The sequence below is a fragment of the Acetobacter sp. genome, from assembly GCF_022483985.1.
Lineage (GTDB): Bacteria > Pseudomonadota > Alphaproteobacteria > Acetobacterales > Acetobacteraceae > Acetobacter.
The window spans coordinates 1,036,648-1,093,456 of record NZ_JAKVME010000001.1 but is presented as its reverse complement, the minus strand read 5'-3'; the positions used below and the strand labels follow the sequence as shown (position 1 = coordinate 1,093,456).

52 protein-coding genes, 1 tRNA gene and 1 pseudogene (1 of these 54 cut by a window edge) are annotated in these 56,809 nt (G+C 58.6%); 29 read left to right on the top strand and 25 right to left on the bottom strand.

Annotated features, from left to right (window positions below):
• Positions 1-19: 19 nt before the first annotated feature.
• The 3 genes from LKE90_RS04870 to LKE90_RS04860 form a co-directional block, all read right to left on the bottom strand.
• Positions 20-676, bottom strand: a complete 657-nt coding sequence (locus tag LKE90_RS04870; protein WP_291491764.1) for a hypothetical protein — start codon at positions 674-676, stop codon at positions 20-22.
• Positions 677-875: 199 nt separating this feature from the next.
• On the bottom strand, positions 876-1,277 hold the full coding sequence (locus LKE90_RS04865; protein ID WP_291491762.1) for a VOC family protein: 402 nt from the start codon (positions 1,275-1,277) through the stop codon (positions 876-878).
• 46 nt (positions 1,278-1,323) lie between these two features.
• Entirely contained in the window at positions 1,324-3,123 is a 1,800-nt protein-coding gene (locus LKE90_RS04860; protein ID WP_291491761.1) for an ABC transporter ATP-binding protein, read from the bottom strand.
• Between the two features lie 195 nt (positions 3,124-3,318).
• Between LKE90_RS04860 and LKE90_RS04855 the strand changes: the two genes are divergently transcribed.
• The gene (locus LKE90_RS04855) at positions 3,319-4,347 is read left to right on the top strand and encodes a glycosyltransferase family 4 protein (protein WP_291491760.1); all 1,029 of its coding nucleotides are present in this window, start codon (positions 3,319-3,321) and stop codon (positions 4,345-4,347) included.
• 95 nt (positions 4,348-4,442) lie between these two features.
• Positions 4,443-4,952, top strand: a complete 510-nt coding sequence (locus tag LKE90_RS04850; protein ID WP_407066054.1) for a hypothetical protein — start codon at positions 4,443-4,445, stop codon at positions 4,950-4,952.
• Between the two features lie 8 nt (positions 4,953-4,960).
• Here the strand turns inward: LKE90_RS04850 and LKE90_RS04845 are convergent, their stop codons facing one another.
• Complete coding sequence (locus LKE90_RS04845) at positions 4,961-5,380, bottom strand: secondary thiamine-phosphate synthase enzyme YjbQ (RefSeq protein WP_291491759.1); 420 nt, start codon at positions 5,378-5,380, stop codon at positions 4,961-4,963.
• Between the two features lie 27 nt (positions 5,381-5,407).
• Between LKE90_RS04845 and LKE90_RS04840 the strand changes: the two genes are divergently transcribed.
• Positions 5,408-6,730, top strand: coding sequence for a carbohydrate porin (locus LKE90_RS04840; RefSeq protein WP_291491758.1), 1,323 nt, complete (start codon positions 5,408-5,410; stop codon positions 6,728-6,730).
• Positions 6,731-6,936: 206 nt separating this feature from the next.
• Positions 6,937-7,857, top strand: a complete 921-nt coding sequence (gene panS / locus LKE90_RS04835) for a ketopantoate/pantoate/pantothenate transporter PanS (protein WP_291491757.1) — start codon at positions 6,937-6,939, stop codon at positions 7,855-7,857.
• 126 nt (positions 7,858-7,983) lie between these two features.
• On the opposite strand, the gene LKE90_RS04830 is transcribed toward panS, so the two are convergent.
• From LKE90_RS04830 to cmk, 5 genes and pseudogenes are all read right to left on the bottom strand, one after another.
• Complete coding sequence (locus LKE90_RS04830; protein WP_291491756.1) at positions 7,984-9,354, bottom strand: chloride channel protein; 1,371 nt, start codon at positions 9,352-9,354, stop codon at positions 7,984-7,986.
• A 154-nt stretch (positions 9,355-9,508) separates the two neighbouring features.
• Positions 9,509-10,441: a cation diffusion facilitator family transporter gene (locus tag LKE90_RS04825; protein ID WP_291491754.1), complete on the bottom strand. Its 933-nt coding sequence runs from the start codon at positions 10,439-10,441 to the stop codon at positions 9,509-9,511.
• A complete protein-coding gene (locus LKE90_RS04820; protein WP_366509513.1) occupies positions 10,434-11,288 on the bottom strand; it encodes a cation diffusion facilitator family transporter in 855 nt (284 codons plus the stop codon). The genes LKE90_RS04825 and LKE90_RS04820 overlap by 8 nt, the downstream gene beginning before the upstream one ends.
• 83 nt (positions 11,289-11,371) lie before the next feature.
• Positions 11,372-11,449 (bottom strand): annotated as a pseudogene (locus LKE90_RS16450) (hypothetical protein); the annotation flags it as partial.
• Between the two features lie 99 nt (positions 11,450-11,548).
• The gene (gene cmk, locus LKE90_RS04815) at positions 11,549-12,253 is read right to left on the bottom strand and encodes a (d)CMP kinase (protein ID WP_291491752.1); all 705 of its coding nucleotides are present in this window, start codon (positions 12,251-12,253) and stop codon (positions 11,549-11,551) included.
• A 367-nt stretch (positions 12,254-12,620) separates the two neighbouring features.
• Between cmk and LKE90_RS04810 the strand changes: the two genes are divergently transcribed.
• Both LKE90_RS04810 and LKE90_RS04805 read left to right on the top strand, forming a co-directional pair.
• Positions 12,621-12,788, top strand: coding sequence for a DUF2905 domain-containing protein (locus LKE90_RS04810; protein ID WP_291491751.1), 168 nt, complete (start codon positions 12,621-12,623; stop codon positions 12,786-12,788).
• A gap of 63 nt (positions 12,789-12,851) precedes the next feature.
• Positions 12,852-13,304, top strand: coding sequence for a hypothetical protein (locus LKE90_RS04805; RefSeq protein WP_291491750.1), 453 nt, complete (start codon positions 12,852-12,854; stop codon positions 13,302-13,304).
• A gap of 49 nt (positions 13,305-13,353) precedes the next feature.
• On the opposite strand, the gene secF is transcribed toward LKE90_RS04805, so the two are convergent.
• The 4 genes from secF to LKE90_RS04785 form a co-directional block, all read right to left on the bottom strand.
• Positions 13,354-14,295 carry a protein translocase subunit SecF gene (secF, locus tag LKE90_RS04800; protein WP_291491749.1) on the bottom strand — a complete coding sequence of 314 codons (942 nt, stop codon included), beginning with the start codon at positions 14,293-14,295 and terminating at the stop codon, positions 13,354-13,356.
• Between the two features lie 11 nt (positions 14,296-14,306).
• The gene (secD, locus tag LKE90_RS04795) at positions 14,307-15,863 is read right to left on the bottom strand and encodes a protein translocase subunit SecD (protein WP_434735029.1); all 1,557 of its coding nucleotides are present in this window, start codon (positions 15,861-15,863) and stop codon (positions 14,307-14,309) included.
• A 441-nt stretch (positions 15,864-16,304) separates the two neighbouring features.
• Positions 16,305-18,257, bottom strand: a complete 1,953-nt coding sequence (locus LKE90_RS04790; RefSeq protein WP_291491746.1) for a glycosyltransferase — start codon at positions 18,255-18,257, stop codon at positions 16,305-16,307.
• A 72-nt stretch (positions 18,258-18,329) separates the two neighbouring features.
• Entirely contained in the window at positions 18,330-21,608 is a 3,279-nt protein-coding gene (locus tag LKE90_RS04785) for a Hint domain-containing protein (protein WP_291491745.1), read from the bottom strand.
• Between the two features lie 331 nt (positions 21,609-21,939).
• Between LKE90_RS04785 and LKE90_RS04780 the strand changes: the two genes are divergently transcribed.
• The 7 genes from LKE90_RS04780 to LKE90_RS04750 all read left to right on the top strand — a co-directional run bounded on the left by LKE90_RS04780 (position 21,940) and on the right by LKE90_RS04750 (position 26,908).
• A complete protein-coding gene (locus tag LKE90_RS04780; protein ID WP_291491744.1) occupies positions 21,940-22,236 on the top strand; it encodes an AtpZ/AtpI family protein in 297 nt (98 codons plus the stop codon).
• 36 nt (positions 22,237-22,272) lie between these two features.
• Positions 22,273-23,022, top strand: a complete 750-nt coding sequence (locus tag LKE90_RS04775; RefSeq protein WP_291491743.1) for a F0F1 ATP synthase subunit A — start codon at positions 22,273-22,275, stop codon at positions 23,020-23,022.
• 51 nt (positions 23,023-23,073) lie between these two features.
• A complete protein-coding gene (locus LKE90_RS04770) occupies positions 23,074-23,298 on the top strand; it encodes an ATP synthase subunit C family protein (RefSeq protein ID WP_010667433.1) in 225 nt (74 codons plus the stop codon).
• 15 nt (positions 23,299-23,313) lie between these two features.
• Positions 23,314-23,928, top strand: coding sequence for a F0F1 ATP synthase subunit B family protein (locus LKE90_RS04765; RefSeq protein WP_291491742.1), 615 nt, complete (start codon positions 23,314-23,316; stop codon positions 23,926-23,928).
• A gap of 22 nt (positions 23,929-23,950) precedes the next feature.
• Entirely contained in the window at positions 23,951-24,445 is a 495-nt protein-coding gene (locus LKE90_RS04760) for an ATP synthase F0 subunit B (RefSeq protein ID WP_291491819.1), read from the top strand.
• An 85-nt stretch (positions 24,446-24,530) separates the two neighbouring features.
• The gene (locus LKE90_RS04755) at positions 24,531-25,244 is read left to right on the top strand and encodes a glycosyltransferase family 2 protein (protein WP_291491741.1); all 714 of its coding nucleotides are present in this window, start codon (positions 24,531-24,533) and stop codon (positions 25,242-25,244) included.
• On the top strand, positions 25,238-26,908 hold the full coding sequence (locus LKE90_RS04750) for an ArnT family glycosyltransferase (RefSeq protein WP_291491740.1): 1,671 nt from the start codon (positions 25,238-25,240) through the stop codon (positions 26,906-26,908). The genes LKE90_RS04755 and LKE90_RS04750 overlap by 7 nt, the downstream gene beginning before the upstream one ends.
• Positions 26,909-27,444: 536 nt before the next feature.
• Here the strand turns inward: LKE90_RS04750 and recJ are convergent.
• The 4 genes from recJ to LKE90_RS04730 all read right to left on the bottom strand — a co-directional run bounded on the left by recJ (position 27,445) and on the right by LKE90_RS04730 (position 32,943).
• Positions 27,445-29,262, bottom strand: coding sequence for a single-stranded-DNA-specific exonuclease RecJ (recJ, locus tag LKE90_RS04745; RefSeq protein WP_291491739.1), 1,818 nt, complete (start codon positions 29,260-29,262; stop codon positions 27,445-27,447).
• Between the two features lie 22 nt (positions 29,263-29,284).
• Positions 29,285-30,283 carry a class II fructose-bisphosphatase gene (gene glpX, locus LKE90_RS04740; RefSeq protein WP_291491738.1) on the bottom strand — a complete coding sequence of 333 codons (999 nt, stop codon included), beginning with the start codon at positions 30,281-30,283 and terminating at the stop codon, positions 29,285-29,287.
• A 96-nt stretch (positions 30,284-30,379) separates the two neighbouring features.
• On the bottom strand, positions 30,380-31,702 hold the full coding sequence (locus LKE90_RS04735) for a homoserine dehydrogenase (RefSeq protein WP_291491737.1): 1,323 nt from the start codon (positions 31,700-31,702) through the stop codon (positions 30,380-30,382).
• Positions 31,699-32,943 (bottom strand): LL-diaminopimelate aminotransferase, encoded by a 1,245-nt coding sequence (locus tag LKE90_RS04730; RefSeq protein WP_291491736.1) that lies wholly within the window; start codon positions 32,941-32,943, stop codon positions 31,699-31,701. Before LKE90_RS04730 ends, LKE90_RS04735 begins: the two co-directional genes overlap by 4 nt.
• 237 nt (positions 32,944-33,180) lie before the next feature.
• Between LKE90_RS04730 and LKE90_RS04725 the strand changes: the two genes are divergently transcribed.
• Positions 33,181-34,137 (top strand): SGNH/GDSL hydrolase family protein, encoded by a 957-nt coding sequence (locus tag LKE90_RS04725; RefSeq protein WP_291491734.1) that lies wholly within the window; start codon positions 33,181-33,183, stop codon positions 34,135-34,137.
• A 120-nt stretch (positions 34,138-34,257) separates the two neighbouring features.
• Positions 34,258-35,577 (top strand): MFS transporter, encoded by a 1,320-nt coding sequence (locus LKE90_RS04720; protein ID WP_291491733.1) that lies wholly within the window; start codon positions 34,258-34,260, stop codon positions 35,575-35,577.
• 23 nt (positions 35,578-35,600) lie between these two features.
• On the opposite strand, the gene LKE90_RS04715 is transcribed toward LKE90_RS04720, so the two are convergent.
• Positions 35,601-37,604: an FUSC family protein gene (locus LKE90_RS04715; protein WP_291491732.1), complete on the bottom strand. Its 2,004-nt coding sequence runs from the start codon at positions 37,602-37,604 to the stop codon at positions 35,601-35,603.
• Between the two features lie 114 nt (positions 37,605-37,718).
• Entirely contained in the window at positions 37,719-39,932 is a 2,214-nt protein-coding gene (locus LKE90_RS04710) for a TonB-dependent receptor (RefSeq protein WP_291491731.1), read from the bottom strand.
• Positions 39,933-40,196: 264 nt separating this feature from the next.
• Here LKE90_RS04710 and LKE90_RS04705 point away from each other — a divergent pair, with 264 nt between their 5' ends.
• Positions 40,197-41,291 (top strand): catalase family peroxidase, encoded by a 1,095-nt coding sequence (locus LKE90_RS04705; RefSeq protein ID WP_291491730.1) that lies wholly within the window; start codon positions 40,197-40,199, stop codon positions 41,289-41,291.
• Positions 41,288-41,836, top strand: coding sequence for a cytochrome b (locus tag LKE90_RS04700; RefSeq protein ID WP_291491729.1), 549 nt, complete (start codon positions 41,288-41,290; stop codon positions 41,834-41,836). The genes LKE90_RS04705 and LKE90_RS04700 overlap by 4 nt, the downstream gene beginning before the upstream one ends.
• 64 nt (positions 41,837-41,900) lie before the next feature.
• Here LKE90_RS04700 and LKE90_RS04695 read toward each other — a convergent pair whose 3' ends face one another.
• Both LKE90_RS04695 and LKE90_RS04690 read right to left on the bottom strand, forming a co-directional pair.
• Positions 41,901-42,695, bottom strand: a complete 795-nt coding sequence (locus tag LKE90_RS04695; protein WP_291491728.1) for an ABC transporter permease — start codon at positions 42,693-42,695, stop codon at positions 41,901-41,903.
• A gap of 3 nt (positions 42,696-42,698) precedes the next feature.
• Positions 42,699-43,307, bottom strand: coding sequence for an ABC transporter ATP-binding protein (locus LKE90_RS04690; RefSeq protein ID WP_291491727.1), 609 nt, complete (start codon positions 43,305-43,307; stop codon positions 42,699-42,701).
• 195 nt (positions 43,308-43,502) lie between these two features.
• Here LKE90_RS04690 and LKE90_RS04685 point away from each other — a divergent pair, with 195 nt between their 5' ends.
• Positions 43,503-44,267 (top strand): glucose 1-dehydrogenase, encoded by a 765-nt coding sequence (locus LKE90_RS04685; protein WP_291491726.1) that lies wholly within the window; start codon positions 43,503-43,505, stop codon positions 44,265-44,267.
• Between the two features lie 60 nt (positions 44,268-44,327).
• On the opposite strand, the gene LKE90_RS04680 is transcribed toward LKE90_RS04685, so the two are convergent.
• On the bottom strand, positions 44,328-45,134 hold the full coding sequence (locus tag LKE90_RS04680; RefSeq protein ID WP_291491724.1) for a transglutaminase-like domain-containing protein: 807 nt from the start codon (positions 45,132-45,134) through the stop codon (positions 44,328-44,330).
• 191 nt (positions 45,135-45,325) lie between these two features.
• Here LKE90_RS04680 and LKE90_RS04675 point away from each other — a divergent pair, with 191 nt between their 5' ends.
• Genes LKE90_RS04675 through dnaQ form a run of 4 tightly spaced genes read left to right on the top strand, consistent with a single transcriptional unit; the run spans position 45,326 to position 48,359 of the window.
• Positions 45,326-46,153, top strand: coding sequence for an N-formylglutamate amidohydrolase (locus LKE90_RS04675; protein ID WP_291491723.1), 828 nt, complete (start codon positions 45,326-45,328; stop codon positions 46,151-46,153).
• Positions 46,153-47,058 carry a shikimate dehydrogenase gene (locus LKE90_RS04670; protein WP_291491722.1) on the top strand — a complete coding sequence of 302 codons (906 nt, stop codon included), beginning with the start codon at positions 46,153-46,155 and terminating at the stop codon, positions 47,056-47,058. The genes LKE90_RS04675 and LKE90_RS04670 overlap by 1 nt, the downstream gene beginning before the upstream one ends.
• 6 nt (positions 47,059-47,064) lie before the next feature.
• A complete protein-coding gene (gene coaE, locus LKE90_RS04665; protein WP_291491721.1) occupies positions 47,065-47,667 on the top strand; it encodes a dephospho-CoA kinase in 603 nt (200 codons plus the stop codon).
• Positions 47,664-48,359, top strand: a complete 696-nt coding sequence (dnaQ, locus tag LKE90_RS04660; RefSeq protein WP_291491720.1) for a DNA polymerase III subunit epsilon — start codon at positions 47,664-47,666, stop codon at positions 48,357-48,359. Before coaE ends, dnaQ begins: the two co-directional genes overlap by 4 nt.
• 4 nt (positions 48,360-48,363) lie before the next feature.
• On the opposite strand, the gene LKE90_RS04655 is transcribed toward dnaQ, so the two are convergent.
• Positions 48,364-49,959 (bottom strand): sensor histidine kinase, encoded by a 1,596-nt coding sequence (locus LKE90_RS04655; protein WP_291491719.1) that lies wholly within the window; start codon positions 49,957-49,959, stop codon positions 48,364-48,366.
• 30 nt (positions 49,960-49,989) lie between these two features.
• Positions 49,990-50,706, bottom strand: a complete 717-nt coding sequence (locus LKE90_RS04650) for a response regulator (protein WP_291491718.1) — start codon at positions 50,704-50,706, stop codon at positions 49,990-49,992.
• Positions 50,707-50,867: 161 nt separating this feature from the next.
• On the opposite strand from LKE90_RS04650, the gene LKE90_RS04645 reads away from it, so the two are divergent.
• Positions 50,868-51,623 (top strand): PRC-barrel domain-containing protein, encoded by a 756-nt coding sequence (locus LKE90_RS04645; RefSeq protein WP_291491717.1) that lies wholly within the window; start codon positions 50,868-50,870, stop codon positions 51,621-51,623.
• A gap of 78 nt (positions 51,624-51,701) precedes the next feature.
• Positions 51,702-52,952 (top strand): MFS transporter, encoded by a 1,251-nt coding sequence (locus LKE90_RS04640; protein ID WP_291491715.1) that lies wholly within the window; start codon positions 51,702-51,704, stop codon positions 52,950-52,952.
• A 10-nt stretch (positions 52,953-52,962) separates the two neighbouring features.
• Here the strand turns inward: LKE90_RS04640 and lipB are convergent, their stop codons facing one another.
• Positions 52,963-53,649 carry a lipoyl(octanoyl) transferase LipB gene (gene lipB / locus LKE90_RS04635; protein ID WP_291491818.1) on the bottom strand — a complete coding sequence of 229 codons (687 nt, stop codon included), beginning with the start codon at positions 53,647-53,649 and terminating at the stop codon, positions 52,963-52,965.
• A gap of 130 nt (positions 53,650-53,779) precedes the next feature.
• On the opposite strand from lipB, the gene LKE90_RS04630 reads away from it, so the two are divergent.
• From LKE90_RS04630 to moaA, 5 genes are all read left to right on the top strand, one after another.
• Positions 53,780-53,865 (top strand) — tRNA-Leu (locus LKE90_RS04630).
• A gap of 243 nt (positions 53,866-54,108) precedes the next feature.
• Positions 54,109-54,987: a UTP--glucose-1-phosphate uridylyltransferase GalU gene (gene galU / locus LKE90_RS04625; RefSeq protein ID WP_291491714.1), complete on the top strand. Its 879-nt coding sequence runs from the start codon at positions 54,109-54,111 to the stop codon at positions 54,985-54,987.
• Position 54,988: 1 nt separating this feature from the next.
• Entirely contained in the window at positions 54,989-56,398 is a 1,410-nt protein-coding gene (gene pgmG / locus LKE90_RS04620; RefSeq protein ID WP_291491713.1) for a phosphoglucomutase/phosphomannomutase PgmG, read from the top strand.
• Positions 56,399-56,423: 25 nt separating this feature from the next.
• Positions 56,424-56,603: a DUF3553 domain-containing protein gene (locus tag LKE90_RS04615; protein ID WP_291491712.1), complete on the top strand. Its 180-nt coding sequence runs from the start codon at positions 56,424-56,426 to the stop codon at positions 56,601-56,603.
• Positions 56,604-56,691: 88 nt separating this feature from the next.
• Positions 56,692-56,809 carry the start of a GTP 3',8-cyclase MoaA gene (gene moaA, locus LKE90_RS04610; protein WP_291491711.1) on the top strand. It continues 920 nt past the right edge of the window, so only the first 118 of its 1,038 coding nucleotides appear in the window; it begins with the start codon at positions 56,692-56,694; the stop codon falls past the right edge of the window.

Genomic DNA, 56,809 nt, shown 5'->3' with positions numbered 1-56,809 from the left:
GCTCTTCCACCGGGGTTCGTTAACTCCGGGTTTGGAACGATGACAAAAGGCGTGAAGGCGTTGCAATGACAGGTTTGAAGACTTCCTTGCTTCCTGATGCGGATGCAAGACCAAAGAAAGAAGTGTTTGGAGCGCGTTTGTATAAAAATGTGCTGGTATAAACGGACCAGCGATCTTTTTCCCGAACTGTAATCAAATATGTAACGTTTGCAGGAAATTCAGCGCTGGATTGATTGTTTAATAATTCACCTGGACCAGCGTAGGTGCTGTAGTTCACGCGTGCGACAACGGTCCCGGGCGTCAGTTTCCCGATCATGGAACGACCATTTGTATCGTGATAGAAATGGAGAGCAGAATCTGTCTCATTAACCTGAAGGCTGCATCCGTTCATTGCCCCAGTAAGGACAAGTGTGCCGACAGGAGCATTTTTGGGAACAATACATGTTCCAACACCTCCAAACGGTGTCTGGATATAGGGATAATAATAATCTCCCTGACCTTCTGTTACTGTCAGCTCATATATAGGCCAACCATTCTCATTTTTTCCGTAATATCGACATTGAACAGAGCATTCTCCGCCAAGAGAATCAGTGCCGTTATTGTAGATTTTGGGCTGTACGAAATAAAATCCAGATCTGAAAGCCACACCTGGATTAGTCCGAAGATCATGGAGCATATTCGCATTTCCTGAGTAAGGTTAATATATTATAAATAAAAAGATATTTTTGTCAAAATGGAAGACGTCACCACATATCTGTGCGTGCGATTGTATCGTTCTCAGGAAATAAATCTTCGCTTTTCGGAAAAAGGGAAATCATAAAGAGTATAAAAAATACTTCTTAAAGGCTCTATGTTACTCTCACGACCAATAATGATTACAGAAACCGTCCCGGCACGCCGCGTTGCAGCACTTCGATCCGATATCCATCCGGGTCAGCGACAAAGAAGAACTGTCCGACCACCTTACCCTTGTGCGACAGTTCCTTGACGGGTTCCGGTTTCAGACCTTCCTGTTCAAAGCGCTCATGTTCCGCCTTGATATCATCAACCGACACGGCAAGGTGCCCATACCCATCGCCACGATCATAGGGGCGGTCGCGGTCATGATTGACCGTCAGTTCCAGCTCAAAGCTCTGCTCGTCATTTGACAGATAGATCAGCGTGAAACTGTCGAAGGCAATGCGATCCGCCACGTGCAGACCGAAAGCCTTCTCATAGAAGGTCAGTGACGCTCTTTCGTCCCTGACCCGGATCATGGAGTGGATCATCTTTGCCATGAAGCGCTTCCTGTCTGTTGTCTGTGAAAGAGAGGCCTTCTGTAAATCAGAGATCCGGAATGTCGAAAGCCTGTAGTTCCAGAAACTCACGGTAGGGACCGTCCCGGCGTTCAAGCTCGGAAGGGGAGCCATCTTCCACGATCTTGCCTTTCTGCATCACGACAATACGGTCAAAGTCCCTCAGCGTGGACAGGCGATGAGCGACCGCGATCACAGTCCGCCCCTGCATCAGCCGGTGAAGGGCTTCCTGAATATGATGTTCACTTTCACTGTCGAGCGCACTGGTGGCTTCATCAAGGATCAGGATGGGCGCGTTCCGCAGGAAAGCGCGGGCAATGGCGAGACGCTGACGCTGGCCACCGGACAGCTTGACGCCGCGATCGCCGACCTCGGTTTCGAACCCCTGAGGCAGCGCCATGATGAAATCCGTACACTCAGCCGCATCGGCCGCCGCCCGGACATCCTCGTCAGTGGCGTCGGGCTTGCCATAGCGGATATTGTCGGTGACGGAGCGACGCAGCAGGGACACATCCTGCGGCACGACGGACATGCAGCCCCGGAGCGCTTCCTCGGACAGATCGCGGATGTTCACGCCGTCGATCAGGACGGCGCCGTCCTGCACATAACGCTGTCGCTGGAGCAGGGCGAGCACTGTGCTCTTGCCTGAACCGGAACGTCCGACAAGACCGACGCGTGTGCCGGGCGTGACATGCAGATTGAAGTGTTCCAGCACATTCGGGCCGGTGGGGTAGTGAAAAATGACGTCCCGAAAGGACACTTCACCCTTGGGTGGGGCCGGGAAGCCGCAGGCGTCCTCCCGGTCGCGCATTTCATGCTGGATGAGAATTGTCGAAAGAGTCTCGCCCAGACGCGCCGTGTGCTGCACCGTTTCGACAAGGGCGACGGCCAGATCGCGGGTGCCGTGCAGGATCATGAAGCCAAGGCTGACCACCATGACCACATCGCCCACGGTCGCCGCACCGACCTGCCAGAGCCAGACGATCCACACGAGCAGGCCAGCCGTCAGAACGGCGGTCAGAACGGCGTGGACAAGCCGCAGGATTTCCATATTGCGCAGGGAAACACCACGCACCGCCATTTCCCGGTCAAGCAGTCCGGCCAGTCGTGTCCGTTCGAATCCGAGCATGCCGAAAGTGCGGACCAGTGGCAGGTTACCGACCACATCCTGCATTTCACCGTCCATGTCGGCGGCTGAACCGGCATACGATGCGTGCAGCTTCTTGCCACCCCGCGCCATGCGGAACATCAGGGCTGCGAGCGTGAAAGCGAGGGCGGTGATGACGCTGCCCATCAGGGGGCTGACGCTGATCATCAGGCCGATCGAAAGCAGCACATTCAGGCAGGGCGGCAGGATATTCCACGCCAACAGGCTCTCAAGCGTGAAGGAGGCGCTGCCAGCCGTGGAAATGCGGGCCGCCAGAGCCGCAGGCATGCGGTCGGAGAAATAGCCTGTTGAATGGCCTGTAAGATAACGGAACAGATCCCGTCTGACGTCGCCCGTCACGGCCACAAACGTCCGGGCGGCGTACCAGCCCGCCACGCGCCACGAGAGGTTATCCATGGCGATGATGGCCGCCAGCCATATAACGGCGGTCCAGACAGGCCGGACGGACGTGCCGGCGACATGCTGGTTCATCGTGTCCACCAGATGTCTTATGGACGAGGATGAGAACACGGCGCATGAGACGGCCAGCGCTACAAAACCGAAAACCATGACATGCGGAAAGGCCCGGTTTCGCGCATAACGTATGAGAAACCGCACCGGATGACCGGCATATTGAGGCAGATCCGTATCGGGGACAGTGATTTCGCGGTCGTTCTTCACGTGGTCCTGCTCATGCGTCGTCTGTCCGGTCAACTTTTTGGGGACCTTAAGCGTTTGTGGCATGTGTGGAAAGCTCACACAGGAATACGGAAAACGTATGTCCTGAGCCGTTAAAGTCAGGGCGGGCCGAAAGGTTCACTCTGACTGCGTGGCGAGGGGCTGTAAAACAACAATAAACGTGCGGAGTTACCGGTCATGCGTATCGCCCAGATTGCCCCGCTTCATGAAGCTGTGCCGCCCAAACTCTACGGTGGGACGGAGCGTGTGGTGGCCTTCCTTACCGAGGAACTGGTCAAAATGGGCCATGATGTCACCCTGTTCGCCAGTGGTGACAGTGTGACATCCGCCAGACTGGATGCGGTGTGGCCGAGGGCGCTACGGCTTGACCCGGCCATCCGTGACCCGATTGCGCCTCACATGCTGTTGATGGAGCGGGTCGCGCGGCATGCCGCTGATTTCGATATCCTGCATTTTCACATGGATTACTGGCCTTTCAGCTATTTCAGCCGTCAGAAGACGCCATTCGTCACGACCATGCACGGGCGTCTCGATCTGATGGAGCTTCAGCCGGTTTTCGATGCCTTTCCGCAGGTGCCGATCGTCTCCATTTCCGACAGCCAGCGCCGCCCTCTGCCACAGGCGCGTTACGCCGGAACCGTCCTGCACGGTCTGCCAGAAAATCTGCTCACGCCACAGGCTGGCCCCAGAAACTATCTCGCCTTTCTGGGGCGTATCTGCCCCGAAAAAGGGGTCGACAAGGCGATCCGTATCGCCCGGGCGGTGGGAATGCCGCTGAAAATCGCCGCGAAAGTGGACAAGGTCGATGTGGAGTATTTCGAACGTGAAATCCAGCCGATGCTGGGTGATGGCGTCGAACTGGTCGGCGAGATCAATGATGCCCAGAAGCCGGCTTTCCTTTCAGGCGCCCGCGCCCTGCTGATGCCGATCGACTGGCCGGAGCCATTTGGACTGGTCATGATCGAAGCCATGGCCTGTGGTGCGCCGGTCATAGCCTTTTGCCACGGGTCCGTGCCGGAAGTGATCGAGGATGGTGTCACGGGTGCGATTGTCACAACCGAGCAGGAAGCGATTGCAGCTTATCCCCGTGTCGAAAACCTCGACCCGGTGGCGATCCGGCACGAATTCGAAAGACGCTTCACGGCGCGACGCATGGCCGAGGATTACCTCGCCATCTACCAGGCACTGATTGAAGAGCGGGCCTGAGGAACTGATGTTCGGAAACGTCGGTTCTGAACACCATCGCCCTGTGCCATAACAGAGGTCAGATTGGCATCTACAGGGCAGGACGATACAGGATTATGAAAAATCGCCATAGCTGGCGTCCTCTGAGCTGGTTCTACAAGGACCGGCACCGTGAGGATTCCACGCCCGTCACACCCGGCTGGCTGGACAGGTTCAATGATCGTCTGGCGATCCGGATGACCATCATTTTCGGCAGCATCTGGTGCGTCTATGCGTTCATACTGTTTTCCCTTCTTCCGGTTGTCAGGCCGGAATGGCAGGGAGCGCTGCTTTATGTCAGCAACTCCATCCAGCTTGTGGCGCTCCCGGCGCTGATGGTGGGAAGCGCCATTCTTGCGCGTGGGAATGATCAGCGGGCGGCGGAAGATCACGCGGCGCTCATCGAAATTCTCAGCGATGTGCGTGAGGAAATGGCACGTCTGCGCGCCATGACGGTGAATATCGCCGAGCAGGAGACGCAGAACAGCGAAAAGCCGACGGATCTGGTGTCGATTTCCAATGACGCCATCATCTCAGTGAATGAAGCAGCTCCCCAGACCGTCGGAGAGGCCGGGGCTGGTGCCTGACAGTCTGATCAGGTTCCGAAAAGATGCAGCACGAGGTCTCTCTCGTGTGGTGTGCGCCGATGCTCGAAAAGATAGAGCCCCTGCCAGATTCCCAGAGCCGGTTCCGAATCAATGACCGGAATGCTGAGACCGGATTGTGTCAGCATTGTCCGCAGATGGGCTGGCATGTCGTCTGAACCCTCCGTGGAATGCCGGTACCGTCCGTTTTCCTCGGGGACGAGAGCTTCGAAAAAAGCGGCGATATCGGAACGCACTGTTGGGTCCGCATTTTCCTGTACGGTCAGGGAGCAGGAGGTATGCGGACACCAGAGCGTGAGCAGACCTGTGAACACGCCCGTCCTGCTGACCCAGTCGAGAACAGGGCGGGTAATGGGAACAAGCCCCTTGCCTGACGTTCTGAATGTCAGACGATGGGTGTGTTGTTTCATGCTCTTTGTTCCTGTCAGGCTGGTCGGATGGTGAAGGTCAGCAAGACCTGCCCATCCCGCTGGTGTGTCTGTGGGTTGATTGTCGGAACGGCTTTTCTTCTGTCCACCGAAACAGTTCATGCGGCGGAGAATCCGGACTGGCTGACGGACCCCGGGGGCTGGGGCGATCTGAAGAAACAATGGCAGAAGACCGGTGTTGATGTCAGTATCGAGGATGTAGAGGAACTCTGGTCCATCCCGGCTGGTGGAGCCCTGCCGTCCCAGCATTATGTCGGTCTGACGAATGTGGATGTCGTGTTTGATCTTGCCAGACTGGCAGGCAGCAGAGTCCGTGACGGAGGCTGGGGGAATTTCGAGATCAGCGCGCTTGATCTCCGGGGGAAACCTTTCAGCAACTATCCCCTCTATGCGTTCAACCAGACATCATCCAGCGAGGCTGATCCGAACCTGCGGCTGTATGAACTGGCCTATAACTGGACCAGCGCCAGCGGACATATCGATACGCGGATCGGCAAGCTCGACCTGAGTCAGGACTTCATGGTCAGCAAGACGGCGCAGATGTTCCTGAACGCGTCATTCGGCTGGCCGATGCTGCCGAGCAATAACCTCTACGGGCAGGGACCGGCTTCCCCCGTCGCGACACCGGCGCTCCGTCTGCGTTACGCTTTCTCGCAACAGTGGGAAACGCAGGTTGCCGTAGCGGATGATAACGCGACAGGCGCACGGTCTTTCATCAATAATACCGATCCTTGGAACCAGAATCAGGACCCAAGCGGTACCCGTTTCAATTTCAGGACCGGTACATTCGTGATTGGCGAGGTCACGCATAACGTCAATCACGGCGGGAAGACCGGGACATACAAGGCCGGGTTTTATGCCGACACAGGACGCTTTCCGTTACAGGCCAATCAGGATGTCAGCCGACGGGGTAACTGGGAAGTCTATATGGTCATGGACCACACGCTTCTGAAGAATACAGGGGCGGGTGAACTGCGAGGCTTTGTGCGGTGGGAATATACCGGGCTGGCTGACCGCAACCAGATTTCCTCTTCTCTGGACGCGGGCCTCGTTCTGAACAGCCCTTTTCAGCGCTCGGGCGATTCTGTCGGGATTGGCTTCGGTTACGCGGCTCCGAGTCATTATCTGAAGCTTCAGCGTCCGGATGGCACGGAACGGCATCATGGTAATGAATATCATCTGGAACTGACCTACGCTGCCCAGATTCTGCCATGGCTGGTAGTCCAGCCTGATGTGCAGGGGCTCATCAACCCCAGTGGCGGGGCTTATGATAACGGCAGAAAAGTGAAATCCGCGCTGATTTTCGGTCTGCACATGGGAGCATCTTTCTGAGCACCCGGCGCGGTACCCGTTCAGGCTGGATTGCAGATTTATTCTACAACTCATTGTTTATAAAAAATTTCCATAAGAGTAGACGATTTCATCAGACCGGATGTTGCTTCACAAGGCCAAAAACAGGCCCTGCTTTCCCGTGCTGTGCAGACGGGCTCGATGTGGCACACACCTGTCCCTGATCTCGATAACGCGCAAGGAACGGCATGATGACGCGCCTCTTTCCTGTATGGGCCGTGCTGTTTTCCGGCGCGGCGATTATCTGGCCGACAGCTTTCACGGCGTATGGCTGGGCTGTGACGCCTCTGCTGGCGTTCATCATGGTCACGATGGGCGTGACGCTCACCCCCGGCGATTTTCTCCGTATCGCCCGCAAACCCAGAGCGGTCATCGCAGGGATCGGACTGCATTATCTCGTGATGCCGCTGGCTGCGTGGCTGATCGCAACGATGCTCTCCATGCCGGACGATCTGAAAACCGGCATGGTTCTGGTCGGTTGCGTCGCCAGCGGTACGGCGTCCAACGTCATCATCTATCTGGCGGGTGGCGATGTGGCGCTGTCCGTCAGTATCAGCATGGTCTCGACGCTGGTGGGGATTGTTGCAACGCCGCTTCTGACACGCCTGTATCTGTCGGCGGATGTGGCCGTTGACAGTTGGGGACTGTTTCGCAGCCTGCTGATGATCGTGGCGCTACCACTTGTCGGTGGGCTGGCGATCAACAGGTTCTTTCACAAGGCGGTCCGGCGGATCGAACCGGCCCTGCCACTCGTGGCCATGCTGTCGATCCTGCTGATCATCGCGAGCATTGTCGCCAGCGTGAAGCCCTCGCTGGCAACGGTCGGACCGCTCGTGCTGGTTGGGGTGATTCTCCACAACACGACCGGACTGCTGGGTGGATACTGGGGTGGGCGTCTGCTGGGGTTTGATGAAGCGGTCTGTCGGACGTTGGCCATTGAGGTGGGGATGCAGAATTCCGGTCTCGCGGCAACGCTGGGCCGCCTCTATTTTGCGCCGCTCGCGGCGTTGCCGGGCGTGATCTTCTCAATCTGGCACAATATTTCCGGTTCTGTGCTGGCGGGATACTGGAATGCCCATCCAGCCCGACAAAGAGAGGATGAGGACTGAAAGAGACGAAACGGCGTTGTTTCAGCGCAGCCCGGTCCTGTTTTCAGTCTCAGACCTGTCCCCCGTGAGTTCATGACCCAATAAGCCGAACAGCATCATCTTGCAGGCCACCGGCTGGTTGATGGGTCAGTCTAGCTTGGCGCCGTCCGTATTTTCGCGCGGGCGGGGAGGCGTCGGGACGCTTTTCGGGTCGATGTTGCGGAGGAAGCGTTCCGCAAGGGCGCCGTAGAGCGGCTGCTTGCAGATCATTCTTGAAACACCAAAAGCCAGAAACGAGCTGGCGAGCAGCGCAAGCGTCACCTGCTGGTTGTCACACATTTCCATGACGATCACTGTCGCCGTCAGCGGGGCCTGCACCACGGCGGAGAAATACGCCACCGTTCCGAGCAGAACCACGGCGCCCGGTGTCGTATGCGGCAGGAACTGGGCGATCCAGCCGCCCATACCGGCTCCGACGGACAGGGAGGGCGCGAACAGGCCGCCCGGGATGCCGGAGCAGTAGGAGACGATGGTGGCGATGAATTTCAGCACGAAGTAGGAGGCTGGATAATGCTCTTCGCCCTGAATGATCGACCGGGCCTGAGCATAGCCGGTGCCGTAGGTCATGCCGCCCGAGGCGAGACCTATCAGCGCAAGGACGACACCGCACAGGCCCGCGAAAGTAATCGGGCGTTCTGCGATGAAGCGCCCGATCCGACCGGGCAGCCCTCTGGAAGCCCGGATGAGGATCGCGGAGAATGAGCCGCCGGTTATGCCTCCGAGCAGACCGCAGGCGATGACGGCGAGCCAACTGACACCGACAGGCACGACCGAATCGGTATGACCGAAATAGCTGTAGTTACCGACCAGCGCGATGGCGGTGACACCGGCCAGCACCACCCCGGCGAGCATGACGCCGCTGGTTCTCTGCTCGAAGGAGTGAGCGAGTTCTTCAATGCCGAAAACAATACCGGCCAACGGTGTGTTGAAGGCTGCGGCGACACCGGCGGCGCCTCCGGTCAGCACGAGCGCGCGGCGGGAAACGATCTCTCCCATGTTCAGATAGCGCCCCACAGCGTTCATGATGGCCGCTCCGATCTGCACGGTCGGTCCTTCACGGCCAATGGAAGCGCCCGCCACAAGCCCCAGACAGGTCAGGAAGACCTTGGCCGCGGCGATCCTGAGAGACAGGATACGATCCACGAGTTTCTGGTCGGAGAGATGCATGCAGGCAATGGCCTGAGGGATGCCGGACCCCTGTGCGCCCCGGAAAAAGGTTCGGGTCAGCCAGATTGACAGGGCGAGACCACCCGGCGTGACGATCAGCATCAGCCACGGGCTGTAAGCGATGATGGTGTTGCGCAGATGCGCGGCCTGATCGGCGAGGGCTGCGAAGCTGATGGCGGCCAGACCGACGATGATCGAGCCACCCCAGAAAATCAGCTTCCGTCGCCACTCAGCCGTGGTGATGCGGGCTGTATCGCGGAAATGCCGGATGCGGCCGGAGGGAGAAGCCATAGTTGTGTTACGTCAATTCATCATGTCTTGCGGTAGAGAGCCGGGGTTCGACTCTACACGCCAAAAGATTTCTCTCAGGGCTTACGCCCGACGCCTGTGTATTCCAAGCGTAAACAAGGCTGATGGTTCCATTCCGACAGGCCGGTGTGAGATTTTAATAACACCTTGTGGCATGGGCGAGGACGATGCCGCTGTTCTTGGCCTTGTGTTCCGGCTCAACATGAATGTTGATCACGCAGCGCCCGAGCGCATTGCGGAGGCCCGCTTCGATACGGTCACAGATATCGTGCACCACAGCGACCGTCATGGTGCCGGGAACCACAAGATGGAACTCGATGAAGATGATCGCCCCGACTTCGCGGATGCGGATATCGTGCGCCTCAAGGGCTCCGACCGCTTTTTCGGCGATGACCTCATTCAGCTTGGCAAGCGTCTCTGAGTCGGGAGCCTCGTCCATCAGACCCGAGACGGACTGGCGCAGCATCTCCCAGCCTACCCTGAGCACATTGAGGGCGATGAGCGCCGCGATCGCCGGATCAAGCCAGTGCCAGCCGGTGAGCGGGATCAGCGCAAGCCCGGCCACCAGACCAAACCCGGTCCAGACATCGGAGAGGACGTGCTGGCCACCGGCGACAAGCGCGGGGGAGCGGATGCGCCGACCGATGCGGAGCATGGTCAGCCCCCATGCGAGGTTGATGGCGGTCGCTGCGGCATTCAGCAGAAGACCGAGCCACGGCGCACTGACACTCTGCGGATGGACAAAGCCATCGTACGATTCATGGGCGATCAGGAGCGCTGTGACCAGAACCATCGCGCTCTCGATGATCGCCGAAAGATACTCCGCCTTGTAGTGCCCGTAGGTATGATTGTGATCAGCGGGCCTTTCCGCGAGGTGAATGGCCCACAAGCCGCCAATCGCGGCGGCGACATTGATGACTGTTTCAAGGGCATCGGATTTCAGGGCGATGCTGCCCGAAACCGACCACGCGGCATATTTCAGTCCGAGCGCGACAAGGCTGACGCCGAGGCTGGTCCACGCAATCAGATTCTTCCGTCGATCGACCTTCTGACCCGTCGACTCAGACATGTCCGTTACCGATGCAGTTGACGTGACACGCCACGGTTTCGATCTGGATCGTCGTGTGGACGATGCCGAAACGCGTGCGCAGCATCTGGTTGGCGGAATCCAGAATCCGGTCGTTGCTGCCGTCATCCGTATCATCGGTCGTCCGGACCAGATGTGCCGTCAGGGCCGTTTCCGTGGTGCTCATCGCCCAGACATGGAGGTCGTGGAGATCGGTGACACCGGGCAGGCCACGAAAAAAGCCGTCGATTTCGTCCATGTCGATCCCCTGAGGAACCGCGTCGAGCATCATGTCGAGGGAACCCCGGAGCAGGGACCAGGTCGTCAGCACAATCAACGCCGATATGAGCAGACTGATTGCCGGGTCAAGCCATTGCAGTCCTGTCAGCAGGACCAGCCCGCCGATTATGACGACCGCCAGCGATGCGATTGCATCGGTCGCCATATGCAGAAAGGCTCCGCGGATATTGAGATCATCCTTCTGCCCTTTCATGAGCAGAAGGGCTGTTCCGCCATTCACGACAATGCCAATGGCCGCCACAATCATGACGGTTCGTCCGGAAATGGTTTCCGTCGGATGAAGCAGCCGCAGAACGGCTTCCCACGCAATGCCGCCGGTCACCAGAAGCAGGATGACCGCGTTGGAGAGCGCCGCGAGGATGGAGGAGCGGCGAAGACCATAGGTATAACGTGCGCTCGGGCTTCTTCTGGTCAGGCTGTGGGCCAGCCATGCGGCTCCCAGCGCGAGGATGTCGGACAGGTTGTGCCCGGCATCCGCAAGCAGCGCGAGAGAGTGCGAGAGAACGCCCCAGATGGCTTCGATGACCAGATAGACGCTGTTGAGCACCATGCTGATGGCGAAGATTCCGCCGAACGTATCGGGCGCGTGGTGATGGTGGCCGAAAAGCCCGTGATCATGGTCGTGGTGGCCGTCATGCCCATGTCCGTCGCCATGATCGTGACCGCTGCAACTGCTCCCGTGCTGGGCGTGAGCATGCGCTGAATGGTCATGATCCGTGTGGTCGTCATGATCGTGATCGTGATCATGGCTGTCGTGCGAACGCGCTGAGTCGTGCATGGAAGCATCGTCCCCGTTGTTTTCTGGCGGGGTCAGGAGCAGAGATCCTGCATGCTCGCGGATGGGAGGTTCACGTTCTTTGCCTCAAGTCTGTCGCGGACGATCCGGAGAGACTTCGACAGAACCTCCTCGGCCGTCAGAGCGTCCGTTTCGATCCTGATGGCGTCCTCCGCCATACGCAGGGGGGCGGTTGCGCGGGTGCTGTCAGCGTGGTCACGCTCGATCAGCGCCACCTCGACGGTCCGGATACGCTGGTCGCGGTCAGGTGCGTCGTCTGTGCCGCCATTCTGGATGTAGCGTCGGACAGCCCGGGCATAAGGGCTTGCCGTGATGAACAGCTTTACATCGGCGTCCGGAAAAATGACCGTGCCGATATCGCGGCCATCCAGCACGGCGCCATTCTTGCGGGCGAACAGACGCTGCATGTCCACAAGAGCCTGACGCACGGCGTTGTCTCGGGCGACGAGGGAGGCGGCTGCGTCGACATCCGGTGTGCGCAGGTCCGTGCGCTTCAGGTCCGCAAGCGAGAGCGCTCGGGCTATGCTTTCTCCTGACGTGGAAGCCGGATCGGACCCGGCGTTGATCATCAGCCGCGCCACCGCCCGATACAGCAGTCCGGTATCAAGATGCGGCAGCCCGAGAGCTTCAGCCAGACGCTTGGAGAGGGTGCCTTTTCCAGCCGCTGCCGGACCGTCCACAGCAATGATGGGGGCCGATCCTGTCACCGTTCCTGTCATGGAGAAACATCCTCTGGTCTGGTACTGCTGCGCTGAGGGCGATACGCGGGCAGGAGTCCGGCGTCAATCTGCCTGTGAAACGGCGAGCCGTCTGTGTGGTGCGTTTATATCGAGGCTTTTTCGCCGCTGCCACGTTGAAAACGGAATTTTTGGACGATCTGATCAGGAATATGCCGTTCAGTTGAGATCACGGCGTGAGAAACTACATCAACGGCAGACAGGGAGAGGTTTGTGAGGCGTGCACTGATAGTCGCTGGCGTGGCGGTCGTTCTGGTGGGGGTGTTGTGGCCCTGGAGCAATTCCACTGAACTCCGGCTCGGTGGAATTGCTCCAGCTCAGTGCTTATCGAGCGTCTTCACCAGGTCGAATGTGTCCATTCAAACTGGATCCGCTCTATCTTCAGAAACTGCCGGTTGGACGCCTTCCCGGTGATATTCTGATCCGTCGTCAGGGCTTTACCCTGTATCTGCCGCTGGCGACGGGTCTTGTTCTGAGCATCCTGCTTTCTTTCATTCTCTGGCTGACCCGGCGCTGATCTCTGGTCGCCGCAGGGAAGGGCTGGTAGGGATAAAAGACAAACAAGAAACCGGATTTCAGGTTGGAAAGACAAGATGATGGTCGCCAGCGATCAGGGCCTGTGACGATGGGTAGTGAAGACGGAAAGTGTGTTCCCGCACGCATAACCGGCAGATTCCGACACTTCCGGTGGCGGTCGCTTGCCCTGTGCGGCGCTCTGGCGGCCTGTCAGGCGTCGCCGGTCGTCAGCACCAGACCGACCCCTCATACGCTGATATACAGTTACATGATCGCGCATGGGATGGCGCGTGGGGCCGTGATGTCAGGAGGGATAACGGCGCACAGACTCACGGAAATCATCGTGCTGGATCATGAGGCGCTTCTGGCCGTTGCACGGGAGGAATCATTGCCGAGTGACAGCAACATGAGAGCGGCGAACAGGGCGATCGAACAGCTTATTGCGGCGACAGCGCCCGTGGATGGTGCACCTGCGGAACCCTCACCCCAGACAAAATCGGCCGCTGGAGTGCCGTGAGGTGGATCAGTGAGAAAGTGATCTTTCCCACTGATCCTGAGATGGACTGTCAGATTTCCTGCTTCACGGCAGGGCGTGTGTCCTTGCGGAGACGCTTTTCCCCCAGCAGCAGAAGCAGGGGGGCGGCGATAAAGATCGACGATGACGTGCCGACCACAATCCCGAACAGCATCACCCAGGCAAAACCGGACAGGCTTGCGCCACCGAAGAAAGCCAGAGGCAGGGCTGCAAGAAAGACCGTGGTGGAGGTTCCGAGCGTGCGGCTCAGGGTCTCATTGATCGAAAGATCGAGTAGTTCCCGCAGCGGCATGGTACGATAACGCCGCAGATTTTCACGGATACGGTCATAGACCACCACCTTGTCGTTGGTGGAATAGCCGAGGATCGTCAGGATCGCCGCGACCATCACAAGATCGAACTCGAAATGGGTCAGCACCAGAAAGCCCACCGTCTTTGTCAGATCGAGCACAAGAGTAACGACCGCCGACAGGGCGAACTCCCATTCAAACCGGAACCAGATATAGCCGAGGATCATGAGCAGACTGATGCCGAGCGCCAGCAGGCCGTTGCGGAACAGTTCGGCTGAGACAGACGCGCCGACCGCATCGGCCCGCACAATGGTCGCGCCCGGCTGGGCTTCGGTAATGGCGTGGCGTACTTCATCGACGACCGCATTGGTGTTCGTCTGCTCGTTCGCACCCAGCCTGATCAGCACGTCGTCCGGGCCACCAAACGCCTGCACGCCATCCGTCTTGAGATTGTGCGCCGTCAGCGCCGTCCGGATTTTGCCGAAATCGGCCGGACCATTGGTTTTTGCTTCCACGACGATGCCGCCACGGAAATCAAGGCCGAGCGTCAGACCGGGGTGGAAGAACAGGATGACGGAAGCCAGCGACAGCACGGCGGAAGTCGCCAGACCGGCAAACCGTCCGCGCATGAAGTTGATGTGCGTATCCTTGTGGACAAAGCGCAAAAGGGGACGTCCGAACATAGATGCGCCTCTCAGACCGGAAGGGTGGACGGACGTGTGAGGGCATACCAGCGCACCATCAGCATCCGAGAGAGAAGAAGGGTGGAGAACAGCGTCGTGGCGATGCCGATCGTGATCGTGAGAGCGAAGCCGCGCACGGGGCCTGTTCCGAACACGAACAGCATGACGTGAGCCAGAAAGGCCGTGGCGTTACTGTCCAGAACGGTGGCTGTGGCGCGTTCAAAGCCGGCCTGCATGGCGGCGAGCGGCGTACGGCCACGTTTCAGTTCCTCACGGATACGCTCGATGATCAGGATATTGGCGTCCACCGCCATACCGAGGGTCAGCAGCATTCCGGCCATGCCGGGCAGGGTCAGCGTAGCCCCGAATAGCGACAGGATGGCCAGCATCAGCACGAGGTTGGCGAACAGGGCGACGTTCGCATACCAGCCGAAGCGACCATAGAATAGCGCCATGAAGATGATCACCAGCACGAAGCCGACCAGCAGGCTGAGCGCTCCGGCCCGGATGGAGTCCGCGCCAAGCGATGGTCCGATCGAGCGCTCTTCTACGACCGTCAGCGGAACGGGCAGGGCTCCGGCGCGCAGCAGCAGGGCGAGGTCCGTCGCCTGATGGGCGTCGAAGTTGCCGGTAATGATGCCGCTGCCACCCGTGATGGCTGTGCGGATCACGGGCGCTTCAATGATTTTGTTATCCAGAACGATCGCAAAACGGCGCCCGACATTGGCCTGCGTCACGTCACCAAAGGCGCGGGTGCCGACTGAATCGAGCGAGAAGCTGACGGCCCAGCCACCTGTCTGATCGTCGGTTGTCGCACCGGCGTTGGTGAGGTTCACACCGTCAACATCGACATGATTATGCACGGCGAGCGTGCTGTCCGGATGATCGGACAAGGGCAGCAGTGTGTCACCGGGTGGCGCGATCATCGTGCCCGGCGGCAGTTCGTCGACAAGGCGGAACGTCATCTTGGCTGTGGTGCCGAGCAGGGCTTTTACGCGCTCAGGGTCACTGATGCCCGGAAGTTCCACGACGATGCGGTCCTCGCCCTGTCGTGTAATCTGAGGATCGACAGCACCGGTGGCGTCGATACGGCGTCTGACAATCTCGATCGCCTGAGAGACCGCGTCATGCGTCCGGACCCGCATGGCGCCGCTGTCCAGCGTTATGGCGATGGTGTCGTCAGAACCGGTCGTGACCGAAAATTCGTTCGGAACCGTGCGCGGCAGGGTTTCCAGCACTTTCAGGTCACGGTCCTTCTCTGAAGGATCGCGGGGCTGGAAGGTGATTTCGGCCTTGTCCGGATTGATCGCAATGTTGCGATATCCAAGGTTGGCGCTGATCAGTGATTGCCGCAGCGAATCTGACAGGCTCTGGAGCCGATCATGCGTCAGGGAAGACAGGTCGACCTGAAGGAGAAGATATGAGCCTCCCCGAAGGTCAAGGCCGAGATGAATCTCGGGCCAGGGGATGGACGCCGCAGGCTTGCGGACAAAGTTGGGCACGCAGAGCAGGGCGCCAAGCAGGCACACCGCAGCCACGGAGAGCAGTTTGATCCGGCTGTAATACATCATTGCGTAGGCGACCGTTCTCCGTCTTGTCCGAAACAGGGAGCTTCTGCGCAGGCAAGAGTCCCATTCCTGCTTCGTCCGGTACGTCTTTGGAAAAGCGGGCGGAAGATGCAGGGCATCAGGGCTGAATGCAACTGCTGACAGGGCTTTGATGGGCGACCGATCCCAATGTTTTCTGCAGATGGGAGCTTTCGGGCAGAGGTTGGCTCTAAAAAATAATAATTTTATACTTTATTTTCAGTGTATTATTTTTCTTTATTTCTATGCTTTGTGCGGTCAAGACCTGATGTGCGGAAATGTCGATAATGGTGGATCAGGCTGTCATGTCGGGAGATCAATCTGTCACTGAGAGTATCGAAAAATCAGCGGTGATTTCCTCAGCGTAAAATAAAGAAAATATATATAACACTATGATTGTAAAGTATTATATATTTTAAAAAGCTATGCTCTACGTAAAGTCCCAAGACTCCGGTCAAGTGCCGAGCGCACACGATCGGTCGAATGGCGGATACGGATATAATCCTGTCCCGCTTCAGCCAGAGAAGCCGTCGCTTCGGGGTCATAATAAAGTTTCGCTACAAGTTTTGCCAGATCGGCAGCGCTGCTTGCCACGGAAAGCTGTAGCTCAACCGGAAGATTCATACCTTCCGTAGCAATCGGTGTAGCGACGCAGGGAATGCCAGCAGCCCAGCTTTCCAGAACCTTGCTCTTGATACCGGCTCCGAACCGCAGTGGCGCAATTGTCAGACGAACGGAACGCAGGAAACTGTCCAGATCGGCGATATGTCCGAGCACTTGTACACCGGGAATCTCGCCCATCTGAATAATCAGGTCCGGCATCGCGCTTCCGACCAGCAGAATTTCGATATCCGGGGTCTGTTCCCACAGAAGAGGGAGGATATCGCCCACCAGCCACTTGGCGGCATCGATATTGGGGGCATGGCCGTAATGCGCAATGAAGGCGACACCGTGCCGTCGTTCGAAAGGAAGAGGCGGTTCTTTCAATTCCAGATGCCACGGAACGACATGGATGCTGGCTGTCGGGACCGCCGCAGCCAACAGGGCAGCTTCGACTGGCGAATGGGTGATCACGCTGTGCGATGCCCACGTCGCCATATGTTCTCGCACCTTTTCCTGTCCGGAAGCCGTCCGGAGTTCGGGGCGATTTTCGGCAACGGCCTGCCGCTCCAGCCGCAACCACGCCAGATCGGCAACACTGGAGATCAGGCGGGCCCCCGGCATGTAAAGCCTCGCCAGATCGAGGTAACGGCCTGCGTTGGTCAGACGGTGGAAATAGATGGCGTCAAAACTGTTTGTCTGTGTTCGCAGCAACGATTCAACCGTCGGATAGGCCGGAGCGCGCCAGCAGGCAAAGCCCTGCTTTTCCAGTTCACGGACTGCTGCGACACCGGGCTCCATGACCGACGCGACGAAGCTGACTTCATAATCAAGGGCCTGTGCTGCCTGCATGTGCGAGAGAAGGGCGCTGGAGCCAGCGTCGCGGGTTGGATCAGGAGCCCGGTCATCAACAAACAGAATTCTGGGAACTGTGACGCCCGGCTCTGCTTCCTTGCGTCGTTGCGCCAGTCGGTGGTGTTCCGTCGCAGCCTTGCGTGAGTCTTCGCGTCCCTGCTCGTTACGGAGCTGGTGGGTCTGATCGGCAAGAAATTCCAGAGCGGCCTCACGCTGGCGGGCGGTGGCTATTCCGTTGAGAGTTTGTCTTACGTGCTGGCGGAACGTCTCGTTGAAACGGCGTGTCGCCGGGAAATACAGAGGCGAGCCGGGCAGAGGGGTATTGGTTTCCGCACAGAGAACGGAAACGACATGGTCGCTGTCCAGAGAGAGGGGTGGGGACAGCATGACATCAAACCCGTAGCGACCGTCGCCGAGGCCATTGTCGCGCAGATCCGGACGGAACTGATTGGCGAGCATCCGGTGCTGAAGGGCGTCATCGACCATGATCGCCACGCTGAGGCGCATGTCGGGATGGGTATCGCTTCTCAGCCAGCCTGCAATCCTGTCGCGTCCGACGATATCGATGGAGCCCCGCAGGCCGGAAGGGATTGTCCCGGCTAGATGCTCGGCGAGAGGAAGGGGCTGACGGTCAGGAAGCAGCAGGACGTTGAAAGAACCGGTCTCTGCGGCCGGGGCGGCGTCATCGGGGATCAGAATCGAAAAGGCGTGCCGCCCGTCCGCGCTGCCCGGGATGACCAGATCCTCGCGGAAGCCATCAGCCACCGCTTCAGCAACCTGATTGCCGTGGCATAGGATGCGGACCTGATAGCGGGCTGACGGGTCCATCAGGTTTCTGGCCCAGCCCGCAATCGTCCAGCCCTGACCGGGTTCATGGCTGATCACGTCGACAAATCCGGCGAAGGCCGATCCGGCAGACACTGCTGATTTTTCTGACACGCTCATGAAAGGCAGTGTCGGAGATAATCCTGAAAGTTTTACGAACGAAAACGCTCAGGCAGCATGGTCATGAAGCGATCCGCTTGCCGCCGGGTTGGTCAGGCAGTCACCTGTGTCAGCATCCTCCACGCGAATCAGTCCTGCGACGACAGGGACTTCGCACGTGAAGCAGAAGGCGTGCTTCCCTGAATGATGGCCATTCTCGGTCAGATCCGCCCTGAAACGGTCTGCCGTGACACGTCCCAGCTCGATATCCCGGCTGTAGATGATCAGCTCGCGTGGCGTGTCGGACACGGCATCGCAGCGCGCCCATCCTTCGATCGTGGTGGCAGTGATGGCGTCCACGAAACCGTGGACCCGGCTGCGTTCCATGACGTCGGCGGCAAGAGCTTTGAGGCGCAGCCTGATCGCCTCAAGCTGCGGACCATCTTCGATCCGGGGCAGGCAGAAATGGGCCGCCTGACGCTCCTCGTCCGGATAAAGCGTCTCATACTCGGTGACGTTGTGGAACATGGACCGGCTGTCGTCATCGACGAATGTTTCAGAGGCCGCGCCTTCCGCCAGCAGAAGATCGTGAGTGTCGAGTTCGATGTGGATGTAATCCACGCGGCGCGGTCTGCGCGTCTGGGTGATGCTGGAACCGTTGATCAGCAGGCTGGCAGGAATGAGCTTGCCGTCAAGCGCCATCGCATGGAGGGGCGATACGCGCAGGGTGCGACGGGGAAGGCCGTTCCCCAGAGCACCTACCTGAATGACCACGGGCAGGATGTCCGGGTTGCCCTCGGCAAAACGTCCGTCATAGCTCCGTCGTCCGATCCACCGGATTGCACGGCTTTCTCCGGAAGCTGTCTGGATGATGTCGCCGATGGAGAGTGTCTCGATGGCGCGTTCTCCATCCGGTGTGCTGATGAGCGTTCCGGGGCAGTAGCAGGGCACGCCGTAAGTGATTCGGGTGCCACCATCAGGAGCGCGCTGGAAGTAGAAAGGGGAGCCAAACGTGCCGCCCAGATGGATGGAGACGCTCTCGTTGCCTTCAGTTACGGTCAGAACGCCGTCAGCGCCAATGAAACCGGTATCAATCTCGTTGGCCGTGCCAGCGAACGTCAGATCGGTAATGACAATCTGGTTGATCGTGCTGACAGTCTGGGTGCCGGATGGGCTGTAGAGAGAGGTCAGGCCCATCGTGATGACGGAGCCAATGACGTCAAAGCCCTGAATGGTGATCGAGGCGAGCTGATCCATGGTGACGTTGAGCACTGACTGCGTCGTATGACTGCCTGACATGCCGTAAACCGTATACCCCGGATCACAATTCGGCAGAAAGGTGAGGGTGCCGGTATAGAGAGCGCCTTTTTCAAGGGTGAGCGTGCCGCCGTCCAGGGAGATGTTGGTCGCGGAGCCGCCAGCCTGAACGTCAATGGTGGCGTTGGCGTTGGCTGTCGTATTGATCGCTGTCCCGCCCGACATGACGATCTGCTGCGCATACCCGTCAGCCCATAGAGGAGTGGTATGATAGAGCCACCCCAGATGCAGGCCGGTTAGCGTGGTGTCGATGGCTGTGCCGCCGTTTTCGACATACTGAACGCTGTCTGAAATGGCCTGTCCCAGCGGCAGGTAGGTATTTCCGGCGAAAGTGACGTTTACAGTCGTATCGCTGGCCAGTCCGCCTGAGCCCACGATCTGCGTGCCGTCGATCATCATGTCCGGCCCGAGATTGTTGGCATTGTAGCGACCCGTGATAGTGGTCCCGGTCGCCGTGCCGCCAAGGATGGACTGTGTGCCGCCAACAATGCTGGTGGCGGAGGCTACGCCGCCGGTCAGCACTTCCTCGGAGCCATAAAGTCGGGTCTGCGCGACCCGTCCACCGGAGGCGACGACTTCCGTGCCATGCACTTCGTTCTGGAGGCCAAGGCCATCGACATAGAGGCGTCCGCCCGCCTGAACCACTGTATTGATGCCGAACGATGCTGTTGGAATGAGAGCAGTCTCGTCCGTGGCGACGACTATACCGACATCACCGTTAGCAATGATAGTATCGATATGGGGTGAGACTGCGCCGCCGAATGACAGGGTGGCTCCGGTGCCGTCCGCATTTTCAACCAGAGTCAGATTCGCGCCGCTGTAGTCCGTTCCGCTGTCGAGGAAGATCGTCTCAAGAGCTGAACCTCCCGATTCGAGCGTCAGTTGTGAGCCGGTGCCGAGAGAAAGTGATGTTCCCGAAGTTACACCGGATAGGAAAACGCTGTCATTCGCGCCGAAGCCGGAGAGAGTGAGGCTCGTCGGAACCGAGCCGAGCACCAGAGATTCTCCGCCTGATGTGGAGAACAGAAACTGGACGTGGCTGGCCTCATCACCGTCCGCCACCATGACTGTGCCGCCTGAAAGGGCGATTGTGCCGGAAAAATGTTCCAGAGCGCCGGAGGTGAATTGCAGAGTCGTGCCCGAACCGGTCTGGCTGATTGCTCCAGCCCCTGAAATCTGACCCGCGATCGAACTTTGGCCCTCAAAAATGAGTGTGCCATCATTTGTCACAAAACCACCAGCCTCGACGATATCGTTCACGGCCACAGAGCCGGAAGCGACTGTCTGGGTTCCGCCGGAAGCAATGATGACCTGTCGGGCGGATGTGCCGGACTGAAGCGTCTGGCTTCCTCCTGAGGCGATAGTCCCGTTTTCCACGGTTCCGTTTCCGACCTGTTGTGAGCCGCCATCAAGGATGAGGAAATTCTGTTCCGCCACTCCGCCTGATCCGGCTGGAGCCAGGATCTGCTCCAGAGCCGAGGCGCCGCTGATCACCGTGCCGGATGCGCTGCCGCCATTGAGAATCAGCGTGCCTGATGCTCCTGTCCGCAGACCTGCTGCCGAAGTCGAGCTGCCAAGAACAAGCGTCCCGGATGAAACCGCCTGCACGGGAACACGGGCATCGGTGACATTCAGGGTTCCACCTGCAAACGTTACGGATGTGACTTCAGCGGATGATATTGTGACAGTGCCCCTGCTGCCCGCGACAAGGGTATCAGCCACCGCGCCGCTGGCGAGTTCTATCGTGCCGCCTGCAAGGGCGATGCCGGTGTTCAGCAGGCCCTCGTTCAAGACTTTCACAGTTCCGGACAGAACGGTCACATTCTGCTCGGTGCCGCCGCTTTGAACGATTTCCTGAGCCTGACCTGCTGTGGTGCCTTGCAGTCTGGTACCGTTCGCAACACCGTCGACAATCAGTATTCCGCCACCGAGAACAGTCACTGCCGAGGCAATTGTGCCGGAAGAGACTGTGCTGGTCTGACCGCTGAGGACAAAACTGTCGGTGTCAGAAAAACTGGAGGAGGTTGTCATGACAGCACCTTCATTTACCGGTCTCGATTTCTTCATGCAGATGTCGGTTCAGGAAGGCTGATCTGTCAGAATCAGATTCGTTTTGACCGCGTCGTCTGTTGATCCGCATTGTCGCACCGATCCATTTCGGATGGCTGTTAAAAGGACGGCAACGCTCGTTAAAAGTCCGTTTAAAACGGCGTTTTATTCCCGAAAACGGCATCGAAAGCGGCTTTTTTTCACGCGGCGTGTCAGTATTCCGCATGATCGGTTGGTTACAGAAGAGTCACGCTTGCTTGACAGGGAAATGCAGGGTCGTTAGCAAGCCGATGCACCCAGTTGGGAGGTGCGAGTGACCGAGGACAGAACTTCCTTTGACGAACGTCTCCGTGCCGCGCAGAAGCGTGTCGCGGGCAAGCAGGCCACTGACCAGAAACCGGATGCTCAGGACAAATCGCTCCTGTCTCTGGCGGCAAGGGCAGGAAGCGAAATGCTTGGTGGGCTCGTCGTTGGAGTGCTGGCAGGCTGGGGACTGGACCGCTGGTTCCATTTCAGAGCCCTGTTCATCGTGATCTTTGCTCTTCTCGGCGGTGGCGCCGGTATCCTGAATGTCTGGCGACTGATGCAGTCGTTGGAACGGCAAGAATAAAAATCCGAGCGACCGGGAAGGTCGAGGAGAATAGCGTTGGCGGGCGGTTCAAGTATCAACGTGCTCGAGCAGTTCGAGCTGCATCCTGTTCTGGGTGGGCTGGGCGAGGCTCTCAGTCTCAGTCAGGCGCCTGTCTTCATGGCTGTGGCGTGCTTGCTTGTTCTTGCGTTTCTTCATTTCGGGATGAAGTCGGCGGCGGTTGTGCCCGGGCGTCTTCAGGCTGCGGCTGAAATCTGCTACGAGTTCATCCATAATCTGGCTGTGGATACGATCGGGCCTGAAGGGACGGCTTTCTTTCCTTTCATCTTCGCCCTGTTCTTCTTCATTCTTGCCGGTAACTATCTGGGTCTCATCCCGTTCTCCTACACCTTCACCAGCCATATTGCCGTGACTTTCGCTCTGGCTCTGATGGTGTTCCTGATCGCGATCGTTGTGTCGCTGAAGGTGCAGGGGTTCAAGTTCTTCGCGCACTTCATGCCTGCGGGAGCGCCTGTGCTGCTGGCTCCCCTGCTGGTGCCGATTGAAATCCTTTCCTTTCTGTCACGTCCTGTCAGCCTGTCGATTCGACTGTTCGCCAATATGGTGGCTGGTCACGTGATGTTCGATATCTTCGCAAGCTTCGTTATCATGCTGGCCGGACTTGGCTTCATTGGTGATGTGCTCGCGGTTGGCCCTCTCGTGATCAATATCGCGCTGATGGGGCTGGAATTGCTGGTTGGTGTTCTGCAGGCCTATGTGTTTGCTATCCTGACCTGCATCTATCTGAGGGAGGCCGTGTCCCACTAACTGGGGCAGACCCCGTCGGGTTACGTTTTTTCGTTAATAGGGAAAATCAAAATGGACCTCGCTTCAGCCCGTGAAATCGGTGCCGGTATCGCTGTAATCGCCCTTGCCGGTGTCGGCATCGGGCTCGGCAACATCTTCTCAACGCTCGTCAGCAGCATCGCACGTAACCCTGCGGCTCGCCCGCATGTGTTCGGCCTTGGCATGCTTGGCTTCGCGCTGACAGAAGCTGTTGCCCTGTTCGCCCTTCTGATCGCCTTCCTGATCCTGTTCGTCTGAGGACGGAGTAGCTTCGTGCGCAATCCGGTTTCCCTGATTCGTCACTCTCTCATTGCGGGAGTCGCGAGTCTGCCGCTTCTCATGGCGGCGGCGCCCGGCGCGCACGCGGCGGGTATGCCTCAGCTGGACTTCAGAAACCCGCTCCTCACGGGGCAGGTTATCTGGGGCGCTGGCATCTTTCTGTTTTTCTATCTCGCCCTACGCGGCTGGGCATTGCCTAAAGTCGATAAGGTTCTTGTCAGTCGTAGTGAGCGTATCAACGGTGATCTTGATCAGGCTCGTGCAGCAAAAGTCGATGCCGACAGTGCTGTCCGTGAACTGAATGAGACGAAAAAAGCTGCTGCTGCGGAAGCTCAGGCGCATCTTGATGCTGTGCTTGATGAAGAGCGTAGGCAGGCTTCCTCTCGTCTCGCTGATCTGGGTGCAAAACTCGAAGTTGAAATTGCCGCGGCTGAAAAAGCTGTTGCAGAAGAACGCTCTAGAGCTCTTGCATCTCTCAAGCCGATTGCATCCGATGTGGCCGAGGCTCTGGTGCAGAAGCTTACCGGAACAAAGCCTGATCGTGCCAGAATTGAATCGGCTGTTGCGAAGGTGACGGCCGAGAAGTCTGCGCAGTCAGCAATCGCGTGACGGGGAGATAACGTCAGTGACCATTTTTCAGAACGTTGGCTTCTGGTACGCGACATCTTTTGTGCTGTTTTTTGTGATCTTTGGTCCAAAGGTCTGGAAGCCGCTTAGAGATCTTCTTGATGCGCGTGCCGACCGTATCCGGGTCGAGCTTGAAGAGGCCGCCCGGCTTCGTCGCGAGGCCGAGCAGATGCGTGAAGATGCGACGCGTGAGCGTGAGCAGGCTTACGCGGAAGCGAATGCCGTTATCGAGCAGGCTCGCAAACAGGCTGAAGACATGGCGTCCAAAGCCCGCGTTGAAGCTGAAGAAATGCTGAGCCGCCGGGAGCAGATGGCGCGTGATCGCATTACTGCGGCGGAGCGTGCTGCAGTCGAAGAGGTTCGTGCTGCGGCAGTTGATGCTGCGTTTAAAAGCGCTCAGCTTGTGATTGAAGAAACGGTTAGCCCAGAGTCATCGGTTTCCATGATCGACAAGGCGATTGCTGACCTGCCGGCTGCCCTGACTGCCCGTGCAGCCTGATAAGTCTTTGGTATTGAACGAAAACACAGGTCTCTCCGCAGAGAGTGAAAAGCTCTCTGCGGAGAGACCTGTTTTAAGTATCGTCGTGACAGTACTGAATGAGCGAGAGAATATAATTCCTGTCTGTCAGGAACTCGCTGCTGTTCTGTCAGACCTTCCCGCTTGTGAAATTGTTTTCGTCGATGATGGAAGCGCGGACGGCACTCTGGACATGCTGCGTCAGGCCCGGAAGACCGTTTCTGGTCTGAGTGGGTTGCGTATCCTCAGGCATGACAGGCGTCGTGGTAAATCCGGGGCCCTAAGAACGGGCATCAAAAACGCCAGAGGCGTCTGGATCGCAACCATAGACGGTGATGGGCAGGACGATCCATCTGAGATTCCTGAATTGCTTGATTTGGGACTTTCCGGCCAAAAAACAGGCCGTGCGCCTTTGGTCGTTGGAACGAGGCTCAAGCGTAGCGACACGATATGGCGTCGCCTTGCAACGCGTTTTGCCAATGGTCTCCGCCAACGTATTCTTGCGGATGAATGTCCGGACACAGGCGCTCCGATGAAAGTCTTCCTGCGTGAAGATTTCCTGAATTTACCCCAGTTCGAAGGTCTTCACCGCTTCCTTCCAGCTCTCATGAAAACCTACAAGGTACCTTTGGTCTGTAAAGCGGTAAGGCACCGTTCCCGGCTTCACGGTGAGTCGAAATATACCAATCTGGGGCGCGCTATTGTCGGCGTGAGAGATTTGCTGGGTGTTGTCTGGCTGAGAAACAGAACCCGTTTGCCTGAAACAGTTGAAGAATGCTGAAGAGTAAATTGGACGACGTATTCTTCAAACGTCTTCTGCTTCTTGCTTTCAGTGTTTTTTTGCTTCTGCTGCCGGGGAGGGCGAGCATCCCGCCCTTTGATCGGGATGAGCCTCGCTACATGCAGGCGACAGCCCAGATGCTTGAAACACACAATTTCATTGATGTGCGGTTTCAGGATAAACCACGATACCTTCAGCCCGCCGGTATCTACTGGCTTGAAGCTGCGGCCGTTTCCCTGACGGGAACACTCTCTGACAGGGCGGTGTGGGCCTACCGTCTTCCTTCTCTAGTTGCGATGACTTCAGCCATCGGGCTGACAGCGTGGATGGGAGCCATACTGTTCAGTCCGGCTGCTGGGCTCCTTGCCGGCGCTCTTCTGGCGACATCAGTGCTGGTGCAGGCTGAAGGGCGGATGGCGACAATTGACAGCACGTTGCTGCTCGCTGTCCTTTTGGCTGAGTTTTCGCTTCTTCTTGTGCTGCAAGACAGAAGCAAAGGCAGAACGACCCCTGTTGCCACAGCTCTGCTTTACTGGAGCGCGTTGGGGTGTGGCCTGATGCTCAAAGGCCCAGTCGTCCTCATCCCGGGGCTTGGAACGCCGCTGTGTTTCGCTCTTGTTGAAAAAAACTGGACCTGGCTCCATCGCCTGCGCTTTGGCTGGGGTTGGATGGTCATGCTGGCGATTGTTGTGCCCTGGTGCCTTGCGATCGGGCTGGTTAGCCACGGCGAATTTTTTCAGCACTCTGTAGGAAGAAATTTTCTTGGAAAGATCGGACAGGGGCAAGAGGCGCATGGGGCTCCGCCGGGGTTCCATCTTCTCGTCTTTGGCCTGGCTTTCTGGCCCGGCTCTTTTTTTGCCGCGGCATCTCTCCCATTTGTTTGGGTCCGCAGAAAAAGCTGGCAGATACAGTATCTGCTATGCTGGATTATTCCGCACTGGATTGTCTTTGAATTAATAGCGACAAAACTTCCTCATTATGTTCTGCCAACATATCCTGCGATTGCTCTTTTTACTGGAGCCGCACTATGTAACTCAGGCGCTGAATGGCAGTGGCCGCAAAAGAAGTGGGGCAAAGCTGCCTTGTTCGTTTATGGTGGCATTTGCCTTATTGCAGGCTTTGCCCTGTCATTTGCGGGAATAGTGATCAGTAAAATTATTGAAGGTTCTATTCCTGCGGAGGCGTGGCTTATCGCTATAGGAAGCGTACCTCTTCTGGCCCAGACGGCGCGAGCTGTTGTCTCAGCGCGCATGAGACAGGCTGCGTTTTATGCAATGGGATCTGCCGTTCTGATTTATGTGGGACTGTTTTTGGGGGTTATCCCACGTTTACATCAAATATGGTTGTCTCCCAGACTGACCGAAGCAGTTAACCAGCATCTGCCCTGTACTGATCCGGAAATAGTATCCAGTTCTTTTTCTGAACCAAGCTTTGTGTTTCTTATGCATGGACAGATTAGGTTTGATACTTCAAAAAATGCCGCGATTATGTTGGAACGCAACAAATCCTGTGGCCTAGCTTTGGTTGGTCGGCGTGATGAAAAAGCATTTTATGAAGAATTGGCTGCCAAATCAGTTAATGTAATAGAATACGAGCGAATAAAAGGGTTTAATTACTCAACAGGGAAGTGGCTGGATATCGGTATATACGGTGTTTCTCGCTGACGATTCACCGGAGGATGTTTCCTGTTTGCCGGGCTTGACCGAAAATGCGCTCGGAAGTGGTTTGTAATCGGGCAAGCATCGCCTCACATGAATTGGCGCTCTACGCTGGACCAGAGAGCGGCAACGCGTATCCATGAGAGACCATGCGGTTGTTGGTGTTTTGGCATTGTTGGGTAAATAGTCAGGTCTGCCTGCGAGCAGAGCGATAGTAACGCGTTCGGCAGGCGTGGTAATTTCCCAAAGAGTTTCAGGATGAATGCGACCTGTCGTAATCAATCGGGCAGCTTCGACTATGCGCATGGTGTGCTCCTTCCGGCTCTTTAAAAAGTCGTGGTTAGAGCTTGATAGCCAAAATGAATTTCGAAATGGTTAATATTATAGGTAATTTTCCTTAGAATTAACCATTGAGAGAGCAGCGCTCTCCGGACACGAGGGAAAAGTCCATTGCCGTGTAGGTGGTGTGTGAATCAAACCCACAGTTTCAGACGATGGAGCGAAAGGCAGTGCCAGCACTGAAAAACTTTTCAATCAGGATATCAGACAGAGAGATCCCGGATGAAAAAAGTCGTGTTTTCACGCCCCTGCCATGTATCGACACGTAACCATCCCACGATATTCAATGTAGGCCGTGACAGGTTTTCCAGCGTATCCAGTATCGCGTCATTTTTGATATTGAACATGACGGCGTTGATCTTGCGGTTGCCGTCACCAGACAGCGTCAGGCGGATGGATCGCTTGTTTGCCCCAATCCTGAAGAAACGATCCACCTTGACGTCTGCTATGGCCAGAACAGGCTCTTCATTGCCCTGACCAAAGGGAGCGAGAGTGCCCAGTGCTTTTGCCAGATCCGAAGTCGCGGCGCTGGGTGGAATGATGGCGTCCACTGAAAGAAAGGGTTTTTTGGGATAGGACCGAACCGCGTCAAAACGTTCATTCAGAAAGGTATGAAAAGCAGGTAGCTTCTCTCTAGCGAGCGTAAAACCACACGCTGCGGCATGGCCGCCAGCAGCGATGAGCAGACCGTGCTCCTTGGCGGCAATGACTGCGGCGCCCACATCAAAACCAGAAACGGAGCGTCCGGAGCCCTTGAGTTTTCCATGCTCGTCCTCAGAAGCCACAAAGGAGGGGCGGTTGAATTCGTCCTTGATACGACTTGCGACAATTCCGACGACACCTGCATGCCAGTCAGGGCTTGTTACAAGTAGCGCCGCATGGCCTGCATCAAATTGAAGACCAGCCTGCTCCATTGCCGCGTCCAGAATGTCCGCTTCTACATCCTGTCGTTTCCGATTGATATCATTGAGACGCTCAGCCATCTGACGGGCCGAGAAGTCGTCCTCTGCGGACAGCAGTCTGAAGCCAAGGTCCGACTCAGCAATCCGGCCACCAGCATTGATTCTGGGCCCCAATGCAAAACCGCACGAAAACGCATTGGGTTTTTCAACCACACTCGCAACGTCCATCAGCGTGCGTAGGCCGACACGCTGACGCTTGCCCATCACGCGCAAGCCCTGATGCACAAAGGCCCGGTTGATGTCCTGCAATGGCATGACATCGCAGATGGTGGCGAGGGCGACCAGATCCAGACAGACAAGCAGGTCCGGCTCAGGACGGTCTTCGGAAAAATATCCGTTGCGGCGTAAAGCCCGTGTCGTTGCGATCAGCGTGACAAAAGTGAGAGCCGCAGCACAGAGATGATTCAGGCTGGAAGAACAGTCTGGCTGGTTGGGATTGACCAGCGCGTGAATGTCCGGGAGTGACAGTTCAGCCTTGTGATGATCGATGACGATGACGTCAGCTTTCTGCTTCAGGCAAGCAAGGATTGCAGCGGCTGCGGTGCCGCAATCAAGGCAGACGACAAGAGAGGCTCCACGCTCGACCAGACCGAGAAGAGCCTGTTCGTTCGGGCCGTAGCCCTCCTTCATACGGTCCGGAATATGGGTATGCACCACACATCCGAACTGACGAAGATAGTCCGTCAGCAGGGCGGAAGAACAGGCGCCATCGACATCGTAGTCGCCGAGAATGCCGACGGTTTCATGCTTCTCCACTGCCTGCGCCAGACGCGTTGCGGCGATATCCATGTCTTTCAGGCAGGAAGGATCGGGAAGAAAGCTGCGAAGCCGGGGCTCAATGAAGGCTGAAGCCGTCTCCGCTTTCAGACCCCGCATCGCCATGATGCGCGCTACGATCTCGGGAAGTCCGCATGACTGCGCGATAGCGCTTCCCAGTCGGAGCGTCGTCGGGTCATCGGCTCCTGCGCGCCATACCCAACGATGCCCCATAAGGCTCCCGGTGACACCGAGAACAGGCTCATGAAGAGCTTTTTCCTCGACCTTCTCTTCCGGAATCATCTTGTGAGCCGTGGAAAAAAGATCAGGAAACGCTCCAGGTCTTGGTGTTGTAGTTGTGGTAGCCTTCAATGAAGCGAAGGGTGCCGGACTTCGAGCGCATCACCAGAGAATGCGTCACAGCACGGTGCGGCATACGCTTCACGCCTTTCAGCAGAAAGCCTGAGGTGACGCCAGTCGCCGAGAAGAGCACATCACCGGCAGCCAGATCATGCAGTCCGAGCTTGCGGTCAGGCTGCTTGCCGGGATTCATCTTCTGGGCGCGCTCACGCTGCGTGTCATCCTCGAACATCAGGCGCGCCTGCATCTGGCCGCCCATGCAGCGAACAGCGGCGGCCGCGAGAACACCCTCCGGCGCACCACCGGACCCTGCGTAAATATCGACCGAAGAGGTCTCAAGACAGGCTGCGATACCAGCCGCCACATCACCATCGGAAATGAGACGGATACGCGCACCGGCCTCGCGGGTCTTGGCGATCATTTCTTCATGACGTTCCCGCTCAAGCGCGCACAGCGTGATGTCACCGATATGACGGCCGCGCGCCTTTGCCAGATTGCGAAGATTTTCGCCAATGGAAGCGTCAAGGTCGATCACGTCATCAGGAAGACCCGCCCCGACGATCAGCTTGTCCATGTAGACGTCCGGCGCGTGCAGGAAGTTACCGCGCTCGGCCAGCGCGACAACCGTAATGGCGTTCGGCATGTCCTTGGCGCAGAGGCTGGTGCCTTCCAGCGGATCAACGGCGATATCCATGGCTGGACCACCGGCACCGACCTTCTCACCGATATACAGCATCGGCGCTTCATCCATCTCGCCTTCGCCAATGACGACGGTGCCGTCAATGGCGACCGTATCAAAAGCCTTGCGCATGGCTTCCACTGCTGCGCCATCGGCATCATTCTTCTTGCCGCGACCGGTCCAGTGCGCTGACGCCACCGCTGCGGCCTCCGTGACGCGGACCAGCTCAAGAGCCAGATTGCGGTCCGAGACGATGTAGGGTCGGGAGTGCGTTTCGTCCGACATATCTGTTGCTCCGGTCAGAAAAATGATGTGGCCTCAAGCCACGTTGGGAAGTGATGGTACCACCCGAGAGGAGAGAGGTCGAGGGGCGCGACCCGCTCAGAAGTTCTCTATGCGAATGAGCACGGGCTCTGCCGACACCACATCCAGCGCGGCGATGCGCTCACGGGCAGCCTGCATTGCGCTTTCCGCGGTCGGATGCGTCACCAGCACCAGCGGCACATTCTCGGCCTGCTTCACTGATGGATGCTGGATCATGCTGCTGAGCGAGACGCCACAGTCACGCAGAATGGCTGTGATGTCGGCGATGACGCCTGCACGGTCAGCCACGCTGAGGCGCAGATAGAACGCTCCATGCCATTCCGAAGCCGGACGGCTTCTAGTGGCCTGCAACGTGGCCACATCCATGCCCCAGACAGGCACGGTATTGCCACGGGCGATATCGATGATGTCGGCAGCAACCGCGCTGGCTGTTGGGCCCGCCCCGGCTCCACGACCTTCGACCATCAGGCGACCGACGAAGGTGCCCTCGGCGATCACGGCGTTGAACACGCCGTCGACCTGAGCAATCGGTGCTCCCTCCGGGACGAGGCAGGGAGCAACACGGGCTTCCACGCCGCGATCCGACTGGCGGGCCAGACCAAGCAGCTTGATGCGATAGCCAAGCGTGCGTGCGAAACTCAGGTCGAGCGCGCCAATACTGCGGATACCCTCGACATGCACGCTGTCGAACTCGACGGGATGGCCGAAGGCGAGAGATGCGAGGATCGTCAGCTTGTGGGCGGCGTCGATGCCGTCAACGTCCGTGGAAGGATCGGCTTCCGCGTAGCCCAGTGCCTGCGCCTCGGCGAGCACGTCGCTGAAGTCGCGACCGGTCTCACGCATCGCGGTCAGGATGTAGTTGCAGGTGCCGTTCAGAATACCGCCGATGGAGAGCAGGCGGTCCGCCACCAGACCTTCGCGCACCGTCTTGATGGCGGGGATGCCGCCCGCGACAGCAGCTTCAAACAGCAGCGGCGCGTTGTTGGCGGCGCTCAGACGGGCGAGGCTGTCGCCATGCACGGCCAGCAGCGCCTTGTTCGCCGTCACTACGGGTTTGCCAGCTTTCAGGGCGGCCTCGACCAGAGCGCGCGCGGTGCCTTCCGAGCCGCCGATCAGTTCGACAACCACATCGACATTCGGATCAGACGCCAGATCGACGGCGTCGCTGTGCCACGTGAGGGCGCTCAGATCGATACCGCGATCGCGTGTTCTGTCGCGGGCGGCGACAGCCGTAATTTCGATGGGACGACCAGCCCGTGTCGTAATGATATCCGCGTTGTCACGCAGGAGAATGGCAAGACCGGCACCCACGGTGCCGAGACCCGCGACGCCAAGGCGCAGCGGGGTTTTGGAAGCGACGTCTCCTTTAGACGAACTCACGACGCGGTATCCTCCAGCGTAGACTGTTTCTGTTGGGGGGCCTGCTGCGCTGGCCCGTTAATGCCGTTGGCGTTCAGGAAGCCCTTGATGGCGCGGGTTGCCTGACGCAGACGCTGGGTGTTCTCCACCAGCCCAATACGCACGAACCCTTCGCCGTGTTCACCGAAACCGAGACCCGGCGCGACGGCCACGCCCGCTTCCTGCAGGAGCAGTTTGGAGAACGCCACGCTGCCCATGTCGCGGAACTTTTCCGGGATGGGCGCCCACGCGAACATGGAGCCTTCCGGCTTTGGAACATCCCATCCTGCCGCGTGCAGGCCGCGCAGCAGCACGTCACGGCGGTCCTTGTAGAGCTGCCGGATTTCCGCCACGCAGTCCTGCGGACCGCTGAGAGCTGCGACGGCGGCGACCTGAATCGGCGTGAACGCCCCGTAATCGAGGTAGGACTTGATCCGCGCCAGCGCTTCGATCAGACGCGGGTTGCCTGCGGCAAAGCCCATGCGCCAGCCCGCCATCGAATAGGTCTTCGACAGCGAGGTGAACTCGACAGCGATATCCTTCGCGCCTTCGACCGCCAGAATGGAGGGCGGCACGAGATCACCGAAATAGATCTCGGCATAGGCCAGATCCGACAGGATGAAAATTTCCTCGCGGCGGCAGAACTTGACGATTTCCTTGTAGAAATCGAGATCGGCCAGATACGCCGTCGGGTTGGACGGAAAGTTGACGATCAGAGCGGTCGGCTTCGGCACCGAATGACGGACGGCCCGCTCCAGAGCGCGCAGCATCTCGTCATCAGGATAGGCCGGAATCGAGCGCACGGACGCGCCCGCGATAATGAAGCCGAACTGATGGATCGGATAGGACGGGTTGGGCACCAGAATGGTGTCGCCCGGGCTGGTGATGGCTGACGCCAGATTGGCCAGCCCTTCCTTGGAGCCCAGTGTGGCGATGACTTCCGTGTCCGGATTGAGCTTCACGTTGAAGCGGCGGTCATAATAACCGGCAAGAGCCTTGCGCAGGCCGGGAATGCCGCGGCTGACCGAATAGCCGTGGCTGCGCGGGTCCGCGACGGTCTCCACGAGCTTCTTCACGATGTGCGGGGGAGTCGGGCTGTCCGGATTTCCCATGCCGAGGTCGATGATATCCTCGCCCCGCGCTCGGGCCGCGGCCTTGGCTTTGTTGACCTCCGCGAAAACGTAGGGAGGAAGGCGACGGATGCGATGGAACTCTTCGGTCATGACCGGACTGTCCTGAGGGGCTCTTATGGCTCTTGCTGCCGAAATGGCGGGGGAAAAGGTATAGGAAGGGATGAGGGTGGTGGCAAGGTTCCGACTGTCTCGGAATGCTGCTCATCCGGCTTCATTGCGACACGGAGTCATCTGAACAGGGCAAATCTTGAAAATCCGTGTATGAAAGCGTATTGTTTCCATATCGAAACAACAGGGCCGCTACTGCCGCAGCCTCAGGGAGTTCGCATGACTGGTAACAGCCGTTTTGTCCGCCGTCTGGCCGGATGCGTTCCTGTCCTCATCAGTCTTGTCTGTGGAACGACAGACCTCCGGGCAAAGCCTGCTTCCTTCAGCCATGTCTATGTTTTTGGTGACAGTTACAGCGATAACGGCTCAGCCCTGACAGTCTCGGAGGAAGCCGTGAAGGCGAAAATCCCGGACGCCATCATGCTGCCCTCCGCGCCGGAAAGCGGCCTGTACTGGCAGGGGAGATGGAGTAACGGCCCGACAGCCGTCGAACTGCTGGCCAGAAAGATTGGCGCGGGACTGAGCGATTATGCTGTCGGTGGCGCACGGTGCGGGAGCGGCAACTATTACAGTTGGCTCGATGGCTGGCGTGACACCGGCCTACGGGGACAGGTGCTCGGTTTTCTTTCACGGCATGAGGTTCTGGACCCAAAGGCGCTGTATGTTGTCGGCGCATCGGCGAACGATCTGTTTCAGAAAATCGATTTTGCAAAACCGGTATCCATTCCCGATGCCGCCAGCCAGTGCGCTGCGGATGTCCGGGATACGATTGCCCTTCTCCAGACCAGCGGCGCCCGCCATTTTCTTGTATTCGGTGTCTATGCTCTTGATCTCGTGCCGGCTGTGGCGGGTACGCCGGCGGCTGTCAGTCAGGCGCGGGAGTTTGAAGACTCGTTTGACAGCAAAATACAGGAGATGCTGTCCACTATGACCAAGACATCGGAGACCACGCTGGCATGGTTTTCCTGGCGCAGAACGACGGAAGAGTTGATCCAGTCCGGAAAGGCTTCGGGTCTGACCAATGTTGAAGCACCCTGTCAGGTCACCCAGCCGAAGCCCCGGAAAGCCTGCAATGACCCGGACGCTCATCTCTGGTGGGATGAATATCATCCGACACGCCACGCTCACGCCCTGATAGCCGCACGAATGGCTGACGTGCTGCAACACCCTGACTGAGCCGATGCGTGTGTGAATCCGGGGCGTCCGTTTTCCAGCCTGTTATCGGAACTATTGTTTTGTTACCCCGTCTCATGCTCTGGATGGGACCAAGAAAAACAATAAGAACCGGTGAGAGTCATGCCCGAGCGAAATTTTACTGAGGCGCATTCGCCTCAGGACGCCCGTCTCAATCAGATATTCAGCAAGGTCACGCTGCGGCTGATTCCCTATATTTTCGTCTGTTATCTCTTCAATTATCTCGACCGCGTGAATGTCGGCTTCGCCAAGCTGAGCATGCTGGACAGTCTCCATATGAGTGAGACGGCCTACGGTCTTGGGGCCGGGATTTTCTTCCTCGGCTACATTGCATGCGGCATTCCCAGCAATCTCATGCTGGCGAAAATAGGCGCCCGGCGCTGGCTGGCGCTGATCATGATTGTGTGGGGCTGGCTTTCAACCAGCCTGATGTTCGTTGAAACGACCACAGGGTTCTATATCCTGCGTTTTCTGACAGGCGCTGCGGAAGCCGGGTTCTTCCCCGGTATGGTGCTCTATCTCACACAGTGGTTTCCCGCACAGAGACACGGCAGGGCGCTCACTCTTTTCATGGCGGCGATCCCACTTTCCGGTGTGCTGGGAAGCCCGCTTTCCGGGCTCATCATGAACTGGTTCAGCGGCAACAGTCATGGATTTGAAGCATGGCAGTGGCTCTTTCTGCTGGAAGGACTGCCAACGGTTCTGCTCGGCGTGGGGATGTTTCTGTTCCTGCGTGATTCCGTGAAGGAAGTTGCATGGCTGGATGATACGGAAAAAAAACTGCTGTCGGACACGCTGTTTCAGGATCGGCAAAGCCGCCCCAAACAGGTCTCGGCCAGTTTTTCGGAAGTCGTGCGCAGCCCGGCCATATGGAAGCTCGGACTACTGTATTTCTGTATTCAGAGCAGTGTCTACGCGATCAATTTCTGGCTGCCGTCCATTATCAAAAGCATTGGTTTTCATGATCTCGGGGTCGTCGGATGGATAAGCGCCATTCCTTATCTGGGGGCCTGCTTTTTCATGATTGTCGCGGGTCGTTCCTCGGATCGACGGCGCGAACGGCGCTGGCATCTTGCGGTGCCGCTTCTCATGGCGGCGTTCGGGCTCGCCTGTTCGGCGGCCTTTCACGATAACGCAGTGATCTCGGTTGCTGGTCTGACCATCGCCACGGCGGGAGCGCTGAGCGGTCTGCCGCTTTTCTGGCCTCTGAGTAACGGTTTTCTGAGCGCTGAGGGCGCCGCCGGTGGCGTAGCGCTGATCAACTCGCTGGGGCAGTTGGCTGGTTTCCTCAGCCCGTATTTCGTGGGCTGGATCAAGGACGCCACTGGCAGAACCGACATGGCCCTTTATGGTCTGGTTGTGCTGGCCCTGCTCGGCGTGGCGATCGTTCTGAGCATTCCGGCGAAGCGTGTCAGTCGCTGAACTTCCGCGCTGGCGTCCGGTTTTTAGAGCTTCAGTGCTGTCAGCAGGGACAAGGTCTCTCTCAGATCGGCGTCACTGAAGCCGGTTTTCTTCACCAGTGGGGCTGCCCGCCCGACGGTGGAGAGGGCGTCTCGTTCCTTTGTTCTCAATGACAGACTGGCGTCGTTATATTCCAGCCACCAGACATTGGCGGCGCCAGCAAGCCGCCTGAGCATGAAGAGGATATCGCCGCAGGTTCTGAGGTGGTCAGACCGCCGTAATCCTTCCAGACGTACCTGCTGATACAGAATCTCCGCTCTGGTGGAGAAAGTCCCTGCCTCACGTCTGGCGTGTTCGATTTCGTGCCATGACGCTTTTTCTTCCCGCGCCGCCAGCGTGGCATAGCGAAGATTGGACGCGACAGCCGCCATGATCTGTTCAGCAAGCGTGGGCGCTTTCGCCTCTGGCCACAGCAGAACGCAGGCGGCCAGACCGACCAGACTGCCGATGGTGTTGTTGGCCGCTCTTGAAAGCGCGACGTCCCAGCCGTGCGTCGTGCTGACGAGATCGGTCACGAGCACGAAAAGCTGGGTCATGAACATGACGCAGAGCGTGTAGTTCACGCTTCGCAGGGCGATCGTCACGGCCGCCAGAGGAAAAATCAGCAGCAGGATCACGGGAATCGGCAATGTCACCCCCATGATGGCCGCAAGCAGACCACCTGCCACGCTGCCCGCCACGCGCTCCAGTGCGCGGGGCAGGGTCACGTTCACACTGGGCTGGATGACCACGACAACAGCCATCATCGCCCAGTAGGCATAGGGCAGGTCAAGCCCGAGGGCGATGGCGTAGGCGGTGAGCACCGCGACAGAGAGGCGCGCCGCGTGTCGCACGAAAATGGCGGTCGGCCAGATATGCTCCTTGGGCAGAGACGGCGTGGCGGCGATCTGGTTTGCCTCTGCGGCGGGCTGCCATGCCTGCTGAAGATCGGTGAGCGCGTCGGCGCACAGATGCGCGCACCGGGCAAACAGATCGCCGTCACGCGGACCGGCGGTGCGCAGGAAACGGATCTGTCGGGCAAGGCACTCGGGTCGCGGTTCCGGAGTGGCGATTTCTCGTGCCGCGCGCCTCAGGGTGGCGGCGATCAATCCGGCTGTCCGGCGTGCGATCGGAGGAAGGGGAGCCGTGAAAGCTGCGTGTTCCAGACCCATGGCCGCGACGAAAATCCGGTCGCCTGCTTCCACCGTGCGCAGGAGTGTCCCGTGAGCGCGGCTGCTCAGCGTATCCGCCGAAAGCATCTCCACGCGTTTGCGCGCCTGTTCGATCCGGTTTCGGATATCTCGCCTGTAGGAGCTGATCTCATGATAGAGCGCATCGTGGCCAAGGACGTTCTGTTCGGCAATCAGCAGAAGTCTGCTGATCATGTTCGCCTGCTCGCGAAAAATCGCGGCGCAGGCCTGCCTTTGCGGAACATACGGATCGACCGGCCATGCAAGGATGCAGATGAGGGCCGCCCAGACGGAGCCACCGACGAACATACCCGCGAGATGCGCCCCTCCAAGCGGTGTCTGGGGATAGCAGACCGCCACCACCGCGACGATGGCGGCAAGAACGCTGATCTGCGTGGCGACCGGACCGCGCTGGCGCGCCAGTCCGCAGAGGAAGATGCAGAGACCCAGAGCGATGAAAACCGGCGCCAGTCCGTAGCCGGAAGCGACGGAAAGCAGTCCCGTAATCAGCGTTCCCGAAGCACCGAATTTCAGCAGGGTCGCCAGCCTGAGGCGGATCAGGCCGCCCGGATCGACAAGGCACGTCCAGAACGCCGCGAAAGCCGACCAGGCCATGATCGGGATGTTCAGATACCAGGCCAGCAGCATGATCGAGCCAACCGCCACGCCAGCGCGCAGACCTTCGCGCACACCGATCTGTTCCGGCGTAATGCTGATGTCGCGCACGCCCAACCAGTGCGTCAGGGCTGGAGGCATCATGCCGCCAGCCAGTTGCAGGGCAAAGCGGCTGATGCGTCGGGGGAGGCTACTCGTTTTCATCGCGCTGAACACGATATAAAAAAGCGCGCTGTCACGATAGCGTGAGGCTGCGACAGACGCGAGAATTATGCACGGCCAGCGTCAATGACTGGCCGCAGCACAGGAGACGAGGCGTCAGAGGTCCGTGGTGAAGGAGAACTTGAAGGTTCGCGGCAGTCCTTCCAGCAGATAGCCGTTGAAGGCGGACGACCAGAAGCGCGTATTGGCGAGATTATCCACGCCGAACCGGAGCGTCAGCGGCTTGCCATACGCCGCGAACGTATAGCGGGCCGCCAGATCGAAACGGGTCCAGACGGGCAGGTGGGCGGTGTTCTCCACATTGACCATCTGCTTTCCTGTATTGACCACGCGGCCGATAACCGTTGCGCCTTTCAGGAAGGGCAGATCGTATTCGAGGTTTCCGTTGATCGTATAGTTTGGAATACCGATGGCCGTATGGCCGTTGTTGGTGCCGTTCTGCGTGCGGCGCAGGTCGGCGTCGATCAGGGTCAGGCCGCCGTTGAAGCGGAGCCCTCTGATGATCTCGCCATTGACGGTCAGTTCCATGCCCCGGTTCCGTTGCAGTCCGTCCTGACGGAAGATCAGGCTGCCGGTGTTGCCATAAGCCTCGGTATAGGAATTCGGCTGAGAGATCTGATAAAAAGCCAGCCCCGCGCTGAAGCGTCCGATATCGTATTTCGCGCCGAGTTCGTACTGGACGCTCTGGTAGGGGGCAAAAATCTGTCCCAGATTGACGACATTGGCGCCTGTCGCCTGTGGTCCTTTGGCAAGGCCTTCGATCCGGTTGAAGTAGATTGCCGTCTGGCGTGTCGGATGAATGACAAGACCGACTACAGGCGTGAACGCGCCCTTGTCATATCCGGCTGAAAGAGAGCCGTTGGTGGAATACTTGTAGCTGTTATCGAGAATGTTCTGATACCGGAATCCAGCGGTCAGAGCGATCCGGTCATGCCAGAACGTCAAGGTGTCAGACAGGTAAAGACTGTACAGCTTTGTCCAGTTCGAACGGGTGGGGTCCTTGAGATTGCCTCCCACAAGGTTCTGCCTCGGAGAGGCGAACTGCGGCGTATTGTAAAGATTGCTGTTTAGCGGAGCCGCGCTGTTGGAATACATCGAATAGGCGGTGCGGGTTTCTTCCCACAGGGCGGAACCGCCTGCGTTGATTTCATGATGGATCGGCCCTGTATCCACATGAGCCCGGACGCCGGCGCGCGTACTCTCGTTATTCTGCTGATAAGGCACATACATGCTGCCAACAGTTCCAGCCCCTGTCGCGGCATTGGTCACGGTGAAGGAAGAGTAATTTCCCTGTTCATCGCTGCCCAGAGCACCAAAAGCGCCGTAGACTGTGACATGTTTGCCGAAATCATGTTCGATATTCAGCGTGCCGAACAGGTAATTCAGATCCGCATAGGCCCAGCGCTGGGCAAAATTGTGGGACGGCGCAACCGGACGCGGCACGGACGTCACCCCCGAGCCAAGCAGAACCCCTCCACGTCCCTGCTGAACGTTCTGGTTCTGATAGGCCATGTTCAGATCAATGCGGGTTTTGTCGTCATGCCAGTCGAACGTGCCGCCAACGACCGCGTCATGACGCCGCTCGTGGTCTATGGAGGTCTGACCATCCATTCCTGCCGCATTCAGCCTGAATCCGAAAGCCTTGTCCTGCCCGAAACGCCGACTGAAATCGACAGCGCCGCCACCCTGTCCATTGCTGGTGTAATCGCCCGTCACTCGATTGAGGTCAGTGTTTTCAGCTTTTTTGAACATCAGGTTGATATTGCCGCCAATGGATGAACCACTGGGGGCCGCGCCATTCAGAAACGCGCTGGCGCCGTTCAGCACCTGAACCTGATCGTAGAGCTGGGGGGAGACAAGCTGGCGGGGAACAACGCCGTAAAGTCCGTCCACCGAAATGTCGTCGCCATTGACGGGAAAGCCGCGAATGACGAACATTTCGGAGAAGTTGCCATACCCCATGGTTGTCCGGACCGAGGGGTCGTTCTCCAGAACCTGTCCCAAAGTCTGTGACTGCTGGTTGAGGATCAGGCTGGAATTATAGCTGCGGATGTTGAAGGGAACATCGAGCCCCTTCTTTGTTCCGAGCGCCCCGAGCTGGCCTCCGCTTGTCACCTCCATCCGGTTGCGACGTGCCGCGCGGATGACAATGTTTTCGGTCTTGTCTGCCTGAACACCCTTTTTCGCCTCAGCCGGACGGTCATTGGCCGCGGGTGTGCTCACCTGTGCCTCGGCAGCAAGACTCATCGGGACAAGACTGCACGAGGCCAACAACAGCAGGAGAAGGCGGGGCGCAGCTTTTACGGTCATGAGATAAGGTGTCCTGAGAAACGGGGAACGGCATTTTCGGGCATTCAGCCGCTGAGAGGATGCTGTTAATGATAATCCTTCTCATTTGCAAGTTGAGATATCCGCGTCATTGCCGCCGTCCTGTCCGCCATCGTAGTCGCGAAAAAGGACCGTCATTCCGCACTGCCATTCCAGCGCATTATTTTGCTATATTGACGTGCCGGAAGGGATAAATCCGCTCTCTCAGGCGTTTCAGATCTGGACGCTTCAAAAGGATCAAACGAAATGGCGACAAAGCCTGTCGTGCCGCCAGCCTCTGTCCTGCGCTGGTTCGGCGTGGTCGCTGGCCCTGCCGTTCTGTTGTCGGGGTTTTTATGGGCGGGCGGATGGCTGCCGCCCCATCATCTGACACAGAAAGACATGCTGGATGCCCTGCGGGCGGTGGATGGAGTGCATCCGGGCTTTCGTCGCAATCACGCGAAAGGCGTCTGTGTGACGGGCTGGTTCGAAGGGAACGGCCATGCGTCCGATCTCTCGTCAGCCCCAGTTCTGTCCGGGGGGCGTGTTCCTGTCTCCGGACGTTTCGCCCTTGCTGGCGGGATGCCTTTTCAGCCTGACGCGCCTGCAAAAGTCCGGAGCATGGCGCTCCGTCTTGTCGCCCCTGATGGACAGGAATGGCGGATGGGCATGAACGATATTCCTGTCTTTCCCGTTCGGACACCTCAGGAGTTCCATGATCTTCAACTGGCCGCACGACCGGAGAAAACCACCGGAAAGCCCGATCCGTTGCGTATACAGGCCTTTCGTGATGGACATCCCTGGCTGAAATCTCCTCTGGAGCAGATCGCTCACCGCTCACTGACTTCAGGGTTTGCCGACGATACCTACCGCAGTCTCGACAGCTTTCTGTTCGTGGACAATCGCGGCACAAAAACGGCGGTCCGCTGGGCAATGGTTCCCGTTCAGACCACGACGCCTCCCGAGGGTCATGCGGACGATCACAATTATCTCTTTCACCGCCTGATCGAAGACATCCATGCCCGACCGCTGCAATGGCATCTGATGGTGACAGTTGCGGGCAGTCACGATCCCGTCGCTGATCCCAGTCAGGCGTGGGCCGCAGAAGACAGGCAGGTTGACGCTGGCCTGCTGACGCTGAACACCGTTGAGAGTGAAGAAGACGGCGCCTGCACCGGGATCACGTTCGATCCTCTCGTTCTGCCTGCGGGCATTGCGCCTTCCGCTGACCCGATACTTCAGGCGCGCTCGGGAACCTACATGCGGTCATTCTCCCTGCGCTCCGGTGAGAAGGCGCCCGTTCCTGCGATTACCCCCGCCATGACGATGGCAGCCATCGACCGTGAAGAGAAAGCGCCATGAACAAATCAGGATTTTTTTCGCTTCCATCACGTGTCCTGCACTGGCTGATGGCTCTGATGATCCTCGCCATGCTGTTTATTGGTGTATTCATGGCGGCGACCGTTGGCCCGAACTATCACTGGCTGGTGACGCTGCATCGTCCACTGGGCATTGCCATTCTGGTGCTTGCGCTCATACGGCTCGCCAACAGGCTGCGCTCTCCGCCGCCGCCTCTGCCGGAAGAGCTTCCACCGATGATGAAACTCGGTGCGAAAATGTCGCATGTGCTGCTGTATGGCCTGATGATCGCCATGCCACTGGTCGGATGGGGAATGTTGTCCGCTGGTGGCTATCCTGTCCCACTCTGGAAAGAGACCATTCTGCTACCGCCGATACTTCCGCATAATCCTGTTGTCTGGGCGTATCTGAGGTCAGCCCATACGGCGCTGGCCTTCACGCTCTTTGGACTGGTCCTGCTGCATATCACCGCCGCCCTGTTTCATGGTCTTGTTCGCAGGGACGGCGTGTTGAAAAGCATGATCGGCCCAGCAAGAGAGCAGGATTGAAGGAAGGTTTCGCCTGCCTGTCATCTGGCAAAACGGATGATAGACAGCGACCGGATCGGAAACCTCAGTTCCTGACCCTCTCCAGCCTCAGCCGCCCGCGCTCGTCCGTCAGATGCAGGCACGTCAGCACCGCCGCCAGTGTGGCCCCGGCGAGATTGCCGAAAATGACAAGGCTCATCAGCACGATCTGATAGCGGGAAGCGGCGACGGGGCTCATTCCCGCGAGAAGCTGTCCGGTCATGATTCCTGGGAGCGTGACCAGTCCGGCGGCCGACATCTGGTTCAGTGTCGGAATCAGCGCCGTGCGGAGCGCTTTGCGGATGGGGTCTTCCAGCGCTTTCAGCCGTGACGCGCCAAGCAGGATACGGGCTTCGATGGCCGAGCGGTCCCGTGTCACCGCCGTCAGCAGACTGTTCAGGGTCAGGCTGGTGGCGTTCATCACGTTGCCGATAATCAGACCCGCCATGGGAATGGTGCTGCGCGCTGCAAACAGAGGATGAGGCCGCAGGCTGGTGAGAAAGCCGGTCGATGTCGCCAGAGCCGCGCCGAAGAGGATGGACGCTCCCGCAATGCCGTAATGCCAGCGCAGCGCCATGCGGGAGGTCTGACGGTTTCCGGCCTCGAAGGTTCCGGCGCACAGGATCACCGCAAGCACGGCGAATGTCAGGAACAGTGATGTCTGCCCGAACACAAAGAGCAGGACATTGCCGATCAGCAGCAACTGCACCGACATCCGCAGCGCCGCGATAACGATGGCCCTGCCTGTCTTCAGAGCCAGTATCCGGGAGGCCAGCGCGCAGACGAGGATGAGGCCAGCCGCGATGGCAAGATCAAAGGGTGTGATCAGGGCGGGGGACATGCGTCAGACAGTCTCTTCCAGTCGCCCATCCCGCAGGATGGCCCGCCGGTCGGCCAGACGTTCGACCTGAGCTGCGTTATGCGACACCAGAACAATGATCCGGCCCTCATTTTTCTGGTGCGTGATCAGTTTTTCGAGCTGTTCCGTGGAGTGGGGATCGAGCGCCGAAGTCGGCTCATCCAGAAGCAGCACCCGCGGCCCGTGCAGAAGTCCTCTTGCGAGGGCCAGCCGCTGTCGCTCGCCGGTTGAGAGACTGCGAATCTCAGCGGTCAGCACACGATCGGGCAGTCCGATCGCCTCAATGAGCGTCCGGGCCCGAGGCGTATCCGCGATATGATCGCTGACGTTCTCGCTCCACCATCCCGGTTCCGCCGGAAAATAGGCGACACGCTGCCGCCAGACATGGCCGGGCATGCTCAGGGAATTCTCGCCATCCAGAAGGAGCGCACCGCTATGCGGATCAAGGTCGGCGATCAGACGGAGCAGCAGGGATTTGCCGCTACCGGACGCGCCGGTAATGGCAAGACAGTCGCCATGCGCGACATGAAAAGTAACCGGCCCAACCCGTTCAGACCTGAGTGTATCGGCAATCAGACCGGTGCTTCTGCTCATGGAAGGCTTGTAGCGAAACGGCAGGACAGCCGCAATTCGGCAGGAAGCCTACTGTTTTCCGCCGAGTGCTCGTGGAGCAAAAGTTTATCATATGAAATTGACGAAAATCATGGAGCCGGGCGGCGTGATGCGTGCTTGTGGCAACCGCAGGTCAGACATCTGCTGTTCACATCTGCGCTTCAGAGGAGAACGCACATGGCACGCGTAGCGGGAAAAGTAGCGATTATCAGTGGTGCGGCTTCGGGCATCGGCAAGGCTGCCGCCATACTTCTGGCCAAAGAAGGCGCATCGGTCGTTATCGGCGACCTGAAAGAGGAGGACGGTCAGAAGGTCGTTGCTGAAATCGAGGCGACAGGGGGCAAGGCTCTGTTCGTCAAGCTTGACGTCAGCAGGGAAGACGACTGGAAAGCGGCTGTTGACGCAACGATCGCGAAGTTCGGAAAGCTGGATATCGCCGTCAACAATGCGGGCATCGCTTATAACGGGACCGTGGAAAGCACCGATTTCGCGCACTGGCAACGGGTGATTTCGATCAATCTCGACGGCGTCTTTCTTGGCACGAAATACGCCATTGAAGGGATGCGAAAGCATGGCAAGGGCGGGTCGATCATCAACCTGTCCTCGATCGAGGGTCTGATCGGCGACCCGACACTGGCGGCCTATAACGCCAGCAAGGGCGGCGTGCGGCTGTTCACCAAATCATCCGCGCTGCATTGTGCCAAATCCGGCTACGCCATCCGGGTGAACTCTGTGCATCCCGGTTATATCTGGACGCCGATGGTGGCGGGACTGACCAACGAGGAAGCGGAAGCCAGACAGAAGCTGGTCGATCTGCATCCTATCGGTCATCTGGGAGAGCCGGACGACATCGCTTATGGCATTCTCTATCTCGCATCCGATGAATCAAAGTTCATGACGGGCAGCGAACTCGTGATTGATGGTGGTTATACCGCCCAATAACGAAAACAACAGGTCTTGCCCGCCGGACGCCATGTGGCGGGGTCGGCGGGCAGACACGGATTAACCGACTTCCAGCGTCGTCACATTGAAGGATGACAGCGTATGCGGGCCGAACGATGTGGAGATGGCCACATCGGCGGCGTCCCGGCCGCGCGCAATGACGATCCGGCCGATACGCGGTTCGTTGTGGCGAGCGTCCTGCGTGTACCAGCTTCCGTCCATCCAGACTTCGAACCAGGCTGAAAAATCCATCGGATCAGGCAGAAGCGGCACGCCGATATCGCCGAGATAACCTGTGCAGTAGCGGGCAGGGATGTTCATGCAGCGGCAGAGCGCGACGGCCAGATGCGCGAAGTCGCGACAGACGCCTGTACCTTCGCTCCAGCCTTCCCACGCCGTCCGTGTGTTGCGGGCGTTGGCATAATTGAATCTGATGTGATTGTGCACGTAATCGACAATAGCCTGCACCCGGCCCCAGCCGGGCGGAATATGTCCGAACATGGACCATGCGAATTCCGAGAGGACATCCGTCTCGCAATACCGGCTTCCCATCAGGAAGACGAGCACGTCCGAGGGCAGATATTCGACAGGCGTCTGGGGCGCGCCATATCCCTGCCGTTCATGCAGGCCACTGTCATAGATCGTGAAATCGGCCCATGTGCGGAACCGCCCGGCGGGGGCGAGCAGGCGTGTGCAGCGATTGCCGAACCCGTCGATATAACGCTGAACCGGAACCAATGGGTCAAACCACGGGTTCTGCGGCGACAGCAGATCATTTTCCCGTTCCGGGCGGATATCGAGCATCAGAACCAGAGGCGTCGGCGCAGGAAAATCAATGGAAATGTCGTAGCCGGCTCTGATTTCCATGAATTTTCTTTCCTCTTCGAGCGCGAAACAAATCAGGCATCGCGTTTCCGCAACAGACATCACGATCCTAGTCCGTAACGATCTTCAGGTGCTACAGTTCTCTCGAAGAAAATACTGTCTGCCCTTGAAGAAAGGCATGGCTTGTGTGACTTCCGATGACAGGCAGTGTCAGCTACGGGCGCGAAAGACGAATGAGCGATAACAATTCCCCGCTTCCCCCAGCTTCTTTCCTGACGCCCGAAGATCCGTCGCCGGTTCTGGTGCATGGAGGAACCGATCCCCGGTCGCCTCTTCTGCTGGTCAGCGACCATGCCGGACAGGCCATTCCCTCTGTTCTGGGTGATCTGGGCGTTTCGGAGGATGAGCGGGCGAGGCATATCGGGTGGGATATCGGCATTGACGGTGTCGGGCGGAAACTGGCCGCCCTGACAGGCGCGTTGCTGATCGAGCAGGGTTATTCCCGTCTTGTGATCGACTGCAACCGCGCGCCCGGTCATCAGACCGCCATCGTGACGGTCAGTGATGGCACGCCTGTTCCCGCCAATCAGAATCTGAGCGTGACGGCGGCAGCCCTTCGCACGAGAGAGATTTTCGACCCCTATCACACCCGCATCGGCGAGGAACTGGATCGGCGTGAGGAAGTGGGGATCGAGACTTTCCTTGTCGCCCTTCATAGTTTCACGCCGGAAATGCAGAATTTCCGGCGGCCCTGGCACTGCGGCGTGCTGCATAATCATGACCCGCGTTTCGGGCGGATCATCATCTCATGCCTGAGCGAGGAAGGGCTGACTGTCGGTGATAACGAACCTTATGAACTGACGGACACCAGCGATTATACGGTGCCTGTGCATGGAGAACGTCGCAGAATTCCTCATGTTGAAATCGAAATCCGGCAGGATCTGATCACAGCGGAGAATGGCCAGCAGGAATGGGCCGAACGGCTTGCGCGCATTTTGCCGGAAGCGATAAGACGCTACCATGAGCAGTACGGCAGCCATCCCGCCACGGAAGCAGAGTGATGAGTGAGTTTCGTATTACCGGAAAGGCAAAGCTGGCCGGTGTGATCGGTCATCCGGTGACCCATTCCCTGTCGCCCTTGCTGCATAATTACTGGCTTGCCCGCCACGGAATTGATGGAGCCTATGTGCCTCTCTCCGTTGCGCCGGATGCTTTTGTAACCGCCGTAAAAGGCTTGCAGGCCGCGGGATTCAGGGGGGCGAATGTCACGATCCCCCACAAGCAGGCGGCCTTCGCGATTGCTGACGAAGTGGACCCGATGGCCCGCATCGCAGGGTCGGTCAATACGCTGGTGTTTCGCGAGGATGGCACCATCCACGGTTCCTCCACAGACGGGTTCGGTTATGTTGCGAACCTTGAATCTGACGGCATTGCAGTCGATGCTCTGGCCAGCCGTGGACCGGCGCTGCTGCTCGGGGCGGGCGGGGCTGCGCGCTCCATTGCGACAAGCCTGCTGGAGAAGGGATTTCACGTCATTCTCTCCAACCGGACCGCCGGACGCGCGGACGGTCTGGTAAAAGAACTCGATGCGGCGTGGCGGCAGAGTTTTCCGAAAGCAGACTCGCCGCAGCTTTCCACAATCGCGTGGGACGGGTGGGAGCAGCAACTCGGAGACATGGCGCTCCTTGTGAACACCACCTCGCTGGGGATGCAGGGTGGCCCCGCTCCGGAGTGGGCACCGGATCTGAGCAAGGCTTCCGGCCATCTGGTCGTCTCGGATATCGTTTATGTTCCGCAGGAGACACCGTTGCTCAGGGCTGCGCGGGAGCAGGGGCTGACGGCATCGGGCGGTCTGGGGATGCTGCTGCATCAGGCGCGTCCCGGCTTCAGGGCGTGGTTCGGCGCGGAGACAGAGGTTGACGAGGCCACGGTCGCGTATATTCGCACTGCATTGAACAAACGCTGAGTTTCCATGAAGATTCTCGGGCTTACCGGCGGGATTGGCATGGGCAAGACGACGGTGGCCCGTCTGCTTGGACGTGCCGGGTTCCCGGTCTTTGACTCGGATGCGACAGTTCATCAGCTTCAGGGGGCGGGCGGTGCCGCCGTCCTTCCGATCGGCAGGCTCATACCGGCGGCGCTTGTGAAAAACGCACAGGGCCAGTTTTCGCTGGATCGGCAGGAACTCAGAAAAGCCGTGATGCACAATCCTGATCTGATCAGGCAGCTTGAGAAGATCATTCATCCTCTGGTGTTCGCCGCCCGTGACCGGTTTTACACGCGATGTCGTCGCCGTGGGGCAGACTGGGTCATCATTGATGTCCCTCTGCTGTTTGAGACTGGAGGCGAAAAACAGTGTGACAGGGTCGTGGTTGTTTCAGCGCCACGGCGCACGCAGGTCGCCCGGATTGCCCGCAGACGGGGCATGACACAGGCCGAAGCCCAGAGAATGATCGCCCGGCAGATGCCGGATCATGAAAAAAGACGCCGCGCGGATGTGATCATTCGCACAGGACTGTCGATGGCTGATACAAGGCGCGAGGTGAGGGCACTGATCAGGGAAATGCGCGCATGAAACGCTCGGTTCTGTTCGATACGGAAACTACGGGGCTTGAACCGACAAAAGGCGACCGCGTGATCGAAATCGCGGCTCTGGAGCTGCTGGGCGATCTCCCGACGGGCAAGGCGTTTCACGTTCTGATCCACCCGGAGCGCGACATTCCGGAAGAAGCGTCCCGTGTCCATGGCCTCACGCTGGCGGATCTGGAGGGCAAACCGAAATTCGCCGCTATCGCCGATGATTTTCTAGCATTCATAGGCGATGATGAGCTGATCGCGCACAATGCCAGCTTCGATTTCGGATTTATCAATGCCGAGCTGGAGCGGGTCGGCAGGCCGCCTCTCGATCCGTCGCGCAAGGTCGATACGCTGGAACTTGCCCGCGAGCGTTTTCCCGGCATGCCGAACAGTCTTGATGCGCTCTGCCGCCGTTACGGCATCGACCTGTCGGAGCGCACGACCCATAACGCCCTGCTCGACTGCAAACTGCTGGCCGATGTCTATGTCGAACTCATGGGGGGACGTCAGCATGGGCTCGGGCTGGGCGGCACCGATGGCAATGAGTCGCCTGTCGCACGCTATACCGGGCCGGGCACGAGAACGCCGGTCCTGATACAGCCGGATTCAGAGACGCTGGCGGTTCACGCCGCTTTTATCGAAAAACTGTCTGACGCCGTATGGAAGGCGGGGGAAAAAGCGGACGCCTGATCGTTCAGGCGACAAGGGTGACGACCGCCTGAAGTCCGTTCGGTTCGCGGTTATGCAGCACCACGTCGCCTCCCTGACCACGAATGATCGTCCTTGTGATGGCCAGTCCCAGTCCGGTTCCACCCGTCTCCCTGTTGCGACTTTCCTCGCCACGGACAAACGGCTCGAACATCCTTTCCAGATCATCTTCCGGCAGGCCGGGGCCGTCATCCTCAACCGTCACGGTTACACGGCCACGACGGGACGGGTGGATCGCCACCATCGCATTGCCGCCGTAATTGACGGCGTTGTTGATCAGATTGGTGAAAGCGCGTTTCAGGCCTGTCGGACGCCCTTTTGTCATGACCGTTCCATTGAAATCGGCCAGAATGATCCGGTCTGCGTCCGACGGCCGACTTTCAGCAACGTCATCGACAACTGTCTGCAAAAGCGCATGCAAATCCAGTGTGATCAGGGGTTCGCTGGCGGAGCTGTCCTTGCTGAATTCAAGCGTTGACTCAACAAGTATCATCAACTCATTGATATCATGAAGAAATTTTTCGCGCATTTCATCATCTTCGATGAATTCGGCTCTCAGCTTCATCCGGGTGATGGGGGTGCGGAGATCATGGCCGACCGCCGAGAGGATGCGCGTTCTTTCCGAGATGAACCGCCGTATACGGGCCGCCATGGCATTGAACGCTGCGGCGGCCTGCGCCACTTCGAGCGGTCCTTCCTCAGACAATGGCGGTGAGGCGGCATCGGGCGCGAAGGCGGCGGCGGCGGCTGACAGGGTGCGGACCGGAAGCAGCAGACGCCTGACGCCCCAGGCGATCAGCAGGCCGCTGCCAACAGTCATCAGGCCGAGCGCCAGCGGGAACGTCGCGGAATTGAAAGGATTGGGCGCAGGCAGGCGATACCGGATGACAAGCCAGCGCGTATCATTGGGCAGCAGAAAAGCCAGAGCGCGATCACGTTTCCTGTGATCCGGGAGCCAGGCGACCCTGGTGGGCGGAAAGGGAAACAGCAGATCTTTCAGACGATGCTGCTCAGGTGACGGCCCCATACATTGCGTTTCGGGCCCATGCGGTGCGCCGCCATTGAACTCTGCGCCTGACTCTGGATGGGGAAGGTCATGACACAGGTCGGGCGGCGCTCCTCCGAAAAAGGCCGGAGGGGGTTCATTCCGGAAAGGCTGGAACGGTCCCGGATGGGGACCGTCCGGACCCGCCATGTCATCAAGAGGACTGTTCCTGAAACCTTCCGGATCAAAGAACAGTTTCTTGAACTCCACCCAGCCTTCCTGCCTCACCATATCCTTGTCAGGTTCGTTGGCGAGCCGGACGGAGAAGCTGGAAGGCGGGTCGAGTTCCTGTAGTTCCATATCCCGTTCCGCAGGCGGGTCTTCCGCTACCGAACGATAGATCATCAGGGTGCGGAGCAGATCCTGATGCGCCACGAAGCGCTCATGGAACGTGATCCTGTCCATGGTTTCGACGGCCAGCCCCATGACGGCCAGCCCCACGAAGCCGACGGTCAGAAGCAGGCTCATTCTGGCGGCAAGAGAACGCGGCAGAAACCGGACATAACAGCTCCGGGGGGAGTGTTGTGATGGGGTCACGGCAGATGCAACACTCTCTGAGCGGGCATGTCAGCGACGCTCGACATCGGCGGCGAGCACATAGCCGCCACCGCGCACTGTCTTGATGAGCTGCGCGTTGCGCCCGTCATCCTCCAGCTTGCGGCGCAGGCGGCTGACCGCAACGTCGATCGCCCGGTCAAAGGGGCCTGCCTGTCTGCCACGCAGGAGGTCGAGCAGCATGTCGCGTGTCAGCACGCGGTTGGGGCGTTCCAGAAGCGCCAGAAGCAGGTCATATTCGCCGCCCGTGAGGGAGACTTCCGCGCCATCGGGATTCAGCAGGCGACGCCGTGCGAGTTCCAGCCGCCATCCGGCGAAAAGGATTTCACGCGCCTCGGTCGAGCCCTGTTCCTGACTTTCACTGACACGACGCAGGACAGCGCGGATACGGGCCAGCAGCTCACGGGGATTGAACGGCTTGGTGACATAATCATCCGCGCCCAGCTCCAGACCGATGATGCGGTCCGTTTCCTCATTCATCGCCGTCAGCATGATGATCGGCACATTGGCCTGACTGCGGAGCCAGCGGGCAAGGTCCAGCCCCGACTCGCCGGGCAGCATCAGATCGAGAACGATCAGATGATAGTGCCCCTGGCCCCAGACACGTCTCGCCTCGCGTCCGTCACGGACGCTGGTGACACGCATCTGATTGCGTTCGAGGAATTTTGACAGAAGATCGCGGATTTCGCGGTCATCATCAATGATCAGTATATGGGGAGTCTGCTCCATGAATCGTTTATAAAACAACAAAAGCCGCCTGTGCAGGCCATGTTGCACTCTGTTGCACTTCGGGATGAGTCGTACGATTTGACCGGCACGGCATGAGCGGTCGATCATGTCGCGACGTCAGAGAGTTTCCGGCCATCTTTCTCAAGGAACAGGCTTCCGAAATGAACAGGCTGAAGAGCGATGCGATGGATGGCTTCCAGTCACGTATCCTGCGGGCACAGGGCATCCTGCGCTGTGCAGGGCTTTTCTGTGCTGTGGCGGCTGCTCTGGTCGCGTCATCATCCGGAATTCTGGCGCAAGTTCTGGCGCAATCTCGGGAGGCCGGTCAGCCTCCAGTGGATCGGGCGCAGCAGGGTCAGGCGCTGGATCACGCCGGTCACATGAACACCGTGAACCGCGACGCCGTAACAGGCGACAATCCTGATCTGGACATCCCCGATTCTCCACCCCCGAAACCCGCTTCAGGCGAATCCTCACAGGAATCCGCGACGGCCACGATCGAGGAGCAGCCGCTTGGCAGCCTGATCGACCGGGACGTGCAGGCCGTCGCAGGCGGCAACCTTGGCCATATCGTTGACGTTTTGATTGACGGCGATGGAGAGATGCAGGCGGTGGTGATTGATATTGGCGGATTTCTGGGCGTCGGCAATCGCCGTGTGGCCGTGTCCTCGGACCTGATTCAGGTCAGTCACGCCGATCCGCAGGCCCCGGTCATCATGCAGGTTTCGGCGGCCGTCATCCGCTCGGCTCCAGAATATAAAAGAGGGGACAAAAATACATCCGTGCTGACAGGTCCGCGTCTGCTGGCAACAGGACAGCCCGTGGACACATCCAGCCCCTCATCGGCTGAAACGGTTTCAGTGAAAGCGCCTGTCGTGCCAGCTCCTTCTTCGCCCGCCTCTTCTTCCGGCGAGTGAGCGGATGGCAGAGGCGCGCCATGTCGCCCGTGGTGAGCGCCCCATCAGAATGCCTGTCAGCAGAGACAGGCTGACATCATGAAAAAGCTCAAACCCAACAGCACGATGGGGCTGGATGGAGTCAGCTTTTTTGTCGCCAATCTTCAGGCCGCCTTCGGTCCGTTTGTCTCCGTATATCTCACGGAAGAGCACTGGACGCAGGGTGAAATCGGCATCGCCCTGACAATCGGCTCCATTACGGCGATGGTCAGTCAGGTTCCCGCTGGCGCGCTGGTGGATGCCTTGCGGAACAAACGGCTGATTGCCGAGCTGTCGATTGTGGCGATCATCGCATCATGCCTCATCATGGCGATCATGCCGGAGCGTCTGCCGGTAGCGATCGCCGAGATCCTGCATGGTCTGGCAAGCTGCACGCTCAATCCTGCCATCAGCGCGCTGACTCTGGGCGTCGTCGCTCTGGCCATCGCCCGTGATCCGGACAAGGCCAAAGGCGCACTCGGTATCCGTTTTGGGCGTAACGCCAGTTTCGCCGCTGTGGGAAACGCCTTGTCAGCAGGGTTGATGGGCGCCGCCGGTTATTTCCTTTCAGCGAGAGCGACGTTCTTTCTGGGGGCGCTCATGGCTGCTCCCGGTCTGATAGCTCTTCGCATGATCGAGCCGGTGGGGACGCCGCTCGATCGCAGCGCCTCGGGGCTGGCGGAGGGGGAAAGCCCCAGACAGGCGAAAGTCCGATCTTACCTCACTCTTCTGAGAGAGCCGGGGCTGTTCGCCTTCGCGCTCTGCGTCGTGTTCTTTCATCTGGCCAACGCCGCCATGCTGCCGCTGGCGGCGGGGCAGATCACGAAAGACGCAGGTCATTCGGCAGAAATCATTATTGCGGCCTGTATTCTGGCGCCGCAGCTTCTGGGCGCGGCCCTGTCTCCGTGGATCGGACGCTGGGCGGAGACCATCGGGCGCAGGCCCGTGATGCTGCTGACATTCATGGCGCTTCCCTTGCGCGGCATCCTTCTGAGCTGCACGTCCAACCCCTGGCTTGTCGTGCCGTTTCAGATGCTGGACGGAATCAGTTCGGCATCGTTCGGGGTCATGCTGCCACTTGTGGCGGCCGATCTGACCCGTCGCACCGGCCATTTCAACCTCTGCATGGGATTGCTCGGGCTTGCCATGGGGCTGGGCGCCAGCTTCAGCACGACTCTCGCAGGGGCGGTGGCCGATCATTCACTCCGATATGCGTTTCTCCTGCTGTCGGCGGCGGGAGGCGTCTGTCTGCTGCTGATTGCTTTCCTCATGAAGGAAACGCGCAGACAGGACGTCGAACCGCAGAGCTGAGCTTCCGGTCTCAGCGTGAGATGAGCCGGTCCCACTCCTCCACCAGAATGGCGTCAAGCTCCTGCATGGTGGCCGTCACTCCGAGTTTCCTCAGGCTGGTGACACCAAACTCCCTGATCCCGCAGGGAACGATACCGTCGAATGCGGACAGGTCCGGATCGACGTTGATCGAAATTCCGTGCCAGCTCACCCAGCGGGTCACCCTGACGCCGAGAGCCGCTATCTTGGCTTCCGCGCCGGTTCGGGAATCGACGACCCAGACGCCTACACGCCCCTCGCGCCGTTCGCCCTGAACGCCGAGACGGGCAAGCGTAGTGATGATCCACTGTTCCAGAAATGAGACATAGGCCCGCAGATCACGCTCAGGCACGGCGCCGTGAGGGCGGGACAGGTCCATCATCAGATAGGCCACCCGCTGTCCCGGCCCGTGATAGGTCCACTGACCGCCGCGTCCGGCGGGGTAGGTAGGATAGCCTCGCGGATTGAATAGATCGGCTTCCTTTGCGGAGGTTCCCGCAGTGAACAGGGGAGGATGTTCAAGGAGCCAGATTCGCTCCTGCGCTCCGTCGGCGCGAATCTCCCGGACAGTGTCTTCCATGCGGGAAAGAGCGACAGGATAGGGGACGAAGTCGGTCGATCGCTCCCACACGATTCCGCCGTTATCCCGGAATATTTGCGGGACGATCCCGGACGGCATGGTCCTGTCGACAATTAAATCAGGGTCTTTGTCACGAATCGTACATTCAGACATTGCAGCATTCTCAGGCATCAGTTATACGCCCCTCCAACTTCAACCGGTATCACTCAAATGAGACTGGTTGTCACGGGCGGCCGTGGCGGAATGGTAGACGCGCAAGCTTGAGGTGCTTGTGGGGGAAACCCTGTGGAAGTTCGAGTCTTCTCGGCCGCACCAAAGTTACCCTGATCACAGGGTTTTACTTTTCAAAATAAAGACAGTTGATGCAAATCAAACCACCACGCAGAAAATGCGGGGGTGGTCTGTCTTTGTTTTTTATAAATAATTTCCTTTTGCCGCGTTTTTAACAGACTTCTGCACTAGAACAGACTGGTGAGACCGATTTAGAGTCTCCACCATCTGGGCGCGGGAGGTCTGCTCGTGTGCCCTGTTCCGAAGCATGGATAAAGGTACTACTTCGTGATCAAGCCTTTACGTAAAGCAGTTCTTCCGGTTGCCGGGCTTGGAACCCGTTTCCTTCCCGCCACCAAAGCCATGCCGAAAGAGATGCTGCCTGTCGTAGACAAGCCATTGATCCAGTATGCGATTGATGAAGCACGGGCAGCAGGCATCGAAGAGATTTGCCTCATCACGGGTCGCGGCAAAGACTCTCTGATCGATTATTTCGACGTCGCGTTCGAGCTGGAGCATACCCTGCGTGAGCGCAACAAGCTCGATGCCCTGAAGGCTCTGGAGCCCAGCAGCATTGAAGCCGGTTCTCTCATCGCCGTGCGCCAGCAGGAGCCGATGGGTCTTGGTCACGCCATCTGGTGCGCCCGCAGCTTCATTGGTGATGATCCGTTTGCCATCCTTCTTCCGGATGATGTCGTGCAGGGCAATGTCGCCTGCATGAAGCAGCTTGCCGATGCTTATTACGCCACAGGCGGCAGTGTGGTTGCAGTGGAAGAGGTTCCCCGTGAGCACACCAACCGTTACGGCATTCTGAAGCCCGGGAAGGATGACGGTAAACTGGTCGAGATCACCGGTCTGGTCGAGAAACCGAAGCCGGAAGATGCGCCGTCCAACCTGTCGATCATCGGTCGTTATGTCCTGACGCCGGACATCATGCCGTTCCTGTCTCTCCTTGAAAAAGGTGCGGGCGGGGAAGTGCAGTTGACGGACGCCATGGCCAAGACGATCGGCAAGACGCCGTTCCACGGCCTGCGTTACGAAGGCACCCGCTTCGACTGCGGCAACAAGATCGGCTTCCTCGAAGCCCAGATCGCCTTTGCTCTTGAGCGTCCTGAACTCGCATCCGATGTGAAGACGTTCCTGAAGAAATATACGGGAGCTGTCTGATATGAGTTTCAAGCACACTTTCGAGCAGACGAGCCTCCGCGAATATGACATTCGCGGAATCGTCGGCAAAACCCTGCATGTCGAAGACGCCTTCGCCATTGGTCGCACCTTCGCCAGCATCGTTCTGAAGAACGGCGGCAAGACTGTCGTGATCGGCTGTGACGGCCGTGTGTCCTCTCCGTCACTGGAAGAGGCTCTGGTCAACGGCGCTGTCGCTTCCGGCGCGGACGTGATCCGCGTGGGCCGTGGTCCGACCCCGATGCTGTATTTCGCTTCCGTCACGCTGAAAGCGGACGGCGCGATCATGGTCACGGGCAGCCACAACCCGGCCAACTACAACGGCTTCAAGATGATGCTGGCCAACAAGCCGTTCTTCGGTGAGCAGATCAAGCATCTCGGCCATCTGGCCCACACGGGCGATGTCGTCCCCGAGGCAAAAGGCACGGTCAAGACCGTCGATATCAAGAAGGACTATATCGATCGCCTTCTGAAAGATTATGACGGCGGCGACCGCAAGCTCAAGGTTGTCTGGGACAACGGCAACAGCGTCGCGGGTGATATCCTGCCAGCTCTGCTGGACAGGCTTCCCGGCCAGCACATCGTCCTGAATGGTGAAGTTGACGGCACGTTCCCGGCGCATCATCCCGACCCGACGGTTGCGAAGAACCTTGAGCAGATCATCGCCTCTGTCAAAGAGAACAAGGCTGATCTCGGCATTGCCTTTGACGGTGACGCGGATCGTGTCGGCGTTGTGGACAATGAGGGCGGCATCCTCTGGGGTGACCAGATTCTCGTCCTGCTGGCGCGCGACGTCCTGAAGAACCATCCCGGCGGCACGATCATCGCCGACGTGAAGGCGTCTCAGGTTCTGTTCGACGAAGTGAAGAAGGCCGGTGGCGAGCCGCTGATGTGGCGCACGGGTCATTCGCTCATCAAGTCGAAGATGGCCGAGACCAAGTCTCCGCTGGCAGGTGAAATGTCCGGTCACATCTTCTTTGCCGACAAGTGGTACGGCTTTGACGATGCGATTTACGCCGCCATCCGCGTGCTGGGCATCGTTGCCCGTATGGGTGAGCCGCTGTCGGCTTTCCGCAAGGCTCTGCCGCAGACCATCTCCACGCCGGAAATCCGCTTTGACTGCGACGATCTGCGCAAATTCAAGGTGATCGAGGAAGTGGCAGAGCGTCTCCGCAAGGATGGCGCGGACGTGTCCGAGATCGACGGCGTGCGCGTGAACACGCCGGACGGCTGGTGGCTGCTCCGTGCGTCCAACACACAGGCCGTTCTGGTCGCGCGTTGCGAAGGCAAGAGCGATGCCGGTCTGGACAACCTCAAGGCGGCGCTGACGCGCCAGCTTGAGCTGTCCGGTCTGGAGAAGCCTGACTTCTCGGGTGAAAACGCCGGTCACTGAGTGACTCGCAAGAAAGGAGCAGTCTGTGCCGACTGACGCATTCTGTTCCTTTCTTGAGCCGGGCCAGTGGGTCCGGCACCCCGATCACCCTGAATGGGGAGAAGGGCAGGTGCAGTCGGCCATTTCTCATAGGGTAACGGTCAATTTCCTGCATATGGGCAAAGTGGTTCTGGATGCCCGTGTCATAACACTTGCCGTTATCTGATCCGTTACAGCCTGTGTGCCATGCAGATACTGCTTCTCTGGAAGCAGTTTCGCTTTCCAGCCGTGATCCCCGGGTTTATACAGGACCGATGCAGTCCAGTTTAATTGATACTCAGGGCCGAAAAATCTCTTATCTCCGTGTTTCGGTGACAGACCGGTGCGACATGCGCTGCGTATACTGCATGTCGGAGAACATGGAGTTTCTGC

Excerpts from the sequence above, each read along its gene's own strand:
- LKE90_RS04870 (WP_291491764.1), bottom strand. The coding sequence starts at position 676 with ATGCTCCATGATCTTCGGACTAATCCAGGTGTGGCTTTCAGATCTGGA.
- LKE90_RS04865 (WP_291491762.1), bottom strand. The coding sequence starts at position 1,277 with ATGGCAAAGATGATCCACTCCATGATCCGGGTCAGGGACGAAAGAGCG.
- LKE90_RS04855 (WP_291491760.1), top strand. The coding sequence starts at position 3,319 with ATGCGTATCGCCCAGATTGCCCCGCTTCATGAAGCTGTGCCGCCCAAA.
- LKE90_RS04850 (WP_407066054.1), top strand. The coding sequence starts at position 4,443 with ATGAAAAATCGCCATAGCTGGCGTCCTCTGAGCTGGTTCTACAAGGAC.
- LKE90_RS04845 (WP_291491759.1), bottom strand. The coding sequence starts at position 5,380 with ATGAAACAACACACCCATCGTCTGACATTCAGAACGTCAGGCAAGGGG.
- LKE90_RS04840 (WP_291491758.1), top strand. The coding sequence starts at position 5,408 with ATGGTGAAGGTCAGCAAGACCTGCCCATCCCGCTGGTGTGTCTGTGGG.
- panS (WP_291491757.1), top strand. The coding sequence starts at position 6,937 with ATGATGACGCGCCTCTTTCCTGTATGGGCCGTGCTGTTTTCCGGCGCG.
- LKE90_RS04830 (WP_291491756.1), bottom strand. The coding sequence starts at position 9,354 with ATGGCTTCTCCCTCCGGCCGCATCCGGCATTTCCGCGATACAGCCCGC.
- LKE90_RS04825 (WP_291491754.1), bottom strand. The coding sequence starts at position 10,441 with ATGTCTGAGTCGACGGGTCAGAAGGTCGATCGACGGAAGAATCTGATT.
- LKE90_RS04820 (WP_366509513.1), bottom strand. The coding sequence starts at position 11,288 with ATGGTGCTCAACAGCGTCTATCTGGTCATCGAAGCCATCTGGGGCGTT.
- cmk (WP_291491752.1), bottom strand. The coding sequence starts at position 12,253 with ATGACAGGAACGGTGACAGGATCGGCCCCCATCATTGCTGTGGACGGT.
- LKE90_RS04810 (WP_291491751.1), top strand. The coding sequence starts at position 12,621 with ATGTGTCCATTCAAACTGGATCCGCTCTATCTTCAGAAACTGCCGGTT.
- secF (WP_291491749.1), bottom strand. The coding sequence starts at position 14,295 with ATGTTCGGACGTCCCCTTTTGCGCTTTGTCCACAAGGATACGCACATC.
- secD (WP_434735029.1), bottom strand. The coding sequence starts at position 15,863 with ATGTATTACAGCCGGATCAAACTGCTCTCCGTGGCTGCGGTGTGCCTG.
- LKE90_RS04785 (WP_291491745.1), bottom strand. The coding sequence starts at position 21,608 with ATGACAACCTCCTCCAGTTTTTCTGACACCGACAGTTTTGTCCTCAGC.
- LKE90_RS04770 (WP_010667433.1), top strand. The coding sequence starts at position 23,074 with ATGGACCTCGCTTCAGCCCGTGAAATCGGTGCCGGTATCGCTGTAATC.
- LKE90_RS04750 (WP_291491740.1), top strand. The coding sequence starts at position 25,238 with ATGCTGAAGAGTAAATTGGACGACGTATTCTTCAAACGTCTTCTGCTT.
- recJ (WP_291491739.1), bottom strand. The coding sequence starts at position 29,262 with ATGATTCCGGAAGAGAAGGTCGAGGAAAAAGCTCTTCATGAGCCTGTT.
- glpX (WP_291491738.1), bottom strand. The coding sequence starts at position 30,283 with ATGTCGGACGAAACGCACTCCCGACCCTACATCGTCTCGGACCGCAAT.
- LKE90_RS04730 (WP_291491736.1), bottom strand. The coding sequence starts at position 32,943 with ATGACCGAAGAGTTCCATCGCATCCGTCGCCTTCCTCCCTACGTTTTC.
- LKE90_RS04725 (WP_291491734.1), top strand. The coding sequence starts at position 33,181 with ATGACTGGTAACAGCCGTTTTGTCCGCCGTCTGGCCGGATGCGTTCCT.
- LKE90_RS04720 (WP_291491733.1), top strand. The coding sequence starts at position 34,258 with ATGCCCGAGCGAAATTTTACTGAGGCGCATTCGCCTCAGGACGCCCGT.
- LKE90_RS04715 (WP_291491732.1), bottom strand. The coding sequence starts at position 37,604 with ATGAAAACGAGTAGCCTCCCCCGACGCATCAGCCGCTTTGCCCTGCAA.
- LKE90_RS04710 (WP_291491731.1), bottom strand. The coding sequence starts at position 39,932 with ATGACCGTAAAAGCTGCGCCCCGCCTTCTCCTGCTGTTGTTGGCCTCG.
- LKE90_RS04705 (WP_291491730.1), top strand. The coding sequence starts at position 40,197 with ATGGCGACAAAGCCTGTCGTGCCGCCAGCCTCTGTCCTGCGCTGGTTC.
- LKE90_RS04700 (WP_291491729.1), top strand. The coding sequence starts at position 41,288 with ATGAACAAATCAGGATTTTTTTCGCTTCCATCACGTGTCCTGCACTGG.
- LKE90_RS04695 (WP_291491728.1), bottom strand. The coding sequence starts at position 42,695 with ATGTCCCCCGCCCTGATCACACCCTTTGATCTTGCCATCGCGGCTGGC.
- LKE90_RS04690 (WP_291491727.1), bottom strand. The coding sequence starts at position 43,307 with ATGAGCAGAAGCACCGGTCTGATTGCCGATACACTCAGGTCTGAACGG.
- LKE90_RS04685 (WP_291491726.1), top strand. The coding sequence starts at position 43,503 with ATGGCACGCGTAGCGGGAAAAGTAGCGATTATCAGTGGTGCGGCTTCG.
- LKE90_RS04680 (WP_291491724.1), bottom strand. The coding sequence starts at position 45,134 with ATGGAAATCAGAGCCGGCTACGACATTTCCATTGATTTTCCTGCGCCG.
- LKE90_RS04675 (WP_291491723.1), top strand. The coding sequence starts at position 45,326 with ATGAGCGATAACAATTCCCCGCTTCCCCCAGCTTCTTTCCTGACGCCC.
- LKE90_RS04670 (WP_291491722.1), top strand. The coding sequence starts at position 46,153 with ATGAGTGAGTTTCGTATTACCGGAAAGGCAAAGCTGGCCGGTGTGATC.
- coaE (WP_291491721.1), top strand. The coding sequence starts at position 47,065 with ATGAAGATTCTCGGGCTTACCGGCGGGATTGGCATGGGCAAGACGACG.
- dnaQ (WP_291491720.1), top strand. The coding sequence starts at position 47,664 with ATGAAACGCTCGGTTCTGTTCGATACGGAAACTACGGGGCTTGAACCG.
- LKE90_RS04650 (WP_291491718.1), bottom strand. The coding sequence starts at position 50,706 with ATGGAGCAGACTCCCCATATACTGATCATTGATGATGACCGCGAAATC.
- LKE90_RS04645 (WP_291491717.1), top strand. The coding sequence starts at position 50,868 with ATGAACAGGCTGAAGAGCGATGCGATGGATGGCTTCCAGTCACGTATC.
- LKE90_RS04640 (WP_291491715.1), top strand. The coding sequence starts at position 51,702 with ATGAAAAAGCTCAAACCCAACAGCACGATGGGGCTGGATGGAGTCAGC.
- lipB (WP_291491818.1), bottom strand. The coding sequence starts at position 53,649 with ATGCCGTCCGGGATCGTCCCGCAAATATTCCGGGATAACGGCGGAATC.
- pgmG (WP_291491713.1), top strand. The coding sequence starts at position 54,989 with ATGAGTTTCAAGCACACTTTCGAGCAGACGAGCCTCCGCGAATATGAC.